General features: G+C 62.4%; 43 protein-coding genes and 3 tRNA genes (1 of these 46 running past the window's edge). 13 read left to right on the top strand and 33 right to left on the bottom strand.

All coding sequences use genetic code 11. From position 1 onward, the window contains the following. The 6 genes in view from brxL to RA302_RS00205 are tightly spaced (at most 46 nt apart) and all read right to left on the bottom strand, a layout consistent with a single transcriptional unit that may run on beyond the window. Positions 1–1,881 carry the 5' portion of a BREX system Lon protease-like protein BrxL gene (brxL, locus tag RA302_RS00230; protein WP_080712753.1) on the bottom strand. The gene continues 267 nt to the left of window position 1, outside the view, so 1,881 of the gene's 2,148 nt are visible here — the first part of the coding sequence; it begins with the start codon at positions 1,879–1,881; the stop codon falls past the left edge of the window. Then, the gene (gene pglZ, locus RA302_RS00225; protein WP_030536694.1) at positions 1,881–4,385 is read right to left on the bottom strand and encodes a BREX-1 system phosphatase PglZ type A; all 2,505 of its coding nucleotides are present in this window, start codon (positions 4,383–4,385) and stop codon (positions 1,881–1,883) included. Before pglZ ends, brxL begins: the two co-directional genes overlap by 1 nt. 46 nt (positions 4,386–4,431) lie before the next feature. Next, positions 4,432–7,971, bottom strand: a complete 3,540-nt coding sequence (gene pglX / locus RA302_RS00220; RefSeq protein WP_030536695.1) for a BREX-1 system adenine-specific DNA-methyltransferase PglX — start codon at positions 7,969–7,971, stop codon at positions 4,432–4,434. A gap of 42 nt (positions 7,972–8,013) precedes the next feature. Next, entirely contained in the window at positions 8,014–11,535 is a 3,522-nt protein-coding gene (gene brxC, locus RA302_RS00215; protein ID WP_155277929.1) for a BREX system P-loop protein BrxC, read from the bottom strand. Between the two features lie 2 nt (positions 11,536–11,537). Beyond that, on the bottom strand, positions 11,538–12,161 hold the full coding sequence (locus RA302_RS00210; protein ID WP_030536697.1) for a DUF1788 domain-containing protein: 624 nt from the start codon (positions 12,159–12,161) through the stop codon (positions 11,538–11,540). Then, complete coding sequence (locus tag RA302_RS00205; protein ID WP_030536698.1) at positions 12,158–12,790, bottom strand: DUF1819 family protein; 633 nt, start codon at positions 12,788–12,790, stop codon at positions 12,158–12,160. Before RA302_RS00205 ends, RA302_RS00210 begins: the two co-directional genes overlap by 4 nt. Positions 12,791–13,369: 579 nt before the next feature. Here RA302_RS00205 and RA302_RS00200 point away from each other — a divergent pair. After that, complete coding sequence (locus RA302_RS00200) at positions 13,370–13,711, top strand: hypothetical protein (protein ID WP_030536699.1); 342 nt, start codon at positions 13,370–13,372, stop codon at positions 13,709–13,711. A gap of 54 nt (positions 13,712–13,765) precedes the next feature. Here the strand turns inward: RA302_RS00200 and RA302_RS00195 are convergent. Then, positions 13,766–13,851 (bottom strand) — tRNA-Leu (locus RA302_RS00195). Positions 13,852–14,105: 254 nt separating this feature from the next. Here RA302_RS00195 and RA302_RS00190 point away from each other — a divergent pair. The 7 genes from RA302_RS00190 to pknB all read left to right on the top strand — a co-directional run bounded on the left by RA302_RS00190 (position 14,106) and on the right by pknB (position 23,776). Continuing rightward, complete coding sequence (locus tag RA302_RS00190; RefSeq protein ID WP_030536700.1) at positions 14,106–15,506, top strand: DUF3662 and FHA domain-containing protein; 1,401 nt, start codon at positions 14,106–14,108, stop codon at positions 15,504–15,506. Between the two features lie 186 nt (positions 15,507–15,692). Next, positions 15,693–16,157 carry an FHA domain-containing protein gene (locus RA302_RS00185; RefSeq protein WP_003943418.1) on the top strand — a complete coding sequence of 155 codons (465 nt, stop codon included), beginning with the start codon at positions 15,693–15,695 and terminating at the stop codon, positions 16,155–16,157. Then, on the top strand, positions 16,154–17,578 hold the full coding sequence (locus tag RA302_RS00180) for a PP2C family serine/threonine-protein phosphatase (protein WP_030536701.1): 1,425 nt from the start codon (positions 16,154–16,156) through the stop codon (positions 17,576–17,578). The genes RA302_RS00185 and RA302_RS00180 overlap by 4 nt, the downstream gene beginning before the upstream one ends. Continuing rightward, complete coding sequence (locus RA302_RS00175; protein ID WP_007735775.1) at positions 17,578–19,029, top strand: FtsW/RodA/SpoVE family cell cycle protein; 1,452 nt, start codon at positions 17,578–17,580, stop codon at positions 19,027–19,029. The genes RA302_RS00180 and RA302_RS00175 overlap by 1 nt, the downstream gene beginning before the upstream one ends. Next, entirely contained in the window at positions 19,026–20,492 is a 1,467-nt protein-coding gene (locus tag RA302_RS00170; protein WP_007735774.1) for a penicillin-binding protein 2, read from the top strand. The genes RA302_RS00175 and RA302_RS00170 overlap by 4 nt, the downstream gene beginning before the upstream one ends. Positions 20,493–20,495: 3 nt before the next feature. Further along, the gene (locus tag RA302_RS00165) at positions 20,496–21,854 is read left to right on the top strand and encodes a protein kinase (protein WP_030536702.1); all 1,359 of its coding nucleotides are present in this window, start codon (positions 20,496–20,498) and stop codon (positions 21,852–21,854) included. Then, positions 21,851–23,776, top strand: a complete 1,926-nt coding sequence (pknB, locus tag RA302_RS00160) for a Stk1 family PASTA domain-containing Ser/Thr kinase (protein ID WP_007729221.1) — start codon at positions 21,851–21,853, stop codon at positions 23,774–23,776. Before RA302_RS00165 ends, pknB begins: the two co-directional genes overlap by 4 nt. Before the next feature lie 57 nt (positions 23,777–23,833). Here pknB and RA302_RS00155 read toward each other — a convergent pair whose 3' ends face one another. Then, the gene (locus RA302_RS00155; RefSeq protein ID WP_003942537.1) at positions 23,834–24,499 is read right to left on the bottom strand and encodes an aminodeoxychorismate/anthranilate synthase component II; all 666 of its coding nucleotides are present in this window, start codon (positions 24,497–24,499) and stop codon (positions 23,834–23,836) included. A 22-nt stretch (positions 24,500–24,521) separates the two neighbouring features. Then, positions 24,522–25,163 carry a DUF881 domain-containing protein gene (locus tag RA302_RS00150; protein WP_223304399.1) on the bottom strand — a complete coding sequence of 214 codons (642 nt, stop codon included), beginning with the start codon at positions 25,161–25,163 and terminating at the stop codon, positions 24,522–24,524. Positions 25,164–25,337: 174 nt separating this feature from the next. On the opposite strand from RA302_RS00150, the gene crgA reads away from it, so the two are divergent. Next, entirely contained in the window at positions 25,338–25,601 is a 264-nt protein-coding gene (gene crgA, locus RA302_RS00145) for a cell division protein CrgA (RefSeq protein ID WP_003942576.1), read from the top strand. Positions 25,602–25,708: 107 nt separating this feature from the next. Then, a complete protein-coding gene (locus RA302_RS00140) occupies positions 25,709–26,200 on the top strand; it encodes a PH domain-containing protein (RefSeq protein ID WP_003942511.1) in 492 nt (163 codons plus the stop codon). Between the two features lie 7 nt (positions 26,201–26,207). Here the strand turns inward: RA302_RS00140 and RA302_RS00135 are convergent, their stop codons facing one another. Together RA302_RS00135 and RA302_RS00130 are read right to left on the bottom strand one after the other, a co-directional pair. Then, positions 26,208–27,056, bottom strand: coding sequence for a TauD/TfdA family dioxygenase (locus RA302_RS00135; RefSeq protein WP_030536704.1), 849 nt, complete (start codon positions 27,054–27,056; stop codon positions 26,208–26,210). Positions 27,057–27,162: 106 nt separating this feature from the next. Next, positions 27,163–28,530: an FAD-linked oxidase C-terminal domain-containing protein gene (locus RA302_RS00130; protein ID WP_030536705.1), complete on the bottom strand. Its 1,368-nt coding sequence runs from the start codon at positions 28,528–28,530 to the stop codon at positions 27,163–27,165. Positions 28,531–28,656: 126 nt separating this feature from the next. On the opposite strand from RA302_RS00130, the gene RA302_RS00125 reads away from it, so the two are divergent. Then, positions 28,657–30,522 (top strand): GAF domain-containing protein, encoded by a 1,866-nt coding sequence (locus RA302_RS00125; protein ID WP_030536706.1) that lies wholly within the window; start codon positions 28,657–28,659, stop codon positions 30,520–30,522. Here RA302_RS00125 and RA302_RS00120 read toward each other — a convergent pair. Beyond that, positions 30,513–31,856 (bottom strand): MFS transporter, encoded by a 1,344-nt coding sequence (locus tag RA302_RS00120; RefSeq protein ID WP_030536707.1) that lies wholly within the window; start codon positions 31,854–31,856, stop codon positions 30,513–30,515. The two genes, RA302_RS00125 and RA302_RS00120, sit on opposite strands and share 10 nt — an antisense overlap. A gap of 304 nt (positions 31,857–32,160) precedes the next feature. Here RA302_RS00120 and RA302_RS00115 point away from each other — a divergent pair, with 304 nt between their 5' ends. Next, positions 32,161–32,688: a lipoprotein LpqH gene (locus tag RA302_RS00115; RefSeq protein ID WP_030536708.1), complete on the top strand. Its 528-nt coding sequence runs from the start codon at positions 32,161–32,163 to the stop codon at positions 32,686–32,688. A 31-nt stretch (positions 32,689–32,719) separates the two neighbouring features. On the opposite strand, the gene RA302_RS00110 is transcribed toward RA302_RS00115, so the two are convergent. The 5 genes from RA302_RS00110 to RA302_RS00090 all read right to left on the bottom strand — a co-directional run bounded on the left by RA302_RS00110 (position 32,720) and on the right by RA302_RS00090 (position 36,779). Beyond that, positions 32,720–33,664, bottom strand: coding sequence for a rhomboid family intramembrane serine protease (locus RA302_RS00110; RefSeq protein ID WP_338478932.1), 945 nt, complete (start codon positions 33,662–33,664; stop codon positions 32,720–32,722). A gap of 17 nt (positions 33,665–33,681) precedes the next feature. Further along, entirely contained in the window at positions 33,682–34,209 is a 528-nt protein-coding gene (locus RA302_RS00105) for a peptidylprolyl isomerase (RefSeq protein WP_007729190.1), read from the bottom strand. Positions 34,210–34,278: 69 nt separating this feature from the next. Beyond that, positions 34,279–35,061 carry a siderophore-interacting protein gene (locus tag RA302_RS00100; RefSeq protein ID WP_030536710.1) on the bottom strand — a complete coding sequence of 261 codons (783 nt, stop codon included), beginning with the start codon at positions 35,059–35,061 and terminating at the stop codon, positions 34,279–34,281. A gap of 42 nt (positions 35,062–35,103) precedes the next feature. Further along, positions 35,104–35,943 carry an ABC transporter substrate-binding protein gene (locus RA302_RS00095; protein ID WP_196248295.1) on the bottom strand — a complete coding sequence of 280 codons (840 nt, stop codon included), beginning with the start codon at positions 35,941–35,943 and terminating at the stop codon, positions 35,104–35,106. A 194-nt stretch (positions 35,944–36,137) separates the two neighbouring features. Further along, positions 36,138–36,779, bottom strand: a complete 642-nt coding sequence (locus RA302_RS00090) for a TetR/AcrR family transcriptional regulator (RefSeq protein ID WP_134932158.1) — start codon at positions 36,777–36,779, stop codon at positions 36,138–36,140. Positions 36,780–36,845: 66 nt separating this feature from the next. Between RA302_RS00090 and RA302_RS00085 the strand changes: the two genes are divergently transcribed. Next, complete coding sequence (locus RA302_RS00085; RefSeq protein ID WP_019746221.1) at positions 36,846–37,298, top strand: hypothetical protein; 453 nt, start codon at positions 36,846–36,848, stop codon at positions 37,296–37,298. 57 nt (positions 37,299–37,355) lie between these two features. Here the strand turns inward: RA302_RS00085 and RA302_RS00080 are convergent, their stop codons facing one another. From RA302_RS00080 to dnaA, 16 genes are all read right to left on the bottom strand, one after another. Further along, positions 37,356–38,633, bottom strand: a complete 1,278-nt coding sequence (locus RA302_RS00080) for a lipase family protein (protein WP_030536713.1) — start codon at positions 38,631–38,633, stop codon at positions 37,356–37,358. A 127-nt stretch (positions 38,634–38,760) separates the two neighbouring features. Then, the gene (locus tag RA302_RS00075) at positions 38,761–40,425 is read right to left on the bottom strand and encodes an alpha/beta-hydrolase family protein (RefSeq protein WP_007729186.1); all 1,665 of its coding nucleotides are present in this window, start codon (positions 40,423–40,425) and stop codon (positions 38,761–38,763) included. A gap of 62 nt (positions 40,426–40,487) precedes the next feature. Continuing rightward, the gene (locus RA302_RS00070) at positions 40,488–41,597 is read right to left on the bottom strand and encodes a hypothetical protein (protein WP_030536714.1); all 1,110 of its coding nucleotides are present in this window, start codon (positions 41,595–41,597) and stop codon (positions 40,488–40,490) included. 268 nt (positions 41,598–41,865) lie between these two features. Continuing rightward, positions 41,866–41,938, bottom strand: a tRNA-Ala gene (locus tag RA302_RS00065). Positions 41,939–42,114: 176 nt separating this feature from the next. Next, a tRNA-Ile gene (locus tag RA302_RS00060) sits at positions 42,115–42,188 on the bottom strand. Positions 42,189–42,263: 75 nt separating this feature from the next. Then, complete coding sequence (locus RA302_RS00055; protein ID WP_030536715.1) at positions 42,264–43,658, bottom strand: DUF3566 domain-containing protein; 1,395 nt, start codon at positions 43,656–43,658, stop codon at positions 42,264–42,266. Next, entirely contained in the window at positions 43,658–46,189 is a 2,532-nt protein-coding gene (gyrA, locus tag RA302_RS00050; protein WP_030536716.1) for a DNA gyrase subunit A, read from the bottom strand. The genes RA302_RS00055 and gyrA overlap by 1 nt, the downstream gene beginning before the upstream one ends. A gap of 86 nt (positions 46,190–46,275) precedes the next feature. Beyond that, a complete protein-coding gene (gene gyrB, locus RA302_RS00045) occupies positions 46,276–48,312 on the bottom strand; it encodes a DNA topoisomerase (ATP-hydrolyzing) subunit B (protein ID WP_003942515.1) in 2,037 nt (678 codons plus the stop codon). A gap of 197 nt (positions 48,313–48,509) precedes the next feature. Further along, on the bottom strand, positions 48,510–49,433 hold the full coding sequence (locus tag RA302_RS00040; RefSeq protein WP_007729179.1) for an alpha/beta fold hydrolase: 924 nt from the start codon (positions 49,431–49,433) through the stop codon (positions 48,510–48,512). Positions 49,434–49,461: 28 nt separating this feature from the next. Continuing rightward, a complete protein-coding gene (locus tag RA302_RS00035) occupies positions 49,462–50,583 on the bottom strand; it encodes a PDR/VanB family oxidoreductase (protein WP_030536717.1) in 1,122 nt (373 codons plus the stop codon). Continuing rightward, a complete protein-coding gene (locus tag RA302_RS00030) occupies positions 50,583–51,494 on the bottom strand; it encodes a metal-dependent hydrolase (RefSeq protein ID WP_007729174.1) in 912 nt (303 codons plus the stop codon). The genes RA302_RS00035 and RA302_RS00030 overlap by 1 nt, the downstream gene beginning before the upstream one ends. 124 nt (positions 51,495–51,618) lie before the next feature. Beyond that, positions 51,619–52,164: a DUF721 family protein gene (locus RA302_RS00025; RefSeq protein ID WP_003942471.1), complete on the bottom strand. Its 546-nt coding sequence runs from the start codon at positions 52,162–52,164 to the stop codon at positions 51,619–51,621. Continuing rightward, positions 52,157–53,386 (bottom strand): DNA replication/repair protein RecF, encoded by a 1,230-nt coding sequence (gene recF / locus RA302_RS00020; RefSeq protein ID WP_030536718.1) that lies wholly within the window; start codon positions 53,384–53,386, stop codon positions 52,157–52,159. The genes RA302_RS00025 and recF overlap by 8 nt, the downstream gene beginning before the upstream one ends. Beyond that, the gene (gnd, locus tag RA302_RS00015; protein ID WP_030536719.1) at positions 53,387–54,295 is read right to left on the bottom strand and encodes a phosphogluconate dehydrogenase (NAD(+)-dependent, decarboxylating); all 909 of its coding nucleotides are present in this window, start codon (positions 54,293–54,295) and stop codon (positions 53,387–53,389) included. A gap of 44 nt (positions 54,296–54,339) precedes the next feature. Next, entirely contained in the window at positions 54,340–55,524 is a 1,185-nt protein-coding gene (gene dnaN, locus RA302_RS00010; protein ID WP_007729165.1) for a DNA polymerase III subunit beta, read from the bottom strand. Positions 55,525–56,108: 584 nt separating this feature from the next. Next, positions 56,109–57,671 carry a chromosomal replication initiator protein DnaA gene (gene dnaA / locus RA302_RS00005; protein ID WP_003942491.1) on the bottom strand — a complete coding sequence of 521 codons (1,563 nt, stop codon included), beginning with the start codon at positions 57,669–57,671 and terminating at the stop codon, positions 56,109–56,111.

The raw sequence follows: 57,671 nt of genomic DNA, 5'->3' as shown, positions 1-57,671 counted from the left end.
GGTCTCGAGCAGGGTGTAGAGCTTGAATGTCACCTCGTCGGCGGGGTCTTTGGCCGAGGCGATCAAGGCCAGTAACTCGACGAGATTCCGACCCTGGTGGTTCATCCGGATGTACGGGTCGTGCAACTCGATCTCGGACGCGCCGCGCAGGTACGGCATAAGGAGGGTCTCGTAGGAGACGCCGCGTTGATTTTCGACGAAATCCCGGTGCCCTTGATACAACTCCTCCTTTACCGGGACGGAGACGACCGCCTTCTCCGAGCCGGCCGCACCCACCACGGGTTGGGCCGGACCGGCAAGGTTCTCGATCTCCTCGACAGCGTCTGGGCGATCGCGGTAGTAGTGCCGGGGGTACTCGTCTTCCTCCAGTGTCGTGACAGCGGTCCACTCACCCGCGAGTGATTGGTACCCGAACCTCACCGTTGCCATGGTGGAGTCCATGCGCAGGATCTGGTCCTTGACGCGTTTGCGACCCTCGATTGCGAAGCGCAAGATCTCTTCGATCTCCTGGGCGGTGGCCTTCTCGTGCGGATAGAGCAATTTCATCAGTCCGGAGAACGTCTTGTGGATGCCGTCTCGGTCGCGAGTGGAGATGTCCGAGCCGAGTGTGTAGTACTGCTGGTAACGATCAGAGTAGTCGAGATTTCGCATCGACTTGAGGACTTCGGCAATGTAGTCGACAACGAAACCGTAACCGCTGGAGAACATCTCGCCGCGGATCGTGTCAATTTCCCAACCAGGGATGTAAAAGTGCAAGCGGTCGAGGTAGGCCGAGTCGTGGTAGCTCTCGGGGAGCTCGTCGAAGAGATCTGAGTGCTTGAGCATGTACGGAACGGTGTGCGAGGTGTTGCCGACGAACACCATCGACGCCTCCGCCCCAAGCGTCTCGACACCGCGGGAGAAGGACTTGTTCGCCATGTAGTTCTTCATGATGTCGACCAGCGCCTTGTCGGTCCGCTTCTTCTTGCCCGCGAACTCATCGAACGCGACAACGTCCCAGTAGCCGACAAGACCGATCTTCCCGTTGGCGTTGTTCACGAACAGTTTCGGCACGGTGATCTCACCGCCGGAGATCAACATGCCGTGGGGCGAGAACTCAGAGTAGATGTGCGATTTGCCGGTGCCCTTCGGGCCCAGTTCGACGAGGTTGTAGTTGCGCTCCACGAACGGGATCAGCCGGATCAACTGAAGCAGTTTCGCGCGTCGCCCGAACAGCTCGGGGTTGAAGCCGATTGACTGGACCAGAAGGTCTATCCAGTCTTCGGTGGTGAACTCGGCCCGGGCCTGGAGGTAACCGGCGTAGTCAAAACTCGACATCTGGATCGGCTGCAATCGACCCAAAATCCAGGGCGCCACACGGGCGTCGTCACTGTGGAAGTACTCGATGTCGCACAGGCACCACACGCCGCCCACCAGTAGTTTCTGGTTCGCGGTCACCGTGCTCGAATCCACGAGCACCCCGCTGATGCCGACGTTCGCGAACGACGCCTGATAGACGTCGTCCTTCTCGTTCAACGTCACGCTGACCCGGTCAATGATCCGGAAGCGACCCTTCTCGCGAATCTTCGACTTCACCAGCTCCGACTCGTTGCGGTGAACATAGTGCTCGGCAAGGATCCGGCGCACCTTCTCGATGCCCTCCTGGATCGTCGCCTCGTCGTCGGACGCGGCGAACTGCCCGAGCAGGTACTCCAGTACGTAAGACGGCACGATCGCGTTGCCTTTGACCGCCTTGACGAGGTCCTTGCGCACGACAGCACCCGGGAAATGCGCGTTGATCTTGCGGTCCAACGCCGTCAGCTCGGGCACGGCACCAGCAGGCCCCTCCTCGGGCGTCTGCTCGATGAGGGCCGCCTCGGTCAGGTCGATGTGGTCACTCATCAGAAATCCCATCCGTCGTCACTGGCGAAGGCACGTTTGATCGTGAATGGCGCGCTCTTGTATTTCTTCCACTGATCGGTACCCTCGATCGGCTCCGAGAGTCGGAATTCGACGCTATGGTTGTTGGCCTCGTCTGCGTCCCTACTGAGAAGCAGTGTCACGCTTTGGAATCGATCGCGACCAGCATCACTGCTCGAGTCGAAGGCCATCTCCTGCTCGTTTGATATCAGTGTGTCTCCGAAGTAGAGACCAGCACGCAGCCGCCGCGCGGGTTTGTGCGGCTCCACCTTGGCCGATTGGTACAACTTGACCACGATCTGCCCGGTCGTGATCCGATCCGACTCGGGGTGAATGTCGACATTCACCGGATCGACTGTGTCGCTGCGCCTCTTGTTGATCTGGATCACCGGTACTACGATCTCCTGCAGCGAGGCGCCACCGTGCACAAACTGGAATCCGGCTCCGGGCTGCACGATCCGCTGAATCGAATTCGGGATCTGCACTTCCAGGTCGCTCGACAGTCCCACTTGGTCGGGCTTGAACGTCGTGAACGCCGCGTCCTTCTTCAAACCTCGCCCCAGCACGTAGCGGCGCGTTGATTTTACGATCTGCTCACCCTGCGGTTTCACCGTGAGATTGAACTGCTCGGCCAGTTTGGAGCGCTGATAGAGGAACCCGTGATCGGCGGTGATGATGATGTTCGTCGCGTTCGCGCTCGCAAGCTTTTTGACGATGTCGATCAGCTCACGGACCGCGTCCGCTGCCGCCGTGAAGGTTCGGTGTTCGGAGACGGGTTTGTCCCCGGTCGCGTCGATCGTGTCGTGGTAGACGTACAGAACCTGATTTGACGAGTACAGGTCACGACGATCGGCCGGCTTCATCTCGACGAAGTCCGTCGCCCGGATCGCCGTCCCGCCAACTGCGCTGAGGATCTTGCTGCGGTTCGCGGTGCCGTCGGACTTCTGTCCGTCGACCAGCACCGGATCGCCGTCTGAGGAATGCGCCAGCGTGGTGTGTGGGAGTAGTGCCGCCATCCCGAGTTGTGTGTACGACGGCAGGACGCCGAGCATGGCGTCGATGGAAGCGGAGAACTTGTTCTCTCCTCGGATCTTCGCACTCAGCTCGTCGGCAATCTCGTAACGGAGTGCGTCGGAAATGATAACGACGGCCTTCTTACGGCCTTTGAGTGTCGGGGCGACGTACTGGTCGTAGAACGACGATTGCGAGGTCATGTTGATGGTGCGCCACTGCGGAACTGCATCGACTTGTTGCTGCCATGCCGCCCCGAGCGGAGCGAGGAAATCGGTGACGTAAGCCTTCTCGACCAGTTCGGCAAGCATCGCAATCGGCTGCTTGAACTCAGCAGTGAGATACGCCTGGGTGAACTGGCGATAGCACTGGTCGATACGGAACCACTCGTCGCGATACCGTGTCAGTCCCTCGTCGAAGCTGCTGATGTGAAACACGGCGTTCCGGATCGCCTGAATGAGTTCGGCTGCGGCGCTCAACCCCTCGTACAGAGTCGCGTAGTCGTCAAACCAGAAGCTGTCGCGACGTCTGGCACTAATCGCATCGGCGATATCGCGATACGACATTGTCTGCGCACCGATACCCTCCACCAGACGCCGGATCACCTCACGCTCACTGGCATCGAAGATGTCCGTGTCCTTCAGTGTCTCCCAACCAATCTCACTGACGTGATCGGCGTAGTCGAGGTTACCCTCGACGGTCCGGGCCAGTGACTTCATCGCTGCACTGCTGCGTTTAGAGTCACGGAAACCGCGGAAGTCGAGCGCCAGGTTTCGTGCCTTCTTCGACTCGGCGACTCCGAACCCGTCGACGGCGCGCTGAAACATCCATAGCACGAACCCAGCCATCGTCGGCGTCTGCGAGGTGAACCCGTAGAAGCCGGAGGCTCCGGCCCAGTAGAAGTCCGCGAGGCCGTGGGCGGAAAGCGCGTCAAATCCGGTGGTATCGCCGTCGGCGTGCTGCATCAGCAGCGTGCGCGTCAACTCTGAGAAGCTGTGTTCCTTCTGGTTCAGAAGCACGGCGCACATTTGTGCCTGCGCCACCGTCAGGTCGCTGCCTCTCAACGGCAACGATTTGAGCCTCGCCACCAGCTTCGCGTCGTTGAAGAACGACTGATACCTGGCAATCAACTCGTCGGAACCCGGCGCTGTGAGCTCGAGGTCGACCCTCATCAACGCGTCACGGTCTGCGGTGAACACCGGGCCGTAGGCCAGTTCGATGTCGAGCAACCAGTTCCCGACACCTTCGGGCACGCTACCGGATCGGTAGATCAAGAACTTCGCCGTCGGTTCTTCACGCAGTACCCGATGTTTGACTGCGAATTCGTCATCGGCGATGCGCAGCACCGTCACGTCGCTCAGCGCGAGCGCGTCGAGGGCGGCGGCGTAGCCGCCGTCGGGATCGTGCCATACGACTATGCGCTTGGAGTCGAAGCGATCCGCAAGGTGGTCCGCGATCGTGGGGGTCTTACTCATTCATCGTCCTCGTCGTCGCGAGCCGGTCCGAGCGCGCACCTGCGCGTTACCCATCGCTGGACTCCAAGCCAACAATCTTCTTCACGGCCGGGTAGAACTTCGGGTAGTTCACTTTGACGCCGTCATCGAGGTCGATCTCGACCTGCTGGGTGGCGAGCGGATAGAGAACGTCATGCTCGTAGTCACGCAGTTCGGCGAGTACCTTGCGCAGCCGATCCGCTTCCTTCTGGTCCTTCGCCGATGTGCCGCCAGCGGCCGCAGCCTCGGCACGCTCAAATGCCTTCTGCAGTTTGTTCTCGTACTCGCGCAGGTACTCGTTGAGCACGGTCGAGACCGTCGACGGTGTGTAGCGGTGCAAGTAAATCAGCGCGTTGAACGAGCCCTTGGAGCTGGAGAACATCCAGTAGATCGGGCGCTTCTTGTAGCGCTTCACATGATCGTCGTAGAACTTCGACTTACCCGACTTCGTGATGAAGTAGTCGCGAAGTGCCTTGACGCCCAACGACTCTTCCACGAACCGCAGGTTCTCTTCGAAGTGGTCCGCGCCGAATGCGACCTTCAGGAATTCTCGAAAGCCTTCGACGACATCGTCCTCAAACCAACCGTCATCGACGAATGGAATAACATTGTCCGCGTCAGGCATAAGCGTGACGTCACTGGATGAGCTTGTCGAGAATTTCGTGAGATAGTCCTGCAGTGTTGCGCCTTGGTCGGCGAGGATCAGGCCCGGCTCATCGAGGCTGTAGCGGCCGAACATGCAACCGACAGCGTAGGTGATTAGCTCCGCGGCAAGGTCTGCTCGCTCCAGCGTCTCGTACTCAGCCTCAGATTTTCCGGGTCCGTATCGGAACTCGACGTTACGCGTCAGCGAGACCCGATGCAGCGGTACATCGATCGGAACCTCGTCTTGCAACCCATATGCTTCAGCAACTAAGCGGTTGTTTCGCGTTTCGCGGGTTTGTTGCTCGTCGGCAGTACTTTTCTGGTTCTTCGACCATAAGAAATAGCGCTGCCAGAGTGAACCCCGCCCGGCGAAGTCCCCAAACCACGATAGGCGCGTGAAACCCCATGAGGTCTCGTAGTCATCCCAGTCTGCCTGTGAGGTGGCAACGGCGGCGTGAACATTCTCCTGGAATGCATCATTGTCAGCAGCAGATGAAACAGGAACCGAGCCAAGGTAGCCCGGATGCAGGTTGAGTGTAGGACTAACCGTCGCAAGAATTTCTGAAGCAACCGAGGAGTTCAGAACTCCAAGATGGACATCGTCACTCTGCGACTGACACAAGCCCGCCGCCGCGTCAAACAGTGACCCGCTCGGGACTTTCCGGAAGGTCTGCGGCCCTGACGTGACGACCGTCCAGGCAATACCTGGACGGAAAATCCGGTCGAGGTTAAAATTCGTCGCTCTGACTCTCGAACCGTCTGCAGTCAGCGTTGTTTGAATTCTGAGCCCGTCACTTTCCCAATCAACAACAGAATCAATGTTTCCGGCCCAGCGACGGTATTCACCCCCTTTCGCGTACGGAAACCATCGTTTCCTGGAGCTCCTTGCAGAGTCACGGTCGCTATAGCCAAAGCCGATGCGACTCGACGCCACTTCCCACCAGTATCGGACGAACGCATCATTGTTGGCCGTTACGAGCCCTTTTGCTGATCGCGAGCGCGACGACAGCGCAGGAAAGGCGCTGAATGTCGCACGCATGCCGTCGGAGAGCCAGTACGCAATCGGCGCGCCGGGCACCTTGGCGAAGTCCTCAGAAGACGCCGCATATCGCCACACGCAGTCCGCACTCTGCGCACCTTTAAGCAAGGCGGTTCGTTTCGCGGCTTCATTCTCGCCTTCAACGACACGTATGAAGTCTGCACCCCGCACGGCGCTTCGGCCCGGTTCGAGGACGAAGGCGGTCGTCGACACCACAGCACCGCCGATCGAGTCGAACGCCCGCTCGCCAAGATGAGCCATGGAAACCGGCGGACTGAGCCGCACGACCTTCTCGCGTAACTCCTCATACGATGAGAGGAACATCCACGACTGCATCGTGATCATGGCGGTGGCGCCATGCGGCACTGTCAGCGTCAAGCAACGCTGGATGAACATCGCGAATAGATCGGATTTCGCCTCTTTGAATTCGGACTGAGCGAACTCGGCGAGCCGTGCATCCATGTTCTTGCTGCCCATGTACGGAGGGTTGGCAACTGCCACCGAGTACGTCGTGCTCAGGATCTCGGCCTGCGCTACCGCCAGACGGGCACGATTCAGGGTGTCGTAGTGGAGTGTCGCTTCCAGGTCGTTGAGCCCCTTTAGAACTAGGGCTGCCTGCACCGTCGCATCTGGATCCGGCTGGATCAGCGAACCGAACGTGTCGGCATCACGGAACTGATTCCATAACGATTCTTCGGCATTGCGGTCGCCGTCCTTGGTGACAAGCAGGTCAATCTCATCGGGGGTGAATGAGATCGGCTCGATCACGCAAATCTTCGGCTGAACTTCCGGACGGTTGAAGAAGCGGCGGTCCTTCGCCCGCGCCTTCATCGACAGTGCGAACGCCGCCAACGCCCCGGCGCGCGGATCGATCTCGGTGCCATGAAGATTGTGGGCAAGGATCAGACTCGGAATCTCCGACGGCGCATAACCCTCCTCCTCGTAAATCGAGTACAGAAGGTCGAAGGCATAAGTAAGCATATGCCCCGACCCACACGCCGGGTCGATCACCGTCAACTCTTCAGGCGCCGAAACCCTCAGGAAATCGGTCTCCTCCTCGATCGGCGCGATGTAGTAGTCCATCTGGTCGACCAGTTGCGAGGTCGGCCGGTTTAGCATCCAGAGTCGTCCGAGCGAGTTCTGCAGGAGGTAGCGGACGATCCAGTGCGGAGTGAAGAGCTGGGTTGCTGCAGGGATCTCGTCGGCGCCGGCCTTCTTGTTTTTCTTGAACCCGGCGAAAACCTCGTCTTTCCGCTCGGAGATGTAGAACTGGTAGAGCCAGCCGATAACCTCGACGTCGTCACAGACCTCCTCGGTGAGCACTTCGCGGGCCCGGGACAGGAGCGCCCCATCGGCGAGCAAGCCTGCGGGCACAAGCAACTCGGTGTAAGCGCCCTCCGCCTCGAACATGAACGGCATCGTCTTGTGCCAATACCGGCAGTACTCGGTGAGCAACAGCGCATAGGCCTCGCCCTCGGCGTCGGTGCTGCGGCGGGTGCCGTCCAACAGACCAATGATCGCCTCGTGAGCGCTGGCATTGGTGACGACCTCGGTGTCGACGTCGCCACGTTTCGCGTCGGCCAAGATCTCTGGCTGGCCGTGGGCTTGGCCCGATGCCGGGGAGACGATCCCGGCGTCGGTGTAGCCGCGGGAGTCCATGAAGCGTAGGGCGATGAGACGGTTGAACCAGGTGTATGCGACCTTGTCGATCACGTGCTCACGACCGTGATCGGCGATCAGCGACTCAAGAAGGCGCACAGTCTCAGCGCGCTCGCTACGCGCGACAGACCCGGCGGCGAGCACCGTCGATACCCGCGCTTCGACGGCGACAATCAGTTCGCGCCTGGCGGCCTTCGCGAAACTCTCCAGTGGTTTGGTATCCATGCTGCGTCCTTAAACCTGTGTCGTTGAAGAGGCCCGGGCCTGTTAGAGAGTGATGCGCTTGTTGTCGTTGATCGTCGCGAGCAAAGTCGCGCGAAGTTGATCCAGATAGACGTCAACCTGCGCCTCGGTTTCGAGCACCCCACCCGCTCCCGGCCAAGAGAGTTTCCTGATCGAAATGCTCTGCTTCACCAGGGGCGTCGGCTTGACCGGAACCGGCGTTTCACCGTCATCGGAGTCCTCCCAGCCGGGAGCCGGCGCAGCTTTCGCGGCTTCGAGCGTGTCGAGGATCGCGGGATAGATCGTGTCATCGAACTGCGCAGCAAGGTGACGGATCGTAGGGATCTGCCTCTCCTGTTGGACGCGCGCCAGCATCTGCTCAGTCTGGCGGGTCACCGACTGACGAGCCGCCTCCGTCGCAGCCGCATACGCCGCGCTGACCGGTACCTGCTTCCAGTAGTCGTCGATCTTGGCAGCCGCTGCGTCCCGCTCAGCAGCAACCACGCCATCAAGTTGCGTCCTCACAGCCGTGACCACGCTGCCGAGCTGTGCGGTCTTATTGCCGCGGAAGATCTGGGCGTCTTCGAGCGCGGTCTCGATCCCGTCGGCGACTCCGGCGGGTAGATAGGCGATGTTGGTGCTGTTCGCTTGGATGAATGAGCGGGCGTCGTCGTAGACGCTGCGCTGATTGCCGTTGAGGAACGCCTTGATCGGATCAATCACATTGTCCTTGGCATCGAGCAAATCGTCGGCACCGGCGAAATGCTCGACGAACCAGGCCGCGGAATTACTGCTCAGCTCCGCGAGTAACCCGATCGGTTCGTCGAGCTGGTCGATGAACGGGTAGGCGGCGGCGCCTGAGCGCAGTGCCTTCAGCTCGGCAAGTTTGGCTTCGAGATGTTCTTTGCCGACGCGGCCGAGTTCGGCGGCATCCTTTGTGATGGCGCCGTCGTCGGTGAAGTCGATGACGAACTTGCGGAACAGGTTCACGATCTTCTGGTCGTAGACGCGCTGCGGAGCAACGATCAGATTTGGGTAGCGCTGGGTGTTGCGCAGACTTCCGACGATCTCCGTCCGGGCGAGAGTCTTGCCGTCTACCTGGATCTCGATCTTTGTCTGCCCTGCGAGATGGGCCACCACAGCGGCGATGGACCACTGATCCCAGCCGTACGGCTTGGTGGTGTAACGCTCGATGAGCTTTTTCATCGTGACCATCTCGTGCCGCTTTCCGCGCATCTCCAGATGTCCGAGCAGGTCGCCTGCGGGGACATCGAGGATGCTGTCGGCCTCGGAGAAGATGCCGTCGGCTGGGTTCACCAGCCCGGGCAGGCTCTGCTCGCTGAATGTTTTGCCGCCGAGCATGCTGAGATTGGTGTACGTGGCGGCGATGACCTTGCCGAAGCCGTCGTTGATGCGATTTTGCGCATCCGTAGCGGTCACATCGAGGACCCCGGCGTTGTGGATCAGGGCCGACGCCCCGACCGCAGTCCGGAGACGTTCGACGATTTCCTTCTCCCGCTCGGCGTTCTGGGAGCCTTTCTCGCTGAGGATCCTGGTCTCGATCGCGGTGCGGCTGGACCCCTGAGCGCGCTTGACGTACTTCTCCGTCTTCAGGAGCAGACGCAGGTCGGCGAGGATTCGGTTCGCTTCCGCCGGGAGCGCGACGCGAAGCTCGTCGAACCCTGCGCTCTGCATCTTGATCTGATCCAGACTGAAATCTGTCTCGGGGCTGATGAAGTGCAACGACAGCTCGTACTGCTTGCCGTAGGGGACACCGTCGAGTTTGTAGCCAAACGGGAAATTCTGACCGTTCTTGCCGACAGCCTTCGTAGTCTTGACGACCGACTCGGCTAGCAGCTTGTTGAGTTTCGCGGAGGCCTCGGAGCTGTCGATGTCGACGTCCTTGATCTCCTGCTCGATCTTCTGCTCTTCGTTGGTCAGGTAGTCGTACAGGTCGCCACTGCGCTGAATGTAGGTCTGCGCCTCCAGTATGTTCAGCGCCTCGATGACATCTTTGCCGAGCTGGGTCAGATCGGTACCAAAGCGGTCGTAGACCAGCACAGTGAGGTTGCGGGGCGTGGCCTTGAAGCTGTCGACGTACTTCACCAGGAACAGCGCTTTGAGCAACCGCACCGCAAGCTGGCTGAGCTTGCCGCCGTCGCAGGCATTCTCGGCGCCCAAGATCGCGCGCTGATTCGCGGCCTTCAGCGATGCCCGGATGCCCTCGAACATCTGGTCGAAGGATGCGAGGGTGCCGAGCGGCTGGTCAGCGAGGCCGGTGGCGACTTCTTGAACGACGCCGAGCATGGAACGCTCACCGACCGAGCTGTTGCGGCCTTCGAAGATATTGTGGTCGCTGATCGACTCGATCGCGGCCTGGAAAAGCGGGAATTGGTAGCCCACAAACGGGTAGGTGCCGACGAAGTGCCGCTCGTCGCGGTAGTTCGGATAATGGCGGCCCTCGACGAAGTCGAACAGCGTCTTGAAGTTCGCATGCTCCGCGTTATAGATCGCCTCGACCTCGGTGCTCGCACCATCGGCCTTGGCCAGGAGACGCTTACGGATGACCTCCTCGACGTCCTGGCTGGTGAGTTTGAGCCGGTTCTTGAAGCGCGCCTGGATCTTGGAGAAGTCGTTGGCCTGCTGTTTGGTGCGGTCGCCGCCGACCTTCTCCATGTCTTCCTGGGAGGTCACGAAGATCCATGCCCGCCCCCGACATTTGGTGGCAAGCGATTCGGCGATGGTCTGGAGGTTGAGCATGAGTTGGGTGTGGGTGCCGATGAACTGGCCGACCTCGTCGACGAAGAAATTCAACCGGTAGCCGTCAGGCTGTTGGTCAAGCCAGGTGGCGACCTCGTCGGCGAAATCTTCGATCGAGACCGAGTAGTTCGCGCTGTATTGGCGGATGATGCCGAGACTCTCGGCGCCATTGACCTCGGTAAAGGCCTTGTCAATGTTGCCTGCTTCAAGGGCCGTTTGCTCGCGTCCCTGTGACCAGGGGATTCCCGCGATCTGTTCGAAGGCTTCCTGGAAGGCCACGTACTGGTCACGGAAGTCGAGGTCGCGCTCAAAGCGAGCGATGTGTCCTTGATTGCCGTAGTAGCCGCGGGACTCGTCGAAGATCTTCACGAACACCTTCAGCAGGGCGTCGTTCTGGTCCTTCGAGATCAGGGTGGCCTTCTGGTCGATGTTGAACAGCAGGCTCTTCGCTTCGATCCGTTCGGCCTTGTCGATCAACGCCGGCAGGAACGCGCCGTCAGCCTTCGTCCGAAACTGGGTGCAGACCCCAGCACGCGGGTAGTCGAGGCCGTCGATGTCGCCGAGCAGGTGGGCCAGCATCTTCAACAGGTGCGACTTACCGGAGCCGAAGAAACCGGAAATCCACACGCCGTTGGCGTTCGTGTAGTTCGTGTACGCCTCCAGCACCTGCTCGACACCCTTGGCGGCCTCATTGGTGAGGACATACTCCTCCACCTCAGTGGAGAGTTGGGAGGTGTCGTCAGCCTTGATGACGCCTTCGATCGAGCGATCGATCGGCTTGGCGAAGATCTCATTGATCACGGTCATGCTCATGTCTCCTGCTCCAGGATGTCCTTAGCCCGGTAATAGCTGTCGCTCGCGCCCAGGTTCAATGCGCGGAGCTGGTGCCCGGTCGCCCGGGTGAACTCGTACGTACCCGGGAACCACGCCAACATCGGGCGACCCACGACCACGCTCTGCAAGTTCTCCAACACCGTGTGTGTACGGATGAACGGAAACACCTCACCGATGCCGGTGAGGAAGACCACGGTCGTGTTCGGTTCAGTTGCCGGCTCGGTGTCGAGCCGAACTCGGATCGCCGGGGCGAGATGATCGTGCGGGTCGAGCATGCCCTGAAGCATGTCGCGGAAGTCGGCCTTGTCCATCGTCGGCTCCGCATGGAGAACGCGATCCCAGACGCCCCGTTCGTTGAGGAGTTCGACGGCAAGGTCGTACAGATTGATCTCGACCACATTGATTCCGTCATCGCTCTGGAGCTTCGTGGTGACCCGGTCGCGCATACCGTGGACGTCGAGGGCCCAGGCAGGAGGAAAGTGGTAGATGAAGAAGGGAACTTCCTTGGAGAGACCCTCCATCCTCAAGAACCGGTCGCTACGCAACACGTCATATACGTGTTTCTCTTCGTGAGTGAGGTTTCGCTGGGTTGTTTTCATCGCTCCACCTGGTCGCCTGAGGATGTGAATGGTGTGACCATCGGAAAGAATCGGAGGTCGCTGGGCGTGCGGCGGTCCAGGACCTCAGTGACGCGCCCAGAGATCACGGCGGGGATGATGTGGCCGGCGTCGGTGTACAGACCTGCCTCGCGGAGCATCCGAAACAACGTCTGCCGAAGCTTCTGTCGCGTCGACGACTTCAGACCTTCGAGCTCGGGGTGCCACAGGCTCTTACCGGTGATGAACCGGTCGAAGTCCTCGACGTCGAGCGTCGGCCGCATCAGGAGGAATCGCTCGCGCAGCACCTCTTCGGCAAAGTCGCCGATCAGCACGTAGCGGCGGCAAGCCGCGGCCCACATCAGGTGATGCTGCTCCGAGGGACTGCCCTCGACAAGCAGTTCGATCTCATCATCGCCGAGCGCAGCGAGCCGCTGAACGGTCTCGCGGGAGACCCTGCCGAGCGATGAGGTAGTGCGAGCCTGCAACAGGTTGCCGTCGACAACTCGGACCCGGGTCGCCTGCCAGTCGTGAGACTCAAGGTATATCGCTGCGACGGACACACCCTCGCGGGCGAGGAGGCCACCACTGGTGAACGACAATGCATAGCGTGATTGCGCTTCGTCAGTCACGTGGTGCGGGGCCTCTCTTCCTGTCTTCAGAACAGCACCAAGACTATCGGGAGCCTGCGACAATCTTGGGGCAGGCTGAGATCTCCCTCTGCGTGTCCAGCCGTAGACTTCCCTGGCGCGATGCTCCCCTGGGCCTGCCTCGGACGAGGCCACGTCACGTGCAATCGGCGACCTGCGGTAGGCCCCCGTAGATCACAGCCGCGATGAAGCCGTTATGGACTTTCGCATGCTAGCCGATGGTGGTGCGGTCGGCGGCGTTCTTTCTGCTCTCGGGGTCTTTCTTCAGACCCCACTCCATCTTCGACGCCCAGACGTCTCACGGTCTTCTGCCGAGGAACCCGACTTAGTTGTACGCCAAGGGGATATCAAAGCGGTGACTACAAAACGCATCATTCTGAAGTCCTGCAACGGTGATCAGGCTGCAACCCCCATCCCGATAGCTCCAGAACGACGAAGGGCTTCGTGCCGAACCACCCCGCCACGAGGTGAATGTCCGTTATCTTCCTCGATAGTGGTTGCAATCTCGTGGCTCCTCCGCGTTCCCACGCGGGTGCTGTCACCACGAAAGGGAGCACATCTGTGAATGGACTCGAAACGCCTACTCGTTTGTCCCGGACCACCGCCACCCTCGGTGTCGGCGCGCTCGCTGCCGCGATCACCTTCGGCAGCCCAGTTGGTACTGCATCAGCCGATAGTCCAGTCGTCGACTTCGGCAGTATCTCGTTCTCGGTGACCAACGGTCCCGACAACACCGTCTACGACATCAACGCCATCATCAATCTCCCGCCCGGCACACTGCCGCCAGGGATGATGAACCCTCAGATCACTACGCCCGCCGCGGCCACTCAACCAGTCAACGACTCGTTTGCGGGCACCGCACTGGACTTCATCCTGAGCTTCATCCAGGCTGCGGCCAGATAGCCGACAACAAAAAAACGAGGCCACCAACTCTTGTGAGTTCGTGGCCTCGTCTTGTGGTGGGCGAAGGGGGACTTGAACCCCCACGTCCCGAAGGACACTGGCACCTGAAGCCAGCGCGTCTGCCATTCCGCCACTCGCCCGAGCAACGCCGAAACATTATCACGACAAACTTTGAAAGTTCTATTCGTGCAGCTCAGGGCACGAATCGATGAACACCGAGCACCCAAAAGCCCAGAACCGATACCATGCTGAAACAGCGGCCAGGTACTGCCGAAGCGACATTTGACAGTACCGTGGAACCTGTACAGCAGTTTGGACGACACGCGACAAGGCGGTGCCGGCGCTACTTGCCGAGCATTTTGCCGTCGTAGATGCGAGGCGAGAGGAGGGCCCGATGGGCATCGTGCAGCGTTTCGAACGAAAGCTCCAAGGAGCTGTCGGCGACGCATTCGCGCGGGTCTTCGGTGGTGGTGTTGTGCCGCAGGAAGTAGAGGCGGCGCTCCAGCAGGAGGCACGTGACCGCGTCGAGCACCTCGGCGGCGGAATCCTTCTCGCCCCCAACAACTACGTGATCACCATCAACAACTCCGATCACGAAGAGTTGGCAGCAGATCGCGAACTGACTACCAAAGCTTTCAGCCGACACCTGCAGGATTTCATCCGCGATCAGGGTTGGCAGACGTACGGCGACATCTCGGTCACTTTCGAGCCTTCGCCTACGCTCCACACCGGTCAGTTCCGCACCCGCGGAACTGTCGACCCGGATGGTGACGCCGAGCAGGCATCACCGCCGTCGCATGTTCCGCAGGTTTCGTCGCGGCCTCCACAACGGCCGCCTCAGCGACCCGCACCGATTGTTCCCCCTGTTTCCAATCCAGTCCCGTCACAACCAGGAGCCGGCCCCATGACGCAGAACTCAGGCTACGAACCAAGCCGCGAACCGGCGGGTCGCCAGCCCGAACCGCAGCAGCCGGCACGGAACGGGTACTCCCACGACGACGGCGGTTACGCCGCTCCGCAGGGCCAGGAAGCGCCGTACCAGAACGGTTACGACCGCGGCGACGGTTACCGAACAGGCGACGACCAGCAGGGCTACAACCAGCAGCAGGGTGGCTACGACCAGCAGGCGTACCCGAACCAGCAGCAGCCGTACGAGCAGGCCGGTTACGACCAGCAGAGCTATGACCAGCAGGGTGGCGGTTACGACCAGCAGGGTTACCAGCAGGGCTACGGCCAGCAGGCGTACCAGGGTGGGTACGACCAGCAGGGCTACCAGCAGGGCGGCTACGACCAGCAGGGCTACCAGCAGCCGTACAACGGCCAGTCCTACGATCAGCCGGGCTACGACCAGCAGAGCTACCAGCAGGGCGGCTACGACCCGCAGGCGTACACACAGCAGCCGTACGAGCAGGCCGGCTACGAGCAGGGCGGCAACTTCGAGCAGACGCAGGCCTACCCGCAGCAGGGCTATGCCCAGCCGCAGGGTGGATACGCGCCGACGGCCCAGAGCCTGACGGCAACCCTGCAGCTCGAGGACGGCAGCGGACGCCACTTCCAGCTTCGCGACGGCAGCAATGTCATCGGCCGCGGCCAGGAAGCTCAGTTCCGCCTCCCGGACACCGGCGTCTCACGTCGCCACATCGACATCCGTTGGGACGGCCGCACCGCGATGCTGTCCGATTTGGGATCCACGAACGGCACCACCGTCAACGGTGCACCGGTCCAGGACTGGCAGCTGGCAGACGGCGACATCATTCGTGCAGGTCACTCGGAGATTCTGGTTCGCATTCTCTGAGCTGAGAAACGGACGCCAGGATTTTTCCGATAACAATCGAACATTCGGCGGTCCGTCGGCGCGCCGCCGTCACGCGGCTGTCAGTATCGTGATCTTCGGGGCCCAGAGCCCCCTATGATGCTGCCAGTCGACAATGCTCGAACCCCGCTGCGGCGGGGCTCGAGCCATAGAAGGAGGTGGACAGCCGTGCAGGGCCTGATTCTGCAACTCACACGGGCGGGCTTCCTGCTCCTACTGTGGCTGTTCGTCTGGGCAGTCCTCCGCACTCTCCGCTCCGACATCTATGCCGGCTCCGGGGTCAGGGTTCCGCCGCGGTACACCCGCGCCGGAAAGGTCCTGCCCTCGCTGGGCAAGGCGAAGGTGCCTCGGTACCTGGTGGTCACGCAGGGCGCCCTCGCCGGTACCCGCATCACCCTGGGTTCTCAGCCCGTCATGATCGGTCGCGCCGACGATTCGACGCTCGTTCTCACCGACGATTACGCGTCGACGCGCCATGCGCGGCTCTCTCAGCGCGGCGCTGATTGGTACGTCGAGGATCTCGGTTCGACCAACGGCACCTATCTGGACCGCGCCAAGGTCACCACTGCGGTGCGCGTGCCGCTGGGCACTCCGGTTCGCGTCGGCAAGACGGTAATCGAGCTACGCCCGTGACCCTTGTTCTCCGCTACGCGGCGCGCAGCGACCGCGGTCTCGTGCGCTCCAACAACGAAGATTCCGTGTACGCCGGTGCACGCCTGTTGGCTTTGGCCGACGGTATGGGCGGGCACGCGGCCGGTGAGGTCGCGTCGCAGTTGATGATTGCCGCTCTGGCGCATCTCGACGACGACGAGCCCGGCGAGGATCTGCTCGGAAAGCTCGAGGCAGCCACCCGCGAGGGCAACGATTCCATCGCCGATCACGTCGAGGAAGAACCCGAACTCGACGGCATGGGCACCACGCTCACCGCGATCCTCTTCTCCGGCAGCAAGCTCGGTCTCGTGCACATCGGCGACTCGCGCGCCTACCTGCTGCGCGACGATCACCTGACGCAGATCACCCGCGACGACACGTTCGTTCAGTCGCTGGTCGACGAGGGCCGGATCACCGCCGAGCAAGCACACACTCACCCGCAGCGATCCCTGATCATGCGGGCGTTGACCGGCAACGAGATCGAGCCGACGCTCACCGTGCGCGAAGCCCGCGCCGGCGATCGTTACCTGCTCTGCTCCGACGGCCTCTCCGACGTGGTCAGCGACGAGACCATCGAGAACACGATGCGCGAGGGCTCGCAGGAGCAGTGCGCCGACCGTCTCATCGAATTGGCGCTGCGCAGCGGCGGTCCCGACAACGTCACCGTCGTCGTCGCCGATGTCATCGACCTCGATTACGGCCAGTCTCATCCCATCGTCGCGGGCGCCGCGTCGACGGAAGAGGAAGAGGACGCCCCTCCCCCCAACACCGCGGCCGGCCGCGCCGCTGCCATGCGTCCGCCGCGCGCGACGCCCAAGCGAGTTGTCTCCCAACCCGAACCGGAACCGAAGAAGAAGCGGAACCGGTTGTGGTGGGTGGTCCTCGCCGTGGTGCTGATCGCGCTGGTCGGTGTCGGCGCCGTGATCGGCCGCGCCGTCATCCGCAACAACTACTACGTCGGCGAAGACAACGGCCGCGTGACGGTGCTGCGCGGAATCCCCGGTTCGGTGCTCGGCTACTCGCTGCAAGACGCGGATCTAGTGGGTTGCGTCGGCGACGACGACGTCCTGACCCTCGTCTCCCCCGACGCGATTCCCAGCAACTGCAACATCCTCGAAGTGACGGATCTGCAGCCGTCGGCGCAGGAGCAGGTGCGCGCCGGGTTGCCGTCCGGCAAGCGTGAAGATGCGCAGAGCCAGATGATCCGTCTCATCGGCGGCGATCTGCTGCCTCGTTGTGAGCCGGTCCCGACGACGACGGCCACGCCCACTCCCCCGCCGGCACCGGAGACCACGCCGCCCCCCGCACCGCCCGGGGAGCCTGCTGCGCCGACGACGGCGGCACCCACGACTACGCCGACGCCGACCGACATTCCCGGTCAGACTTGCAGGACGGTCAACTGATGTCGTCCAACGCAGCTGCGGGGACGGCTTTTCCGAGTCCGCCCGGAGGTTTTGCCCCGGCGCCGGTCCAGTCGACCCGTCGAAACATGGAGCTGCTGCTCCTGGGCTTTGCCGTCATCATCACGACGGTCTCGCTTCTGCTCGTCGAGGCGAGCCAGGAACAGAAGATCACGCTGGACCTCGCCAAGTACGCGCTCGCGTACACGGGCTTGTTCCTGATCGCGCACTTGGCAATTCGGCGCTATGCGCCGTACGCCGATCCGCTGCTGCTGCCGATCGTCGCCCTGCTCAACGGCCTGGGATTGGTGCTCATCCACCGACTCGACCTCGCCGACGAACAAACAGCGCTCTACAACGGCGTCGAAGCACCGTCACCGGATGCGAACCAGCAGGTCATGTGGACTGCACTGGCGATCACCGGTTTCGTGCTGCTGCTCGTGTTCTTGAAGGACTACCGCCTGATGGCGCGGTTCAGCTACACACTCGGCCTCGCAGGCCTGGTGTTCCTGGCGATTCCCGCGATCCTGCCGGCGAAGTTCTCGAGCGTGAACGGCGCAAAAATCTGGATTCGCCTGCCTGGATTCAGCATTCAGCCAGGTGAGTTCGCGAAGATCCTGCTCATCATCTTCTTCGCGTCGGTGCTCGTCGCCAAGCGCGACCTGTTCACCTCGGCCGGTAAACACTTCCTGGGCATGGACTTTCCGCGTGCCCGCGACCTCGGCCCGATCCTGCTCGCCTGGATCGTCTCGGTGGGTGTGCTCGTCTTCGAAACCGACCTCGGTACGTCGCTGCTGCTCTTCAGCACCGTGCTGGTGATGCTCTACATCGCGACCGAACGTGTGGGCTGGCTGGTGATCGGCGGCGGACTGCTCGCCATCGGATTCTTCTTCGCCTACAAGATGTTCGGACACGTGCGCGTGCGCGTCGACACCTGGCTGGACCCGCTCGGCGACTACGCCAACACCGGTTATCAGATCTCGCAATCGCTGTTCGGCCTGGCCACCGGTGGTATCGCCGGAACAGGTCTGGGCAGCGGCCGCCCCAACCAGGTGCCGTTCGCGAAGACGGACTTCATCATCGCGACCATCGGCGAAGAGCTCGGCCTGATCGGCCTGGCCGCTGTGCTGATGCTGTTCCTGCTTCTCATCGTCCGCGGCCTGCGTACGGCGTTGGCCGTGCGCGACAGCTTCGGCAAACTGCTCGCCGCCGGTCTGTCGTTCACGATCGCGATCCAGATTTTCGTCGTCGTCGGCGGCGTCACCAAGCTGATCCCGCTGACGGGTCTGACAACACCGTTCATGTCGTACGGCGGCTCGTCGCTGCTCGCGAACTACCTACTGCTGGCCATCCTCGTCCGGATCTCGGACGCGGCTCGTGCGCCGGTAGTGACGAAGAAGAAAGGTCCGCCCCCAATCGCTGACGCCAATACCGAGATGATGCCGCGCGTATGAACACTCCACTGCGCCGCGTCGCGATGGCCGTCATGGTGATGGTCGTCGCGCTCCTCGCCAACGCCACGTACGTACAGGTCATCAAAGCTGACGACCTGCGAGCCGACCCGCGCAACTCGCGGGTGCTGCTCGACGAGTACTCACGCCAGCGAGGTCAGATCTCGGCTTCCGGTCAGGTGCTTGCCGCCTCCCGCGCCACCGACGACCGGTACAAGTACCTGCGTGAGTATCCGAATCCGTACCCGTACGCACCGGTCACGGGCTTCTACTCGATGCAGTACGGCAGCGCCGGCCTCGAGCGCACCGAGGATCCGATTCTGAACGGCTCGGACAACCGGTTGTTCAGTCAGCGCTTCTTCGACCTGGTGTCCGGACGCGATCCGCGCGGCGGCAACGTCGTCACGACGCTCAATCCGGCCATGCAGCAGGTGGCGTACGACCAGCTGACCAGCAAGGGTTACACCGGTTCCGTCGTCGCCATCGAGCCGAGCACCGGACGCATCCTGACGATGGTCAGCACTCCGAGCTACGACCCGAACCTACTTGCCAGCCACGACGGCGCCGAAACCACCAAGGCGTGGGACGAGCTCAATGCCGATCCCAATGATCCGCTGGTCAACCGCGCGATCTCGCAGACCTACCCGCCCGGCTCGACGTTCAAGGTGCTCACCACGGCCGCAGCTCTGGGCAACGGTGCGACACCGGACGACCAGCTGACCGCGGCTCCGCAGATCACGCTGCCCGGCACCAGCACGACCCTCGAGAACTACAACGGCAGCACGTGCGGCCCCAACCCGACGGCGTCGTTGCGCGACGCGTTCGCGCGCTCGTGCAACACGGCGTTCGTCGAACTGGGCATCAAAGACGGCGCCGACGCCATCAAGGACGAGGCCAGCGCCTTCGGTATCGGACCCAACACTCCCGCGATCCCGCTGCCGGTTGCAGACAGCACGGTCGGCGACATCTCCGACGACGCGGCTCTCGGCCAGACCAGTATCGGCCAGCGCGACGTCGCGGTGACCCCGCTCGAGAACGCAGTGATCGCCGCTACCGTCGCCAACGGTGGTGTGCGGATGCAGCCCAACCTGATCTCCCAGTTGCAGGCACCGGATCTGACCGATCTCAGTACGCCGTCACCGGTGTCGATGGGTCAGGCGATCTCGCCGGCAGTTGCGGCCACGCTGACCGATCTGATGATCGGCTCGGAGAACTTCACCGGCGGCGACGGCAAGATCCCCGGCGTTCAGATCGCGTCCAAGACCGGTACCGCCGAGCACGGCGTGAATCCGCGGGAAACTCCGCCGCACGCCTGGTACATCGCTTTTGCACCGGCGCAGAATCCGACGGTCGCCGTGGCCGTCATCGTCGAGAACGGTGGTGACCGCGGACTCGCCGCTACCGGTGGCTCGGTTGCTGCGCCGATCGGTCGTGCAGTCATCGCAGCCGGAATCCAAGGGGGCTGAACCGTGGCGTTGAACAACGGCGCTTTGATCGCCGATCGTTACCGATTGATCCGTCTCATCGCCACCGGTGGGATGGGTCAGGTGTGGGAAGCCACCGACTCCCGGCTCAACCGTCGCGTCGCCGTCAAGGTACTCAAGTCCGAGTTCTCTTCCGATCCGGAGTTCTTGGAGCGCTTCCGCTTCGAGGCCCGCACCACCGCGCAGCTCAACCATCCCGGTATCGCCGGAATCTACGACTACGGCGAGACCCGCGACAGCTCGGGCGATTCCACGGCGTACCTGGTGATGGAACTCGTCAACGGTGAACCGCTCAACGCCGTCCTGGCGCGCGTCGGCCGCCTGGCGGTTCCGCATGCCCTCGACATGCTCGAGCAGACCGGCCGCGCCCTGCAGGTCGCACATGACGCCGGTGTCGTGCACCGCGACGTGAAGCCCGGCAACATCCTCATCACCCCGACGGGCCAGGTGAAGATCACGGACTTCGGCATCGCCAAGGCCGTCGAGAACTCGCCCGTCACGCGTACGGGAATGGTGATGGGCACCGCCCAGTACATCGCGCCCGAGCAGGCTCTCGGTCAGGACGCGACCGCGGCGAGTGACGTGTACTCGCTGGGAATCGTCGGATACGAAGCACTTTCGGGTCGACGCCCGTTCACCGGTGACGGCGCGCTCACCGTCGCGATGAAGCACGTGCAGGAAACCCCGGCGCCGATGCCGGCCGACCTGCCGCCGAACATCCGCGAGCTCATCGACATCACGTTGACCAAGGATCCGGCCGGCCGCTACGCCAGTGGCGGTGAGTTCGCCGACGCCGTTGCAGCCGTTCGGGCAGGGAGGCGTCCACCGCCGCCCGGTCTGCTCGCTACCGGTGCCGCGAGCGCGTTGCCGGCAACGGGTGCCACGCAGGTCATGCCGCCGACGTACGCGGGCCCGGTGACGGGCGCAGCTGTTGCGGACGACGCGGCAGCCGGCGGAATGACCAGTGGGCAGAAGGCCGTGGCATGGGCCGGCGGCGGATTGATCTTGTTGGCGTTGATCATCGGCGGAGTCTGGATCGCAACCGACGGTCCGAGCGACCCGACGCCACCCGTCGTCACGTCCACGACGTTGCCGACCACCACGACGACCAAGCCCACCACCACGACGACTCGGCCCACGACGACGACCACCGAGCCGACAACAACGACGACTCGGCCGACGACCACAACGACCGAGCCGACAACCACCACGACAACGCCGACCACGACCACAACAACTCCGACGACCACAACCACCATCACGACGACAACGACGACCACAACGACCACTGAGCCGTTGGCGGATCCCGGAGACGCTGAAGAACCGCTAGGACAAGACCAATGACGACACCCCGCAATCTCTCCTCCCGCTACGAGCTGGGTGAGATTCTCGGCTTCGGCGGAATGTCCGAGGTTCACCTGGCGCGCGACCTTCGACTCAGCCGCGACGTCGCGATCAAGGTGCTGCGTGCAGACCTCGCGCGCGATCCCACGTTCTACTTGCGGTTCCGTCGTGAGGCGCAGAACGCTGCTGCGCTGAACCATCCGGCGATCGTGGCCGTCTACGACACCGGTGAAGCCGAGACCGACGCCGGGCCGCTGCCGTACATCGTCATGGAGTACGTCGACGGCGACACGTTGCGTGACATCGTGCGCAGCACCGGGCCGATGGCTCCGCGCAAGGCGATGGAAGTGATCGCGGACGTCTGTGCCGCTTTGGACTTCAGCCACCGCAACGGCATCGTGCACCGCGACGTCAAGCCCGCCAACATCATGATCAACCGTGCCGGCGCCGTGAAGGTGATGGACTTCGGTATCGCCCGTGCCATTTCCGACGCGTCGAGCCCGATGACGCAGACGGCCGCCGTGATCGGCACCGCTCAGTACCTCTCGCCGGAGCAGGCGCGAGGTGAGCAGGTGGACGCGCGTTCGGACGTGTACTCGCTCGGTTGTGTGCTGTTCGAGATTCTGACGGGCGAGCCGCCGTTCAAGGGTGATTCACCGGTCGCCGTGGCGTACCAGCATGTTCGTGAAGATCCGCAGACGCCGTCGGAGATCAATCCCGACATTCCGCGCGAGCTGGATTCGATCATTCTCAAGGCGATGAGCAAGAACCCGGCCAACCGCTACCAGAGCGCCGGCGACATGCGCAGCGACTTGGTACGTGTCCTGGGCGGTCAGCGTCCGAGTGCTCCGATGGTGATGAACGACGAGGACCGCACCACCATCCTCGGCGCCGTCGGCTCCGACACCGGGAACTACCGCACTGCTCCCGATCCGGTCGAGCCGGTTGCTGCGAGGACAACTCGCGCCGCCGAGCCGCCTGCCAAGAAGAAGGGCGGACGCTACGCCCTGATGGGCATCGCGGCGCTTCTGGTGATCGGTCTGGTGACGTTCTTCCTCATTCGGGTGAACTCGCCGAAGGTCGAGATGGTGACCGTTCCGGGTGACCTGACCAACCAGCCCGCCGACGTCGCCGAGGCGACGCTGACCAACGCCGGATTCCAGGTGGAGCGTCAGCAGAAGACGGACAAGGTGATCGCCGCCGGAAACGTCATCACGACGCGTCCGGTTGCCGGGGTGCGCATCGAGAAGGGCAGCACCGTCACCATCGACGTGTCCACCGGCCCCGAGCAGGTCGCGATCCCGCGCCTGACTGGCCTGAGCCAGGACGACGCGGAGAAGAAGCTCAACTCCGTCGGACTCCGACTTGATCCGACCATCGGCAAGGCGGCATCGACCGTCGCCGAGGTCGACAAGATCGTCAATCAGGACCCGGCCGTCGGAGTGTCGGTTGTTCTCGATTCCGCGGTCTCGATCACGGTCGGCACCGGACCGGAGCAGGTTCGTGTCCCGGATGTCACCGGTCAGCGTGAAGAGGTGGCGAGGCCCAACATCGAAGGTGCCGGGTTCGTCGTTCAGATCACGGAGATCGATTCGGGTCTGCCGAAGGGACAGGTCGTTTCGACCGACCCGACCGGTGGCACTTCGGCCACCAAGGGTTCGACCGTGACGCTGCGAGTATCCAACGGCAACCAGGTCGCGATGCCTGATCTGACCAACAAGACGGTGTCGGAGGCGTTGAGCACGCTTCGCGCAGCCGGTTGGGCGGGAACCGCTTCGCAGCTGGTTCAGAACCAGAGCACGACGCTCACCCCGGAAATGGTGGGCAAGATCGTCTCGCAGACGCAGCCTCCGGGCTCGGAGATCTCCAAGGACGCAGTCATCACCGTCAGCGTCGGAGCGCTCGGAATCCCCGGCCGCTAGCAAAGTGAAAAAGTGCCTCCCGGAGATTTCCGGGAGGCACTTTTTTGTGGACAGGTGTCAGAGAATTGCGGGCAATGCGCCACCGAGCGCCGACGCGACCTCGGCCTCGAGGGCTGCGACGAGCCCTTCCGGCGGCGCCTCACCGCAGACTGCGAGCCAGTTCGCGAGCATCCGGTGTCCACCCTGGGTGAGTACGGACTCGGGGTGGAACTGGACGCCGTGAATCGGCAGTTCGCGGTGGCGCATCGCCATCACGACGCCGCTCTCGGTGTGGGCGGTCACCTCGAGTTCCTCGGGAATGGTGTCCTCGAGAACCGTCAGCGAGTGGTAGCGGGTAGCGGTGAACGGATCGGGCAGTCCGGCCAGGACGCCGACGTCCTTGTGGTGAACCAGACTCGTCTTGCCGTGAAGCAGTTCGGGCGCGCGGTCGACGGTTCCGCCGAAAGCCGCACCGATCGCCTGATGTCCGAGGCAGACGCCAAGCAGCGGGGTCTTGGTGTCGGCGCAGACCTTCACCAGATCCATCGTCGCTCCCGCGCGCTGCGGAGTTCCGGGGCCCGGGCTCAGGAGAATGCCGTCGAACTGCGCTACTGCACCCTCGAGGTCTGCCGTCAGTTGTGGATCGTCGTTGCGCCAGACCACGGCTTCGGTTCCGAGCTGGCCGAGGTACTGCACCAGGTTGAACACAAAGCTGTCGTAGTTGTCGACGACGAGAATCCTCATGAGAGCAGGGTAAACGCCCGTGCTATCCGCCGGTATAGGCGGGGACCGTGATCTGCGACGGCGTTGCCTGCGTGTACCCGAGGCCGAAGCGGGTCGCGTACTGCTTGTAGATCCGAATGCCCGGTTCGGCGGCGAGGGCCGCCTCGAGGCGCGCAACGTCACCGATGGCGCTCATCACGTAGGGCGGGCTGTAGGTACGTCCGTGAAGAAGAAGAGTGTTTCCGATGCACCGCGGCGCCGACGTACTGATGATCCGTTGGTCCTGCATGCCCACCGCTTCGGCCCCGCCGGCCCACAGTGCGTTCAGGACGCTCTGAACGTCCTGCTGATGCACGACGAGGTCGTCCGGGGTGGCGTCGACCGGATACTTGCCGTCGGCGTTGCGCGGAGCGTCCGTCATCGTGACGACAACACCCGGGCCGGTCATCTCCGTCAGTCCCGCGTCGGCGGAGATGTTCTTGATGTCACCGAGCGCGGCGGCCACTCCGGCGTCGGACCGAGCGGCGTCTTGCTGCAGCGAATCGAGCTGAGCGGCAAGTTCGTCCCGGTCGGCCGAAACTTTTTCGGCATTGGCCTGGGCGCTGCGGACCAGATCGGAGAGCCTGGTGCTTTCGGTGACCTGGAGCTGGTTTTCCTCGGCGGATCGTTGCGCCGTGGCGACCATCAGACCGGCTACCAGGCAGACGGCAAGTACACCGATGTGCCAGACGGTTCGTGAAGATTCACCCGAAGACACGTGGCTCCTCCCGGATTGTGCAGGTCGGCCGGTGACCAACTGGACACAGCTACGTTAGCGTGTAGGTAACACATGCAGGTCACACCGTAGAGCGAGGACGTCATGCCCAAGTCGAAGGTCCGTAAGAAGAACGACTACACAGTCAACCCGGCAAACCGCACTCCGGTGAAGGTGAAGATGGGTCCGTCGAGCACGTTGTACGTGTCGGTGATGCTCGGATTCATGCTTGTCGGCCTGGCGTGGCTGATTGTGTACTACTTGGCCGCGGATTCGATCACGTGGATGAACGACTTGGGAAACTATAACTTCCTCGTCGGCTTCGGTTTCATGGTTGTCGGCCTTGTCATGACCATGAGATGGCGCTGACCAGCGAGTATCTGATTCGACCCGGATCGTGACCGTCATTCAATTACATGGGTGTCATTCATCCCCATTGTGGATAACTCCTGTGGACAACCTAGGAAGTTATCCACATGCTCGAGGATGAATTTCATCCACAGCCTCGTGACAACGTCACGGAGGTGATCTCGTGGGCCACTCCGATGGGTGTTGTCTACGCGATGTTCGGCGGCGGAATTGCCCTCGCGATCGCCTCGATAATCGCGCCCACGGAGCCTGCCGGACGCTTCCTGCTCGCCCTCGCGGTGATCGGGCTGTTCGTGATGGGCGGACTCGCCCTGCGTCAGCGTCCCCGCCTGGCTGTGATCGAAGACGCGGGAACCAAGTCGATCGCGGTGCAGCGATTGCGCGCCCGCCACGAGTTCACCCGCGAACAGATCGACCGCGTGCGTCTCGTCCGCTACCCGCGTCTGGGTCGACGCGTCCCGATGCTCGAGATCGACATCGTCGACCGTCCCACCGACACGGAGAAGCTGTTGATCTTCGGACGCTGGGATCTCGGCACGTCACCGGAGGACGTCCTGGACGTGCTCGCCGTCCACGGTTTGGTGCCGCCCGAGAAATAAGCGCTGGTTACATGGCCAGTGCCGCGAGGTCCGGCTGCACGATGTCGAGAGCCTGCTGCGGCACCGCGACTGCGTCGCTCGACCATCCCCAGATCGAGTACAGCTCACGGCCGGGGTCGGTGTATCCGTCGCGGCCGTGCAGTACCCGGTAGTTGTCGATGCAGATCATCTCGCCGGCTTCGGCGCGGAACATCGGACCGCTGTCTCGCACGTGAATCACAGCCTCACTCCACTGCTTCACCAGCGGCCACTGCGCTACTTCCGATTCACCGGCGATCGGCGCGAGGTACGGGTGATAGCGAACCTGGTTGCGTCCACTCGGCACCGTCCTGGCGATCGGCGCAAATGTGTTCTGCGGGAAGTTCGGTTCCGAATGGTCGATGTCTGTGCTCCAACAGAATTCGGCCAGCTCCGCTGTTGCGGGATCGAAGGCGAGCAATTGGGTCAGTTTGACCGCGTCGATGAGAAACGAGTCGCCGCCACTCGGGTACGCCGGGCGCTTGCACCACAGAAACAGGTAATCGGGAGCGTAATCGCCGAACGCGAAACCGTCGTTGTGGGCGGTCATCCGCTCGCCGGAGATACCGAACGAGCGCTTGCGGCCGCGTTCGTCCACCGGTTGCGTGTCGACGACAGCGGCTTCGGCATCCTGACTTTTGGCGCTCGCCTCGAACTGGCGGCCGACGCGAATGCACTTCTCACCGAGCAACTTCGACGCGAAGGCAATGGCATCTTCCTCGGTGTGCAGGCCACCGAACACCGCGGCGCCGTCGAGAGCGATTGCCGCCCGGACGGCCTCGACCGTCTCCACGCGCCGCGGAACAACACTTGCCAGCGTCAAATCGGAAGAGAACATTCATGACTCCATACGTCGAGTTGGCCAAACGGTTCAACTCGAGCGTAGGAACTCGTCATTTCGACGGCGTAACTCCGGAAACCGATTCGGTTACGGAGCCAGCCTTTCAGATCACCTTGCCCGGGTTCATGATTCCGTGAGGGTCGAGTGCGCCCTTGATTGCATGATGCATCGCGACGACGGCCGGTGACAGTTCCTGTGCCAGGCCACCCATCTTCAGTAGGCCGACGCCGTGCTCACCGGTGACGGTTCCGCCCAACTCGAGGGCGTTGTCGATGATCTCGGCAAAAGCGGCCTGAGCGCGCCTCCGCGCCGCTTCGTCGTCGTGTGGCGCGATCAGCAGCGGATGCAGGTTGCCGTCACCCGCGTGCGCGATGTTCGCGATGTGCGTGTCGTGCCGGGCCGAAATGGCCTCGATGCGCGCCAGCATCTCCGGGACCGCCGCCTTGGGGACGCAGATGTCCTCGGTGAGCACCGGGCCGAGACGCTCGAGGGCGGGGTACGCCAGACGCCGGGCGGAGAACAAGGCGTCGGCTTCCTCCTGGTCCGTGGATCTGGCGCTCCAGGTAGCCCCGGAACGGTTGAAACAGGCCAACATTCGCTCGGCTTCGGCGTCGCCGATCTCGCCAGGTGTGTCGATGCGGCCGAGCAGGACCACCTCGGCGTCAGCCGAGAGGCCCATGTTCTTCCAGGCATCGACGGCAAGGAGACACTGCCGATCGATCAACTCGAGGGCCGACGGCGTGAGACCGTCTGCGGCGACGGCTTCGACGGCCTTGCCCGCAGCGACGATGGAGTCGAAGTATCCGACGATGGTGCGTTCGGGATCGCGCTGAGGACGAAGCTTGACGGTCACCTCGGTGATCACCCCGAGAGTGCCTTCGGAGCCGACCATGAGCGCCGAGAGATCAAACCCAGCCACTCCCTTGGCAGTTCGACGCCCGAGTCGAACCAGCTCACCGGTTCCGGTGACCACCTGCATGCCCAGTACGTAGTCCTTGGTGACGCCGTACTTGACGCAACACAGGCCGCCGGCATTGGTCGCGACGTTGCCACCGATCGTCGACCAGGGTGCGCTCGCCGGATCGGGTGGATACCAGAGGCCGTGCTCGGCGCAGGCGTCGCGGAGGTGATCGTTGACCACTCCGGGTTCGACCACGGCCAAACGCTCGAGGATGTTGATCTCCTTGATGGCGTTCATCGCGTCGAAGGCGATCACGACGCCGCCGGCGACTGCGTTGGCTCCGCCCGACAGACCGGTGCCGGCGCCGCGCGTGACGACGGGCGCACCGTGGGCGATACATGCCTGCACAACTGTCTGTACCTGCTCGGCTGTGCGCGGACGGACCACCGCGACAGGCATCTCGTAGGGAGCCCACTCGGCGTCGTCGTGGATGTAGCTCGCCATGATGTCGGGGTCGGTGATCAGTCGATCCGCATCGATCTGCGAGCCGAGCGCCTCGAGGAGTGTCATGTCTCCACGATAGTGACGGCCGCTACACCGCCCCATGTAGATTTACTCCGAGAAACCGGAAACCGTATGGACACTCTCTCCATACTCATCATTGGTCTGACAAGTTGGTCTGACAAGGGAGCGCGGATGCACGAGAACTGGCTACAGCTTCTCCTGGCCGAGGCATCCACCGAGGAACTGATCGAACACCGCGATCAGTTGGCCGCTGGGTCAGGCCCCGAAGTCGCCGCCGAAATCGAGCGAGAAGCCCGATCGGCACTCCAACTACGAAGTCTCCTGGCTCAGCGCCGACAGCGCGCCACCGAACTCGGGGCACTCAACGACATCGCGTCACTGCTGACCACGATGCACGATCACCACGCCCTCCTGCAGGAGATCGTGGATCAGGCCAAACGACTACTCGGCGTCGACCTTTCGTACCTTGCTCTCATTCATGACGACATCTTGATCATCGAAGTCACGAGCGGTGCGTACACCTCCCAATTGCTCGGCCTCACGGTTCCCTTCCGCGAAGGTCTGATCGGTCGCGTGGTCGAGAACTCGTCTCCTGCTTGGTCTCCCGACTACCGAAACGATCCCTCGTTTGCACACATCGGACCGGCCGACGACGCAGCGCGAGCCGAGAACATGCGCGGCCTGCTGGCTGTGCCGCTGACTTTGAACGGCAAGATCCTGGGTGCCCTGTGCGCGTGCAAACGTCAAGAGCGCCGATTCGGCAACGAGGAAGTTGCGTTGCTGTCCGCACTCGCAGCCCATGCCTCGGTGGCCATCGAGAATGCCCGTTCTCTCGAACGCTATCGCGCGACGGTTGCGGAAGTGAACGCCGCGAACACCGAACTTGCCGAGCGCACAGCACTTCTCGAACAGACACTGACTTGGGATCGTTCGCTCACACAAGTTGTCCTGCGCGGCGGTGGAGTCCGTGAACTCGTGGAGGAAACCTCGGCGTCGACGGGTTCGCCGGTGTTCTTCGTGACCGGAACATCCGAGATCCCACCGGGACTGCAACGGGTGAGCGAGAGTGTTCATCGGGTTTTCGACATCCTTGCTGCCGACCGACGCGAGCAGGAAGTGACGCTCACCGTCGGTGAGCAGTTCCTGTTCGCCACCGAAGTGCGCAGTGCCGGTGACCAACTCGGAGTTCTGTTCCTACTCTCGCGCCAGGAACCCACCGCCGCAATGAGATTGGCACTCGAAAGGTCAGCCCCGGCCATTGCGCTTGCGCTGGTAGGCGAACGGGCGGCCAGGGAAGCTACCCGTCGGGCACGCGACGCATTTCTGGTCGATCTGATCACCAGGCCTGCGCCGACGCCGGCCGAAGTCACCGGTCAGTTCCGCCTGGCCGGGCTCAATCCTGACCGCTCGTACACCGTCGTGGTGGCCCGCCCGGCCGACGCCGTCGACCGTGCGCGTCGCAGTATCGAGGAAATTGCATTCCCGTCAGGAACCGTTGTTGCCGAACATGGTTCACGAGTCATCGCACTGATTCCCGGAATGTCACCGGCAGCAGTTGCGGCGGCGTGGGTGCAGCCGGCGGAGAACCCGACCGTCGGAATCGCCGATCCCGCGGTGGGAGCGGAAGGTCTGGCGCGAGCGTATGTCGAGGCGCAGCACACCGTCGACGTCCTCGAGACTCTCGGGCGGGCCTCCCACGTGGAACCGGCAAGTTCACTCGGCATTTACCGAATTCTCCTCAGCCGCACCGGCCGCGAAGAACTGGAAGCCCTGACAGAGCGTTCCCTCGGTCCTCTCCTCGAGGAGGAGCAACGACGCGGCGTTCCGCTATTGGACACCCTCGCGTCGTACCTGTCACACAATTGCAAGCACTCCGCGACCGCCACCGCGCTCGCGATTCACGCCAACACGCTGTACCAACGGCTCGAGTCGATCGACAGGTTGATCGGTACACAGTGGCGTCAGCCGGACCAGGCGCTCGATCTTGCGCTCCTGATCCGGCTGCGTGCCAGTGCGGGGAAACTCGGTCAGATCTGAGCGGGCTTGCTCGATCGCTTTGCCAGCGCCACCACAAGGATTGCGGCACAGAGCATCACGGCGCCCACCACCCACAGTCCTGCCTTGGCATTTCCGGTCACATCGGTGAGCCAGCCGGTGATGTACGGAGCACCGAAGCCCGACGCATTGCCGATCGAGTTGATCATGGCGATACCCGCGGCCGCACTGGCTCCCGTCAGGAACGTGGTGGGCAGGTACCAGAAGACGGGGAGCGCACAGAGCACGCCGACGGCGGTGAGCGAGACCGCGATCATGACGGTGAACGGTGAATCCAGATACAGCGCAATCGGAATGGATACCGCGCCCAGGAGCGTCGGGGCTGCAACGTGCCACATTCGTTCACCGGTCTTGTCGGAATGGCGGCTCCACAGCACCATCGCGACAGCGCCGATCGCGTAGGGGACGGCCACGATCAGGCCTGTCTCGACGAGCGAGAAATCGGTGTCGAACGTCTGCTTGAATCCCGCGACGATGCTGGGCAGGAAGAAGCTCAAAGCGTAGAGCCCGTATGTGATTCCGAAGTAGACCAGACCGAAACCGATGACGCGGGGATCACGCAGGGTCTTACCGGCCGACTGGTGACCGGCGTCGCCGAGTTCTATTTCCTCGTCCGCCATCGACTTCATCAGCCAGGTGCGCTCCTCGAGGGTCAACCACTTTGCGTCGGCGGGACGATCTGTGAGGTAGAACCAGACGACAAACGCCAAGATCACGGCGGGCAGACCCTCGATCAGGTACATCACGCGCCATCCGGCGAGGCCGAACAGTCCGTCGCCGTACTGGATGATGGCCGCCGAGAGCGGGGCGCCGAGCGCCGACGAGAGCGGAAGCGTCAGCAGGAACAGGCCCATCAGGCGTACGCGGTACTTCTTCGGGAACCAGAAGGTCAGGTAGAGAAGAACTCCGGGGAAGAAGCCGGCTTCGGCGATTCCCAGCAGAATGCGGAGGAAATAAAGGCTGCCCACGTTGGGCACGAATGCCAGCGCAGCGGCGAGGATGCCCCAGGTGAGCATAATGCGCGCGATCCACAGCCGGGCGCCGAAGCGGTGCAGGGCCAGGTTGCTCGGCACCTCGAACAGCAGATAGCCGACGAAGAAGAGTCCGGATGCGAGACCGAACATCGTCTCGGTCATCCCGAGGTCGGCGCTCATGGTGAGCTTGGCGAAGGCGATGTTCGTACGATCCAGATAGTTCACGAAATAGAGCAGGATCAGGAAGGGAATCAGCCGGCGCGCTACCTTCTTCACCACGCGAGATTCGATCTCGCTCGGCGCAACCCCACCGTCAGTGGTGGTGCTATCGGTGGAGGTCATGGCAGGGGTACTCCTCGGAAAAGGTCAGCGTTGCTATCTACGAAGTGACTCAAGCCACAGTAGAAGCACGACCGAGCCCAACCTATGTGGACAATCTCTACAGAAGCCGTCTCTGCATGTGCGATTGCTCCCAAAGATCCGGCAGATGATCCCGGGCAGCCCGACGAACGTCCCTGAACAGTCGAAGGCGACAAACCCGTCTGAGCTGGGGGTTTAGAGCTACGAGCACCGAGTCACTGGCTAGTGTTGTCGGCGAAACAGCCAGAGCAAGTGCGGACGCACCGCGTGACTTGAAGGACAGAACATGACGGAGTTGGTTCGGACCACGATGACCCGCCGGTCCTCCACCTCAGTCGCTGCCACCCTCGCGGCGGTCGCTATATTCGCCTCCGCCTGCGGCAGCGACTCCGACAAGACCAACTCCGACAAGAGCGCTGCCGGCGCCTCGTCCGCTACATCCTCGGCCACCGTCGGCGGGAAGACGCTCGACGCCAAATTCGAGACGAAGTGCGCAAAGGACGGCGGCACGACAGTCATGACACTGCTCGACGCGGAAAATCCCACCTACGGCATGTTGACCGTCTCGGCCATCGTCGATGAATCCGGCACGGTTCAGACTGCCGGAATCGCCGGAAGCGAGGGTGGATCGAACGGTCTGCCGTACACCGCCGGATACGCACCGGGACTGCCCGGCGGATCTGCCAGTGCCAAGCAGGACGGCAATACCTTCGTGGTGACGGGCGAGGGAATCGGCGCCCGGGACAAGGGCAACACGACGGCGACGTCGAGCTTCGAGATCACGTTCGCCTGTGAGTCCATCATCGGCGGCTGAGCCATAGAACGGCTGGGCCCTAGGATTCTTGCTAGCTGATTCCCAGCTGTTCGCGCAGTTGAACGACGCGGAGCACGATGACTCCCAACGTCACCACAGTGACGGCACCAAAAGCGATCCAGCCGATCCGCACCGCCTTCACGCGGTTCTCACCGGCGCCCAACCACTGCGGGGCGTACAGGAATGCAGCGGCCGTTGCGGCACCTGCCACCAGACCTCCCGCGTGACCCCAGAACGAGATCCCGGGCAGCGAAATGCTGATGATCACATTGATCGCGATCACCGAGATGATCGGGACCGGGCTTCGACGCAAACGCAATAGAAGGACTGCCTGTGCGCCCATGATGCCGAAGATCGCTCCCGACGCCCCAGCAGTCCAGGACAGGGCCGTGAGCGAAGAGAACACCGGCTGGAATGCCATCACCGAGGCTGAACCGCCGAGAAGCGAAACCAGGTAGATGCCGATGTACCTCGAGCGGCCCATCACGATTTCGGTGTCGCGTCCGAGGATGTAGAGGGCGTACATGTTGACCGCGAGGTGCAAGATGCCGAAGTGCAAGAACCCGGAGCCGATGAGCCGGAACCAGTCACCGCTGGCGACCAGACCCGGATTGAGTGCCCAGTTCGCGAAGATCGACGAGCCGACCTGATTGTTCATGATGCTTCGCGACTGCGCGAAGGTGGCGAGGAACGCCAGGACGTTGAGCCCCATCAAGGTGTACGTCACGATCGGGATCGCACGGGCGGGGCTCACGGTGTTTCCGGCGACGCCCCGAACGGGGCGGACATCGCGTTGGCCGGCAGCTACACAGTCAACACATTGGTATCCCACCGCCGCCTCGCGGAGGCAGTCCGGGCACGCCGGACGTCCACAACGATTGCAGGAAAGTGCGGTGAGTCGATCTGGATGGCGGACGCACCGCGGTTGGGGCGGGATGCCCTCACTCGCACCGCCGCCCCAACCGGGGTTCGTCATCTGCTTGTTTTACCTGTTCAGGAGATGGTGATGCTGTTGATCACGACGGGCTCGACCGGACGATCGCCACGATCGACGGCGGTGGAGGAGATAGCGTCGACAACCTTCTTGGAATCGTCGTCGAGAACCTCACCGAAGATGGTGTGGCGACGGTTCAGGTGCGGCGTCGGGCCGGTGGTGATGAAGAACTGCGAGCCGTTGGTTCCCGGGCCTGCGTTGGCCATGGCCAGCAGGTAGGAGCGGTCGAACTGCAGTTCCGGGTGGAACTCGTCACCGAACTTGTAGCCCGGGCCGCCGGTGCCGGTTCCGGTGGGGTCGCCACCCTGGATCATGAAGCCGTCGATGACGCGGTGGAAGATGGCACCGTCGTAGAACGGGCCGGTCTTGGTGCCGGCGGCGTTTGCGGTGGTGTACTCCTTCGAGCCGTCGGCGAGGCCGACGAAGTTCTCGACGGTCTTCGGCGCATGGTTGCCGAACAGAGCGATCTTGATGTCGCCGCGGTTCGTGTGCAGCGTTGCGGTTGCGGTCTGATGAGTTGAAGTCACACCACCATCGTGCCATTGCCGGCGTTCTAGTGGATGTGAGCCTGCCAATTCCGTGCGACGGGGCATGCGTCACTGCAGTTCGATGTCGGCGGCAACGACCGGATCGGAAATGTCGATTCCGTCCGCAGCTGCGCGTTGGTACAGCCGGTACAGAGCATGATCGAACTCGTCGCGCGTTCGCCCCGCCGACCAGTACGGCAATGCGACAATCCGGGACGGCGGTAGGTCGTTTTCGATCGCTTGGTTGCGCAAGCGGGCGACACAGCTTTTCTCTCCGCCGATCCACAACATTGTCGATTCTGTCTGCGCCTTGGTCCGATCGACTATGTCCACCCACTCGATATCAGGGAATCCGTGCTCGCCTGACGGACCCGTGAAACTGTGTATTCGGACTTGTTCGGCGAGATTCGTCAAGGATCCGACAGCAGGGCGCGCAGATCTGTCGCCGACTGCAACGACGTCAGTGACGCCCGGAACAAGGACGAGTTCGTGTTTGAATCCGATCACCCCAACGCGACTGCCTACGCCCGTCCGGTTGAGCCACCAACCCGGCTTCCCAAGATCCATGACATCGAACGTGATCCTTCGATCGCCAGGATTGAAATCGATTGCTGTGTAGGAACGCCCGATCGGACGCCGGGGGTCGGCCTCCCAACTGGGAACCGCGAGTTTGTCCGACCCCAAGGTGGGGAGCATCATCTCGTCCGCCGGCTCCCGAGGCACGAACAACTTGAACACCGGCGCCGCCCCACGAACGCTCAGGTTTCCGAACTCGCTCGACTGCAACACAACTCGAACGGTGTCGTCCGTTCGCTGTTCAACCTCGGCAATCGAGGCAACGGTCATGACCATGCCCGCAGGTAACCGGGATTCTCTCGCCCTGTCCACGCTCGACTAACCCAACTGTCCCAACGCGGTACCCAGGTTTCCCGGCAGCCACGTCTTTCCAAGTACACCCGCATTGTTGATCGCCTCACCCTGCGCATCACTGAGCCATACGACGCGGGATTTCAGATTCAACTCCCAGAAAGGCGATTGTTCGAGGTTCGCGATGGAATCCCGTGGTGACGGCATCAGAAGTACCGCTTCACCGTCGACGTCACCCGCAGTCTCACCCGAATACGTCACCGGAGTTCCTGTCGATTCCACCGCAGCTTGGTCCTCCGCCGGCTTCATTCCGAAGAGGCGCAGTATGTTTCCGCCCGATCCCAACGAAATCTGCTCCTTGTAGTAGAGCCCGAATGAGTACGGCCGCTTCGCAAGTCCTGGGTTCGACTCAGCCACACCCGTAAATCCGTCGACTGCCGAGGTGATCAACTCGCCACCCTGCTCGGATTTGCCCAACGCATCCGCGACCTGCTGAACGCCGACTCTCCAATCGTTGTCTGCGTCCTGCATGTCGAATATCAAAGTGGGAGCGATCGTTCGGAGCCGCTCCAACGTGGCGGGCTCGGTGAAAACCGGCCAGGCAGGCGCGATGATGAGATCCGGTTCGACCGCAAGCATCCGCTCGAAATTCACTTGTCCTGCATAGATGTCAGCCAAGGACTCGTCGAGCGCCTCATTTCCCACGTAGTCCGCCAGATAGGGAAGCTTGTCGATGTTGGTCACGCTCGCGGCCACGGGGTGCGATCCCAGCGTCACGACGTTCTCGAACGCCGGGTTCCCCAAGGTCACGATCCGTTCAGGTGCCGACTCGATGATCACGTCTCCGGATTCCGTGCTCACGGTCACCGGATAGCTTCCGCTCGCTGCGGGACTTCCGTCAGCGTCCGGGTTCGTGTTCGATGACGAACATCCAGCGAGCGCGAGCACTAACGCGGCCCCGGCCGCGCCGAGGAATCTTGGCCTCCACCTGTGTCTATTCATAATTGCCACAGTAGCAATAATTAATGTGGTTTGCCTTACCTTCCTGTCCAGGAAGGGCATCAGTGATCCGAAATGTGAGTCCAAGAAGCGTCGGGAGTTGGAACGACCGTAGGAACGAGGCCGGAATCGATCATCTTTTCGGCACCGACAAGGAAGGCGTCGAGCGTCCAGGAAACAACAGCCGAGAGAGTCTCAGGCTTCGGATACTGCGAATCCGGGTAACGATTGCGCGCCGGTGTATGCAGTGCCGCCGAAATGATCAGTGTCCGAGAGCCGAGCAAATGTGCTGTTGCACGGTCGAATTCAGGCTTCCGTAGAAGTACCTCATTCATGATTCGCTCGAACTGCTCCAGAGTGCGCTCTTCGTAAGGCCCTCGAAGCACGTAGTCCTCGAGCCCAGGCGTGGCAGTCACGAGTTCAGCGAAGCGCTGACCTAACGTCCGAAGGTAGTCCTGCCAGGACTTCGAATCCGAATCCAACTGCAGACGTCCGAAAGCTCTCGCACACGCCAACGAGTACAGACGGTCGGTCGAGTCGACGTGATGGCGAATCGTCGCAGCGGAAACGCCCAGGACCTGTGCGACCTCCGCCCGCGTCAGGCGGTCCAAACCCACCCGTTCCGCTGCATCGAGAATCTCGTCCGTCGACGTAATCGCAGGTCGGCCTGGGCTTCGACGGGACCGTGCAGGGGAGGTCGACATTCATCCATCGTAAGTCCGATCTGCGACCGACCTACCCCGGTACAGCCCTTGTGGCAAAGTGAAGTCATGACACGAGTGACCGAGTCCCTCAGCACGCAGTTGCCCGACACCTTCGATCACGCGCGCGCCCGCGTTGAGGACACCTTCGACGAGACTGCCGCCTACCTCGAAGAGACAGCGGCTCGCATCAAGGAGTCCGAGGCAGCCGACAACGCTCGCCGTATCGCCGCGGTGGTCGCGACGTCGGTCGCTCGCGGCGCTGGGCAGGTCGGGTTGTTCCTGGGCCGTCAGGGCAAAGTCCTCGCCAAGAAGGGCGTCGAGCGCGCAAAGGCTATCCCCACGAAGTCCGCGGAACGCACCGAGAAGCCTCGCGGCCGCAAGCGCGTCGCCGTGTTCGTCATCGCCGGTGTTGCGGTGATCGGTGGCGCGGTGTTCTTCAAGAGCCGCCGACGCGAGCATCCGCCGGTCGCTTCCGCACCCCCTCGCCTCGAGGAGAACTCGGCCGAGAAGACCGCTTAGTCGACACACGAAAAGCCCCGGAACAGATTGTGTTCCGGGGCTTTTCGATGTTCACGTTCAGCAGTTGGACGGTGCTGGGACGTTGTTGAAGCGATCGATCATGTACCCGACGGATTCGGGGGTACCCACCAGGTACGGCGTTGCATGATTGATTGCCATGCCCGGAATGATCGGGGGCAGTTCGTTGACGGAGAACTGCACCGTCGCACCCTTGCCGCACCAGTCTCGCGCCAGTTGCTGTCCCTGACCGAACGGAACGATGTCATCGGAGCGGCCATGCTGAATGAGCACGGGCGACTCCGGCGTCAGCTTGCCGATCTTCTGCTCGTCGAGGATTGCCTGCGCCATGGGTAGACGCGCCAGAACTGCGGAGAGTGATTCACCGGAATTGGTGAAGCTCGACGACTGCTGGAAGCCGAACTGCAATCCACTTTCGGCGACGCACTGGTTCTTGGTGGCGGCCAACATCTGTCGGCCGCGATCGTTGATCTCGGCGTCGAGCAGCGGCTGAACCTCGGGGTACTGGGCAAGGATCCCGTTGAGCGCGTATCCGATCACTCCGGTGAGGAACGTGCCGTCGACCTGCTGCAGCGTCGCCGCCAGATCGGCGGGCGGTGCACCTGCGTAGGTACCCTTGAGATCAAGCTCCGGAGCGTACGACGGCTTCAATTCCGTTGCGGCAGCGGCAGCTCCACCACCTTGCGAGTAACCCCACAGTCCGACGGGGCCGTCGGCGGGAATGCTCGTGTTCGGGAGCTGCTGCGCGGCGCGCACCGAGTCCAGAACCGCGTGTGCTTCGGCTTCACGGTTGACGTAGGTGTGATCGCCCGGAGTCCCGAGCCCCTCGTAATCGGTGACTACGACGGCAATGCCGTTGAGCAGCAACGTGTTCACCCAGATGGACTCGTAGCCGACCATGACGTCCGTCGGGAACTGGTACTCGATGCCGGTGTTGAACAGCTTGGACGGTGCGCACTGATCGCCCTGTCCGTGCGTTCCCACCGCTGCGGCAACCAGTGGACGCGCCCCCTGCCCGGTCCACGGATTCGACGGTTCGAGATAGGTGCCCGTCACGGCAACGGGGGCACCCTTGGCGTCCTCGCTTCGGTACATGATCTTGGTGGCGGTTGCTGGCCATGCACCATTCGATCCGGGCACGCTCAGCAGCAGTGGTGACGGCTCACTCTTGATGAGATCTCCGTTGGCACCTGCCGGAAGCTCGGACGGCGGCGTGTAGAAATCCGCCGGTTCAGCCATTGCGGCGGGGGCCGTCACAGCACCCATGACCAGTGCTGCGACGGAGACCCCGGCCGCCCACCATGCTCTGCTCTTCACGTTTCGATCTCCCCACGTTCGCTTGCGCTGTGGCTTGGCACACAGCGAACGCAGAGTAACACATACCTCACGTAACACTTTTTCGTGAGGTTTTCGCCTTAAAGGGCTGTATTACAACCGTTTACTACTACTTCGTGGGCTCCAGATTGGTGGTCAGCAGCGCACGAAGCTTGTCGGTATCAGCAGAGGTCCAGGCCTCGGGGTGCAGGATCTTGGCCCACATGTCCGCTGCATCCTCGCCGTAATTGTGACCGTGCCCGGACGGGACGTCAGCCGAGAAGACCATGTCGAGGGTTACCTGCCAGAAGGTCACGAGAGGAACCCATGTCATTCCCGGATCCACGTCGCGACCCAGCGGTTCCTTGAGCCAATCCGGCTTGTTGAGCAGCAGGTCGAAGGACCACCACGTGATCGGGTCGCTGGCGTGCTGCCAGTACACGATGCGATCGTCGTCCCAGTCCGACTTCAGCTCCAGATCTTCCGGATCACCGGCAAACCGAATTGCCTGGCCACCGTCGATCACCGGCAGAATCTCCGGTGAGCCCGAGTCACGACTGTCCGTGATTTCCTGCCACTGAGCAGTGAAGTTGGGGGTTCCGACCCACAGTGCGCCGTCGACGCGCGTCATCATGTCCTGGGCGCCGGCGAATGCGGCCTGGCCACCGTAGGAGCCGAGGCTCTCACCGAAGACAACCAGTTCGGGTCGCGTCTCAACGGGCAAGTCGATCCACTTGGCGTAGACCGCGTTGAACAGCGCGCGGCCGGCGATCATCGGCGTCTCACGGTCGGCGATGAAGGCCAACGGACTCGGAAGGAACGAGTACTGCATCGACGCGATCGCCGTGTCCCCGCCCTCGACGTACTCGAACGCCGACGCGACGTCCTCGTTCACCCAACCGCGACCGGTGGTCGTGACAACTGCGAGAGTTCCGCGGTCGAATCCGCCGGTGCGCTCCAACTCGTCGACGACCCGCTGTGCGACACCGTTGATCGAGTCCGAGGATTCACGTCCGGCATACACCCGGATCGGTTGCTTCGCTTCACGTCCGGTCAATGCAGAGATCTCGGCTGCGGTGGGACCGCTACCCATGAAGGTGCGCCCCTCCTGGCCGAGAGAATCCCAAGCCTCGGCGGACATCGGCGAACCGCTGCGCTCTGCAATCATGGGCTGTTCGATGCCGTCCGGTGTTTCGTGATCCGCACCGGAGAAACTCCAGTTCGCGAAGGCGATCAGCCCGTTGTACAGCGCACCGTTCACGATGAAGATGCCGAGGGCGAAGATGACGATCAAGCTGCCGACCTTCGCCGCCTCGAGGGGAACGAACCGTAGTGCGACGGCGGTGAGCTTGTTGGTGGTGAACCGAAGACCACGGCCTGCCTCGAGCAGGATGAACCAGATTCCGAGCGAAATCATCAGCACCAGAAGATAATTCGCTTGATTGGTGCGTGGAGCTTCCACGAGATCGCGAACGATCTGCTGCCACCACGAACCGAGGACCAAGAACGTCGGCACCAGAATGACGGCCGCGACCAACAGGATTCGCCAGCCGATCTTCTTGGTGCGATCCGACCACTGCGGTTCGACGCCGCACTTGCGGATCATCCAGGCAACCGTCACGCCGACGCCGTATCCCATGGCGAGCGAGATGCCCGTCGCAACGCCCTGCAGGTACCACGCGCGCGGCAACAGGGACGGACTCATCGACCAGGTGAAGAAGACCAGAGCAAAGGCAAGCCCGACCGGGTGCAGCGTCTTGCAATAGAGGCGCAGCCGTTCCCACACACGTTTCATGCCGGAATCGTATGCGCCCCGTGCCCGAATCAGGTCACGAGGCGCACACGCGTCCAGTCTGTTTACGGGGCGAAGCGCAAAATCGCGGCAACTGCGCCGCCGCCCGGAATGTCCTCCGCGCGAACAGCGAGCACCCGCGCACCCGTCAGGAGCGCACGACGAGCGATCTCGTCGACGACCCCGTAGGTGCTTCCGTTAGTCGACTCACCGGTCGTGAGAGCGCCCGTCTGGGGATCGAGACTTCCGGGTACGACGGAATCTATGTCGATGAAAACGGTGTCGACCTGTCCGTACGTCGCGGCTGTTGCCACGTCGGCGACGTCCGTCTGAGTGCGACCTTGTTCCGTGCGCACATTGAAGGTGTCCCGCACCGCCGCCAGCTGCTCGGCATGGAAGTCGTCGAGCGCCGGACGCGAACCGTCCGCCACTTCCTGCGTCGACAAGGCTTCGGGGTTTCCCTCGACGGTTTTGTCGACCAGGTGGCGGTACGAATTCACGGAGCGATACACCGACGCGATGGGTTCCGCAGCGGCCAGAATCAAGGGGACGTCACGGCCGGCGAGCACACCGCGGACCTCGTGATCGACTGCGCGGGCGTACTGATTGACGCGCAACTTTCGGCTGTCCGAACCCGAGAGCCGACCCGCTTCGGTTCGGCTGTTGATCGACGACTTGCCCGCGTGATCCGCAGCATTCTTCGGCATTCCCTGAACACGGACCTCGTCGGCCGGCTGATCGGCAGCGATCTCGATCAGGCGCACCGAACCCTCTGCCAGAGCGAGAACAAACGCCGTCTGGGGGAACGTCACCGAACGGAGCAGTGGCTTGAGATGAAACCGATCGCTGACCGTTTCGAGCGCCTGCAGACGGTTGGGGAGGCGGAAGGTCACCAGACGCTCCGGCGTCGCGTACGTGACCAATGAGCGCGACTGGAAGCGCCAGAAATCGTCGTCGTCGTCGAGCTCTGCGTATTCGGCCTCGAACTGCTTGCGCTCGGCCGGATCCTCCACCGATGCGAGTGCCGAGCGGACCTGGTCCTTGAAGGCTATGCGCGCTTTGTCGTAATCCTGCGGCGCATCTTCAGTCGGAGTAACGATGGTGATGCAGGTGGGCCCCTCCACCTCCGCGAGTGCGGCAATTTCACCGTGGCTGGGAATGTCGTTGTGAAGCACTACGAACCTCCTGAAATTGGGTTCTCCTCACGCTACGCCCGGCTGGTTATGACCACTAGACTTTCCGGAGAATTCGGGACGAACGGTCCATAGTGGGCGCGGTTCTGGCCACCCCACTCCGAGCGAACGGCATGTTCATCGCCTTCAGTGCGCCGAAAGTGCCGTTCGCTCAAAAGCGGGAGGGCCACGAGACCGTCGGTGGGTCGACAAACGGTGGGTGGAGATACAAAAACACCCTCCCGGATCCCGGGAGGGTGTTTTCTTACTGTGGAGCCTAGGAGATTCGAACTCCTGACATCTGCCTTGCAAAGGCAGCGCTCTACCAACTGAGCTAAGGCCCCGTTCGGTTTTCTGACCGGAGTCAGAGTACCTAGGTTCTATCCTGTTTCCAAATCGTGCCAAACCTTGTCTCCGCGCTGACTTTTGATCAGCTTGGTGACCCCGAGAGCTACCAGAATTCCGGCCCCGACAAGCAGGAAAACCTTCATTCCAGCAACCCTTCTTCGGCACATGGGAGTGGGCCTAGGAGGACTTGAACCTCCGACCTCTTCATTATCAGTAAAGCGCTCTAACCACCTGAGCTATAGGCCCCTGAACCGATTCCAAAGATTACCCCACCGGGCCGCTGACACCAAAACGGGCCCGGCGGAGCAATGTTTTCGCAGGTCAGTCGCGGTCGGCGAGAGTTACCTCTACGCCGCCAACCAGGTCGCTGCAGAGGTTGTAGATGAACGATCCGATCGTGACGAGTGCCGTGAAAAGCACCATGTTCGCGATGCCGATCAGCGCGGCGTAGCCGAACACCTGGCCGGCCGTCACCAGACCGTCGGAGCCGCCATCGGCAACGATGTCGGTGAACGCGTTGTTCAGGCGATCCCAGACGCCCATGCCGTCGAGAACGACGTAGAGCAGTCCGACGGCCACCATCCACACGAAGAACAGCGACACCGAGATCACGGATGTGATCTTGAGCGTGGACCACGGGTCGATACGACGGATCTGGACCGTTGCGCGCAGTGGCGCACCGTCCACGACCGAAGCCGATACGGCGTGAGTTTTCTCACCCTTCACCGCAGCAGGCAACGGATGCTTGGCCTCGGAGAGGTCAGGCATGTCCTTCGGTAGATCCTTGCGATCGATGTGCCGAGTCGGCCCGTCGATCGCGGCGGCTTTTGCTTTCGGATTAGCGACCGTGGGATTGGCGACCGTGGCGTTTGCAGCCTTGGGATTTGCGCCCGAGGGTGCAACAGCCTTGGCTGCTGCCGCGCCGGCGACGCCACCGGAAGCTGCGGCAGCCGCCGTTCCTGTCACGACGGGACGTGCCGACGGGTTGCCGGCAGGACGACCCGTCTGTGCACCGGCAGCGGGGCGACCCGCCTGTGGCTGTCCCTTCGGCGCACCACCCTGCGCGGGGTTTTTGGCCGGACCACCCTGCACCGGACCACCCTGCGCCGGGCCGGCCGCTGCAGGACGCTGCGGACCCGCAGGCGGCTTACCCCCGGCAGGAGCTGCCGGTCGACCCGCAGGAGCACCAGCGCCGGCTGGGCGCGTGATGTTGGTCTGCGGCTGACTTTGCGGAGCCTGATTCTGCGGTGGCTGGGCCTTCGACGCCGGGGCCTTGGACGCCGGGTTCTGAGCAGCGGGGTTCTGAGCTGGCTGCCCCTGCGGCTGACCCGACGGCTGGGGTCCGCGTTGCCACGGCGGCGCCTGGCTGCCACGAGCCTGATTGGCAACCGGTTGCGGCGGAGCCTGACCGTCACCCTTTGCCGGAGTTACCGGCGCAGCCGGAGCCACTGAAGGAGCGGAAGGAGCTTGACCCTTGGCCGCACCCGCGGCGTCGGAAGCCCCACCCGCCGGCTTCTGAGCCGACGGGCCGCGAGGCGGCTCCGGTGCCTTGGGCGCCGGAGCCACCTCGGAAGCTTTGGGTCCGCCGTCCGCTGGAGCTGCAGGTTTCGAGGTCTGCGGCCCCGCCGGAGCAGTTGCCTGCTCCGGCTTCGGTGGCGTCGAACCTGAAGTGCTTTCGCTCTTCTGGTCACTGCCCGGCTGGTTGGGAGTGCTCACTAGGACTCCTTAGCTCCATCGGCATTGTCTGCGTTGTCGGTGGTCTCTGCAGCGAGCTCTTCGGGCTCGTCGGCGTTGCGCGCAATCGCGAGCAGTGTGTCGCCTTCGCCGAGGTTCATCAGACGCACGCCCTTGGTCTGGCGTCCCGCCTTACGAACCTGCTTGGCAGCCGTCCTGATGACGCCGCCGCCCGAGGTGATCGCGTACAGCTCGTCGTCGTCGTCGACGATGAGCGCACCGACCAGAGTGCCACGTTTCTTGTCGTACTGAATCGTGAGCACGCCCTTGCCGCCGCGACCCTGCACCGGGTAGTCCTCCATGCCAGTTCGCTTGGAGTAACCGCCCGACGTGGCGACCAGGAGGAATGTTCCTTCACGAACGACGTTGAGCGAGAGCAGCTCGTCGTCACCGTTGAAACGCATGCCCTGGACACCGGAAGTGGCGCGGCCCATCGGACGCAGTGCCTCGTCGGTGGCTGAGAAGCGGATCGACTGGCCCTGTGCCGAGACGAGAAGCAGGTCGTCTTCGGCGGAGCAGAGGACAGCGCCGACCAGTTCGTCTTCACCGCGCAGGTTGATGGCGACGATGCCACCGCTGCGGTTGGAGTCGAAGTCGGTGAGCTTGGACTTCTTGACCAGACCGTTGCGTGTGGCGAGCACCAGGTATGGCGCGTCTTCGTACGTCTTGATCTGGATGACGGACTGGATGCGCTCGTCCGGCTGGAATGCCAGCAGGTTGGCAACGTGCTGACCGCGAGCTGTACGGCTCGCCTCGGGCAGTTCGTAAGCCTTGGCGCGGTAGACGCGGCCCTTCGTGGTGAAGAACAGCAGCCAGTCGTGCGTCGACGTGACGAAGAAGTGCGAGACGATGTCGTCCTGCTTGAGGCCGGCACCCTGAACACCCTTGCCGCCGCGCTTCTGCGAGCGGTACAGGTCGGTCTTGGTGCGCTTGGCGTAACCGGTCTCGGTGATCGTGACGACGACGTCTTCGCGGGCGATCAGATCCTCGTCGTTGACGTCTCCGTCGGCGGCGATGATGCGGGTACGACGGTCGTCGCCGTACTTGTCGACGATTTCCTTGAGCTCGTCACGAACGATCGCGCGCTGACGCTCCGGGCGAGCCAGAATGTCTTCGAGGTCCGCGATTTCGAGTTCGATCTCGGCCAACTCGTCGACGATCTTCTGACGCTCGAGGGCGGCCAGACGACGCAGCTGCATGCCGAGGATGGCGTCGGCCTGGATCTCGTCGACGTCGAGGAGTTCCATCAATCCGGCGCGAGCGATGTCGACGGTCTGCGACGCACGGATCAAGGCGATGACCTCGTCCAGAGCGTCGAGGGCCTTGACCAGACCGCGCAGGATGTGGGCGCGCTCCTGTGCCTTGCGAAGCAGGTACCTGGTACGACGAACGATGACCTCGAGCTGATGCGCCGTGTACAGACGGATCATCTGGTCGAGGCGCAGCGTGCGCGGCACTCCGTCGACGATGGAGAGCATGTTGCAGCCGAAGCTGGTCTGCAGCTGGGTGTGCTTGTAAAGGTTGTTCAGCACGACCTTGGCAACGGCGTCACGCTTGACGGTGACGACGATGCGCATGCCGACGCGGTCCGAGGACTCGTCGTGGATGTCGGAGATGCCACCGATCTTGGCGTCACGAACCTGCTCCGCGATGGAGGTGATCAGGTTGTCCGGGTTGACCTGGTAGGGCAGCTCGGTGATGACGATCGTGGTGCGGCCCTTGGCATCTTCTTCGATCTCGACGACGCCGCGCATACGGACGGAGCCACGGCCGGTGGTGTAGGCATCCTGGATGCCCTGTCCACCGACGATGAGCCCGTGCGTCGGGAAGTCGGGTCCCTTGATGCGCTCCATGACGGCCGCGAGGGTGGCTTCCTCGTCCGCCTCGAAGTTCTCGAGCGCCCAGTAGATGGCCTCGGCAACTTCACGCAGGTTGTGCGGCGGAATGTTGGTGGCCATACCGACGGCGATGCCGTTGGAACCGTTGATCAGAAGGTTCGGGATTCGGCTGGGCAGAACCGTCGGTTCCTGCGTCTTGCCGTCGTAGTTCGGGGTGAAATCGACTGTCTCGTGGTCGATTTCGCGCAGCATTTCCATCGCGAGCGGCGTGAGCCTGCACTCGGTGTAACGCATGGCGGCTGCGCCGTCGTTGCCGCGGGATCCGAAGTTTCCCTGACCGTCGACGAGCGGGTAACGCAGCGACCACGGCTGGGCCATACGGACCAACGTGTCGTAGATCGAGGAGTCGCCGTGGGGGTGGTAGTTACCCATGGTCTCGGCGACCGGTCGGGCAGACTTCACGTATCCGCGGTCGGGGCGATATCCGTTGTCGTACATCGCGTAGAGCACGCGGCGGTGCACCGGCTTGAGTCCGTCGCGGACATCCGGCAGAGCGCGACCGACGATGACGCTCATGGCGTAGTCGATGTAGCTGTTCTGCATTTCCTGCTGGATGTCGACCGGTTCGATCCGGTCGTGTTGCGGACCGTCCGGTGGCAACGTGGTGTCGGTCATGAGCTCACTTTCTTAAAAGAGGGGGCAAGCCCCTGTGCGCGGAAAAGGAGTCCGGGGACTCCTCAACCGCTCACAGGGCCGCAGGCCTACACGTCGAGGAAACGAACGTCCCGGGCATTGCGGGTGATGAAGCTGCGTCGTGCTTCGACGTCTTCGCCCATCAGCACGCTGAACAGCTCGTCGGCAGCAGCCGCGTCGTCGAGCGTGACGAGACGCAGAACGCGCACCGTCGGGTCCATCGTGGTTTCCCACAGCTCCTTGGCGTTCATCTCGCCGAGGCCTTTGTAGCGCTGGATGCCGTCGTCCTTGTTGATCTTCTTGCCGGACTCGAGGCCGGCCTTGACCATCGCGTCGCGCTCGCGGTCGGAGTACGCGAATTCCGGCTGCGCACCCTTCTGCCACTTGAGCTTGTACAGCGGCGGCTGCGCGAGGTAGACCTTGCCGTGCTCGACGAGCGGCCGCATGAAGCGGAACAGCAGCGTGAGCAGCAGCGTTGCGATGTGCTGACCGTCGACGTCGGCGTCGGCCATGAGCACGATCTTGTGATAGCGCAGCTTGGCGATGTCGAACTCGTCGTGGATGCCCGTGCCGAACGCGGTGATGATCGACTGGACTTCGGTGTTCTTGAGGACGCGATCGATACGCGCCTTCTCGACGTTGATGATCTTTCCGCGAAGCGGGAGGATCGCCTGGTACATCGAGTCTCGGCCGGACTTGGCCGAGCCGCCTGCGGAGTCGCCCTCCACGATGTAGATCTCGGACTTCTCCGGATCGTTGGAGCGGCAATCGGCGAGCTTGCCTGGCAGGCCACCGAGGTCGGTCGCACTCTTACGGCGGACCAGCTCACGCGCCTTACGTGCGGCGACGCGGGCCTGCGCCGACGAAACAGCCTTGTTCACAATGGTTTTCGCGTCGGCGGGGTTCGCCTCGAACCAGTGCGCGAGGTGCTCGTTGCACGCCTTCTGCACGAAGGACTTGACCTCGGTATTGCCGAGCTTGGTCTTGGTCTGACCCTCGAACTGGGGTTCACCGACCTTCACCGAGATGATGGCCGCGAGTCCTTCACGGATGTCGTCACCGGTGAGCTTGGGATCTTTGTCCTTGAGCAGCTTCTTTTCGAGCGCGTACTTGTTGACCGTTGCGGTCAGTGCGGCGCGGAAGCCCTCTTCGTGGGTACCACCCTCGTGGGTGTTGATCGTGTTGGCGAAGGTGTGCACGGACTCCGAGTAGCCGGAGTTCCACTGCATTGCGACCTCGAGCTCGTGGCCGGTGCCCTTGGCGGTGAATCCGACGACCGAGTTGTGGATCGGGGTCTTGCTCTTGTTGATGTGCCGGACGTAGTCCTCGAGTCCACCGGGGTAGTGGTAGATACGGGTCTTGGACTTACGCGGCGCTGCCTGAGCAGCTTCTTCGGCTTCTTCGGCAGCAGACTTGGGAGCCTCGGCCACCTCGGCAGCTTCGTCGTCGATGACCTCGGCGCGCTCGTCGGTCAGCGTGATGGTCAGGCCCTTGTTGAGGAAGGCCATTTCCTGCAGACGACGCGCAACGGTCTCGAAGTTGTAGCGGGTGGTCTCGAAGATCTCGGGATCAGCCCAGAAACTGACGGTGGTGCCGGTCTCCTTCGTCGGGTCGCCCTGTACGAGCTCTCCCGGCTTGGAATCGGTGTACGTCTGCTGCCACCGGTAGCCGTCGACCTTGATGTCGACGTCGAGCCGGGTCGAGAGCGCGTTGACCACCGAGATGCCGACGCCGTGCAGACCACCGGAGACGGCGTAGGAGTCGGAGTCGAACTTGCCGCCGGCGTGCAGCTGGGTCAGCACGACCTCGACGGTGGGGACTCCGGAGGCGTGCATGCCGACCGGGATGCCACGGCCGTCGTCGATGACGCGGATTCCGCCGTCTTCGAGGAGGGTGACCTCGACCTTGGTGGCGTGTCCGGCCATCGCCTCGTCGACCGAGTTGTCGACGACCTCCCAAATGAGGTGGTGCAGACCGCGTTCACCGGTGGAACCGATGTACATGCCTGGACGCTTACGTACCGCCTCGAGTCCTTCGAGGACGGTGATGGACGACGCGTTGTAGTCCTTGCTGGAAGTGCTTGTATCTGACTTCTGGGCAGCCACGGGTGGGTAGCTCTCCTTCTCCGTCAATACTCGAGCGCAGCCGTCAGCAAGCCCTTGCGGGTGTCGTCGGAGCGGGTTCGAGAATGTTGCCGCTAGTTACCGTTGACCATCTTACTGGTAAGCACCGACTAGAAGCGGCCAATGACACCCCTGGCTGCGCCGCAGACGAATTTTTACGATCCCCGGAAGGTGAAACGCTAGGAACTTTGCTTCTCCGAGCGACGCTCTCTCAGGCTCGCGATAAATGCCCGCGCATGTTCGGCAACCTCACCCGGATGTGAAAACGGCGACCAGTGTCCCGCGGCAATTTCACGTCGCTGCAGGTCGGAGACCCATTTTTCGGTGTCTTCGTATCCCACCGGACGAACGGCTTTGTCGTACTTGTTCAGAATGAGCTGAACAGGCACGTCCGTGTACCGATCCCGCGGCTTGCCGAGCGACGGCCGGATGTTCGCGCGATAAAGCTTGAGTCCGTTCACCATGTCGTCGGCGATGGTGGGCGCGGTGTTGACCACACGGGGGTCCAGACCGTCGAAGAAGCCCAGAAATGCCGGCCAGTGCTTGGAGAACCACAGACGCAACGGAAGGGTGCACAGCCCGGGAATCTGGAACAGAACGGTGTAGGCCGACGCAATTCCCTGCGCCGCCGGGCCGAGGAAACGACGCTTGGACGCGCTCGCCCGGATCCACTTACCGAGATGATCGAGATTCGGACCCGAGATGGATGAGAACGACGCGATCTTCTCTTCGGCACCCGGCTCGCAGACCGCTTCCCACGTTTCGACGGATCCCCAGTCGTGCGCGAGGACGTGCACCGGCTTGCCCGGGCTGACCGCGTCGATGACGGCAAAAAGATCGCCGGCCAGTGCGCTCAGTTGGTAGTCCTGCACCCTTGAGGGGATCGTGCTCTCACCGGCCCCGCGGCTGTCGTAGCTGACGACGCGGAAGTCGTCTGCCAGCAAAGGCACGATGCGGTTCCACAATTCATGGGTGTCGGGCCAACCATGCACCAGGACGATGGTCTCGCCGTCCGCCTTGCCCTGCTCGAACACGGCCAGGCTGACGGAACCGTTGGTCACGCGACGCGCGGTCACGGCATGGACAGGAGAGTGCTTCGACATTGTCGAACCCTTCGGAGTCGGGAAATATCTAGAGATCGAGAACGAGACGTCCACCGTCGGAACGGGATACGCAGATGAGCATCTCCGTTTCCTGTTCGGTGTCGGTCAGACGCCTTTCGCGGTGATCGGGTTTACCCGCGAGCACCTTCACACGACAGGTTCCGCAGAAACCCTGCTGACACGAGTACCCGACACCGGGCAATGTCTTCTTGATGACGTCGAGCGCGGACTCGTCGGCGGGCACGGTGAGCACCTGTCCCGAATTGACAAGCTGCACTTCGAATTCCTTGCCGTCGATCACCGGCGGAGCCCCGAACCGCTCGAAATGCAAAGCGGTGGAGGGTGTATCGCGGAAACCGCGGCGGACGGCATCGAGCATCGGCGTCGGGCCACAGCAGTACACGGCGCCGCCGACCGGCGCTCGTCCGAGAAGGTCTGTGGTGGTGGGCAATCCGAACTCGTCGTCCGGGCGCACGAAGACACGCTCGGGTTCCCAGGTTGCGATCTCGTCGAGGAACGGCATGGATTCACGAGAGCGGCCCGAGTACACGAAGTACCAGTCCATCCCCAATTCTCTTGCCGCACGGACCATTGCGATGATCGGCGTGATACCGATGCCGCCGGCGACGAACAACGCGCTGCCTTCTCCGACAAACGGGAAGCCGTTGCGTGGTCCGCGTACCGTGACGTGCTCACCGGGCTGGAGAGCGTGCATCTCGATGGAACCGCCACCGCCGTCGGGGATCCGGCGCACCGCGACGCTGTACCCCGTGCGATCGGCAGGGTCGCCGCACAGCGAATACTGACGCCGCAGACCCGAAGGTAGATGGAAGTCCAGGTGCGAACCCGGATGCCACGGCGGAATCGGTGAGCCGTCCGCGGATTCGAAGCGCAGGCGAACGACGTTCTCGTCAGTCGCCACCACCTCACGCGTACTGACCACCATGTTCATGGCCGTGTCGGGGTTGTGGCCAGCGATCTCGGGGTTGTAGTCGTAGGCCGTCAACACCCGAAGGTACTTGTCCGCCAACAACTCCGTGATGCGCATGGCACGGTCGGGACGGTTCTTTCCGGACAAATCGGGTGGCGCCGGAAAACGCGGCAACCCGTCGTGCCCGGAGATGACGTCCTTGACCCTCGAGAGTGAAATCACCGTGCAGCCGCCTGAGCTGCGGGTGACGACGCCAGGTACTGCACCGCCTGGGCGGTCGAGCCCTCGTTACTGGGGTGATAGGACTTGCTGAAGTACGTCGACATCCGCTTGACCAGCTCGAACGACGTGGGAACTGTGCCACGCTTTCCGGCCGCGATGAAATCGGACAGGTGGGGGCGTCGACGGCTGGGAGCCTGAGCGGCAAGCTCGGGATCGTTGCGCATCAAGAACCGGGTACCGCGAATCCACAGCCACACGATTGCGGGCGTGACGAGGATCTGGGTACGGATCCGGCGGGTCTCACGCTTGTCGAAGTAGCGCATGACGTCGTACGCGACGGCTCGGTGTTCGACTTCTTCGGCGCCGTGCCAGCGAAGGAGATCAAGCATGGTCGGGTGCATGCCGGCTTTGTCCAGCCCCTTGGCGTTGAGCACCCAGTCGCCGAGGAAAGCAGTGATGTGTTCGATGGCCGCGATGATCGCCAAACGCTCCACCAGGTGATTCTCGGCGCGCAGACCCGTCATCGGGCGCGGTCCGAGCAGTTTCGAGAATGCCCACTCCATCTGCTGGGTGTACGGCGTCGGATCGAGGCCGTTTTCCTTGAGATGGACGAGGACACCCGAGTGCGCGTTGGAGTGCATCGCCTCTTGGCCGATGAATCCGACGACGTCCTCACGGAGTTTCTCGTCCTCGATCAGAGGAAGAGCTTCCTTGAAGGTCTCGACAAACCATTCCTCACCGGCGGGGAGGAGAAGGTGAAGCACGTTGAGAACGTGTGTGCTGAACGGATCGCCCGGAATCCAGTGCATGGGCAGATCGGACCAGTCGAACTCGACATTGCGAGCCTGCAACAGGATGTGATCCGGCTCGGCGAACGACGAAGCGGGTGTCGATATCTTCTGCGACATCTAGCTACTCCTTCATGCCTGCCGATCGGTGGGGAACGACAGCCTTGTGACACAGTTCACTCACTAGCGAGTTTTAACTGTAACACGAAGTAATAGGTAGAACCAGGGCCTGGTTGAGTTTTCCTCAGCCGTACGTATCGCGAGGTCCGCGGCCTTTCACATGCCTTTCTCCCTTGCGCCAGCTAGGCGCACTCGGACCGGTGATCCGCAGTGTCTTCACGACGCCGTCACCGACGGCAGCAGCGATCTTGGCCAGAATCTGGGACTGCATCATGCGCAACTGGGTAGCCCACGCCGTCGACTCGGCGGAGATGCTGAGAACACCTTCTTTCAGAGAGATCGGCTCGGCGTGCGCGGAGATGTCTTCTCCGACGACCTGCGGCCACCGACCGAGGACCGTGCCCTCGGACACCTTGGGGGACCACCCACGCGATTTAGAGATAGCGCTAGTGAGAGCGCCGAACGGCTGAGGGTCCCGCGCATCCGGGCCGGGGCCGGACCAACCGCTGCGTCGACGCGGTCGGCCACTTCCGTATTTGGGCGACGATCGCCCCTGCCCGACGGCCTTGCCGTTGGCCTTTGCCGTCGCGCGTGCCTCCTCGAGGGCACGGCGCGCCAGATCGATCCCTTTGAGCTCGGGCTCCGGAGCCGCGCTGCTGTCTTCAGTCATCGAACTCGACCTCCTGATCTGTCGAGCCTACGGGCACTATCCGGGATATCCGACCGTCTCCGGTATCGGAGGCTTCGACGCCGAACTTGGCCGCCTCGAGTTCGTCCGGTACGTCCTCGGGAACAGCAGCTGTGATCAGTACCTGTTCTGCGGTGGCGGCAACGGTGGCGAGCGCACGACGGCGACGACGGTCCAATTCCGCGAAGACATCGTCGAGCATCAGGACCGGGTCGCTGCCGTCCGCGCGCAACAGAGCAAAACCTGCCAGTCTCAGCGAAAGCGCAAAAGACCACGATTCACCATGGCTGGCAAAACCTTTCGCCGGACTGTCGCCGAGAATCAGCTCCAGGTCGTCCCGATGCGGACCGACCAGACACACTCCGCGATCGATTTCCTTCGACCTCATCTGCGCCAACTCGAGATGGAATCTCTCCTCGAGGTATGCAACGTCGTCGATACCGGAAATCCTTGCAGGATCGGTGAATTCGGGATCCAACGAGGACCCCAGACTGCTCTTGTATCGAATCGACGCCGGCCGGGATTCGGGTGCGATGGAACGATACGACTCCGCCAGATGCGGCGCCAGATCATGGACCAACTCGAGGCGCCCGGCCAACAATTGTGCGCCGTGAGCGGCCAGATGCCCGTCCCACACCTCGAGGGTGGAGAGGACGTTGTCGGACTCGCCACCACGAGAACCGCGACGCAAAGCCGCACCGGCAGTTTTGAGTAGGGCTGAGCGCTGACGCAGAACTTTGTCGTAATCCGCACGGACAGCAGCCATTCGGGGTATCCGGGACGTCAACAACTCGTCGAGATAGCGTCGACGATCACCAGGATCTCCGCGAACCAACGACAGATCTTCCGGCGCGAACATCACCGACTGCAGAATCCCCAGCACTTCCCGCGGACGACGCGTCGGAGACTGATTTATCCTGGCGCGGTTGGACTTTCCCTCGATCAGTTCGACATCGATGGTCAGTTCGCGCCCATTGTTGACCACCGTTGCACCGGCAAAGGCACTGGCGGAACCGCTGCGGATCATCGGTGCATCCGCGGACACTCGATGTGACGACAGCGTCGACAGATACCCGAGCGACTCGAGCACGTTGGTTTTACCGTGCCCGTTGGAACCGAGGAACACGGTTGTTCCCGGCGTGAGGTCAAGCGTCAGCGAATCCCAGGATCGGAAGTCCCGCAGCGAAAATCTACGAACGAACACTTAGCTTCCAGAAGCCGAATTCTTGGGCGAAGCGCTCTTGACCGCGTGACCACCGAACTGATTACGCAAGGCCGACACCGCCTTCATGGCCGGTGAATCATCCTGTCGTGAAGCAAATCTCGCGAACAGAGCAGCCGAGATGACGGGAGCGGGGACCGCGTGCTTGATAGCTTCCTCGACCGTCCAGCGGCCCTCACCGGAATCCTCGGTATAGCCCGTGATCTGCGCAAGCTCCGGATCCTCCTCGAGGGCGTCGACAAGCAGATCGAGCAACCACGAACGTACGACGGTTCCCTTCGACCAAGCTCGGAGCACGCCCGGAACGTCCGCGATCAGGCTTTCCGCCTCGAGGAGCTCGTACCCCTCGGCATACGCCTGCATCAGGCCGTATTCGATGCCGTTGTGCACCATCTTCGCGTAATGACCAGCACCGACGGGGCCGGCGTGGACAAAGCCGTCTGCAGCGTCGCCGTCGGGGCGCAGAGCGTCGAAGATCGGCATTGCCTTCGCCACGTCGGTCTCGGATCCGCCCACCATCAGGCCGTATCCGTTCTCACGGCCCCAGATGCCACCGGAGACACCGCAGTCGAGGAAACCGATCCCACGGGCGCCCAGAAGCTCGGCATGGACAGTATCGTCGGTGTAACGCGAGTTCCCACCGTCGATGACCAGATCGCCACCCTCGAGGGCATCCGCCAGCTCGGCAATGGTGCTCTGGGTGATGTCACCGGCCGGAACCATCACCCAGACGACTCGAGGTCCCTCGAGGGAAGCAGCGAGTTCGGCAAGTGACCCGACATCGGTGACTTCCGGTCGAGGGTCGTATCCGATCACCTCGAGGCCATGCGCGCGCAAGCGCTCACGCATGTTGAAGCCCATCTTGCCGAGACCTACGAGTCCGATCTTCATACTGTTCTCCCTGGTCAGGCGCGAACTGAAGTGCGGGGTTCCACTCAGCCCGGAAGGCGAACCGGCATCAGCAGGTACGTGTACTCGCTCGAGGGCGCAGCGAAGTTACCGGACTCGTCTGCCGTGGGCTCTTCCTCGGCCGCGGGGCGAAGAACAGCCGGACGGCTGGGAGTGGTGAAGCCGAACAGAACGTTTTCGCTGTGAAGCGAATTCAACCCGTCGATCAGGTAACCGGGGTTGAACGCAATGGTGAGTGCTTCGCCCTGGAACGACGCGTTGAGCGTCTCTTCCGCGCGGCCGGCGTCGTCGCCACCCGCAGAGAGGAGCAGGCCGTCAGCGGAGAACTGCATGCGAACCTGTGCGCCACGCTCGGCGACGAGTGCTACACGCTTGATGGCTTCGATGAGAGGCGTGACCTCGACCGTTGCCATCGCGGTGTGCTGAGCAGGCAGCAACTGACGGAACTTCGGGAACTCGGCGTCGAGGAGGCGCGTCGTGGTGCGGCGTCCGTCGTTGACGATGCCGAGGAGTCCGTCGTTTCCGATGGTCGTACCGGAACCGAGAGCCAACTCGACCGGCGAATTTGCATTGCCGGCAAGCGTTTTCGCGGACTCGGACAAAGTCTTGGCCGGGATGAGAACAGCAGCTTGGACGTCGGGATTGGCCGGAGTCCACTCGAGTTCACGTACGGCGAGACGGAAGCGGTCGGTAGCGGCGAGGACGATCGAATTCTGTTCGATCTCGACACGGATACCCGTGAGCATCGGAAGGGTGTCGTCCTTGCCGGCTGCAACAGCTACCTGGCTGATGGCTTCCGAGAACAGGTCGACGGGAATGGACCCGGACTGCTGCGGAAGCGTCGGAAGCTGGGGGTAGTCCTCGACCGGCATCGTGGGCAGGGAGAACTTGGCGCTTCCGCACGAGATGAGCACGCGAGTGCCCTCGAGGGTCACATCGACCGGCTTGTTGGGAAGCGACTTGGTGATATCTGCGAGGAGGCGACCGGAGACGAGTGCCTGACCTGCAGTTGTGACATCTGCCGAGACGCGGACCTGCGCGGATACCTCGTAGTCGAACCCGGAAACGGTGAGGCCGGCTTCGGTTGCGTCGAGAAGAACTCCGCCGAGAACCGGCACGGGCGGCCTCGAGGGCAGGCTACGAGCAACCCACGCTACTGAATCAGCGAACTCTTCCCGGGAAACGCGAAACTTCAGGCTTCCAAGCTCCATCGCCGGGTTATTCCTCTCGGTAGGCATGTTCGTCTGCTGCGGATCTGCATCAGCTCACTTGAAGTCTGACACAGACCAAGCGATGCCCACCGTATGCCCTCGAGGGCGCAAGTGGAAAGCCGAAGCCGCGGCGAGCGCAGCCTGAGGCGAGGTTCTCAACAGGAGTTGTCCCCAGAACTATTTTCAAAGAGCTTTTCCTAGGAAATTCTCAGTAGTAGTAATAAGTCCTGTGCAATCTGTGGAGCAACGGTTGTCGACGCTGGTAGGTCCCCTCGAGGGCCTGTGCACTTCTCGAGGACAGACTCGAGGACCAATCGACCCCCTCTGTGCACTCTCTGAAAGTTTTCGGATTCCTCCTCGAGAACTCCACAGACTTTCGGAGTTATCAACACACTTATCCACAGATGTGAATACTTTTCACAAGAAACGAAGAGTTTGTTCTCATCGGCGTGTCTGACTCCGGCGTGTCGTCCCTCGAGGTGGACAACCGCCCTCGAGGGGACCGCACGTGGAACCCTTCGAATACACCGATGCCGCTCGAGGGAACCTCTGCCTCGAGCGGCATCGATCGAAATAAGTGCAGGTCAACGCTTGGAGCGCTGCTTGATCCTTGCGGTCAACTCCTGAACCTGGTCGTACACCTTGCGGCGTTCCGTCATTTCCTTACGGATCTTCTTGTCGGCGTACATGACCGTCGTGTGGTCACGGCCGAACGTCTGACCGATCTTCGGCAAGGACAAATCAGTGAGCTCACGGCACAAATACATCGAGATCTGGCGGGCCTGAGCGAGTGGCCGGGCCTTACCCGGCCCACACAGGTCGTCGATCGACATGTTGAAGTATTCGGCCGTCACCGCCATGATCGTCGCCGCGTTGATCTCGAGGCTCGACGAATCGGGCATCAGATCGCGCAGGACCACCTCGGCCAACGTCAGATCCAACGGCTGGCGGTTGAGCGAGGCAAAAGCGGTGACGCGGATCAACGCGCCCTCGAGTTCACGAATGTTGCGCTCGATACGGCTGGCGATCAACTCGAGGACGTCGTGCGGGACCTCGAGGCGATCCATCCTCGCCTTCTTGCTCAGAATCGCGATACGCGTCTCGAGCTCAGGCGGCTGAACGTCGGTGATCAGGCCCCATTCGAAGCGCGTCCGCAGACGCTCCTCGAGGGTTGCCAACTGTTTGGGCGGACGGTCCGAGGAAACGACGATCTGCTTGTTCGCGTTGTGCAAGGTGTTGAAGGTATGGAAGAACTCCTCCTGAATACCTTCCTTGCCTTCGATGAACTGGATGTCGTCGACCAGCAGGACATCCGTTTCCCGGTAGCGACGCTTGAACGCGACCTTGCGGTCGTCACGAAGACTGTTGATGAAGTCGTTGGTGAATTCTTCGGTCGAGACGTACTTGACCCGCATGCCGGGGAACAGTCGCTGTGCGTAGTGGCCGGCGGCGTGAAGAAGGTGCGTCTTGCCCAGGCCCGAAGCTCCCCAGATGAACAAGGGGTTGTAGGCACGCGCCGGCGCCTCCGCGATCGCGACGGCAGCGGCATGAGCGAATCGGTTGGACGATCCGATCACAAAAGTGTCGAAGGTGTACTTCGCGTTGAGGCTGTTGGCGCCGGACCCCGAAGCAGAAGGAGTAGCGGGCGGCTTCGTGAAGTACGACGGCCACGATTCGTGAACGCTCGCGAGTGCTTCGCGGTCGTCGTCGACTTCTTCGGTCTCGGCAGTCTCGGAGTCCGAAGGTTCGCCGTCGCCTTCGGTGAATCTGCGCCGACGGTATGCGCCCGATGAGTTGACCGACTCGAACTGACGGCTGCCCGTGCGCTCCTCGACCGGTTCGGCGGGTGCGTCGGCATCGTCTTCGAGTGCGATGCGGACACCGAGTCCCTCGACCTGGCCGCCGAGGTGGCGTCCGAGTGCCTGCAGGATCGGCTCGCGTAGATCGCGCTCGATCGTCTCTTGAGCAAATGGCGATGGAACCGAGAGGAGTGCAAAACCCTGAGCAAGTGTGAGAGGCCTCACCAGACGGACAAATGCCTTCTGCTTGCTGCTCAAAGCCGGAAGATTACTTCCGGGGTCATCACTCGTGAGTTCTGCAACCACGTCGACCCAGACCCGTGCGAGCGCGTTGGGATCGTCGTTCAC

It is taken from the genome of Rhodococcus sp. DN22 (assembly GCF_036669995.1).
Lineage (GTDB): Bacteria > Actinomycetota > Actinomycetes > Mycobacteriales > Mycobacteriaceae > Rhodococcus_F > Rhodococcus_F erythropolis.
This window is presented reverse-complemented; position numbering and strand designations above follow the sequence as displayed.

Bases quoted from the DNA above. Each gene is read 5' to 3' on its own strand.
- pglZ (WP_030536694.1), bottom strand. From the start codon at position 4,385: ATGAGTAAGACCCCCACGATCGCGGACCACCTTGCGGATCGCTTCGAC.
- pglX (WP_030536695.1), bottom strand. From the start codon at position 7,971: ATGGATACCAAACCACTGGAGAGTTTCGCGAAGGCCGCCAGGCGCGAA.
- brxC (WP_155277929.1), bottom strand. From the start codon at position 11,535: ATGACCGTGATCAATGAGATCTTCGCCAAGCCGATCGATCGCTCGATC.
- RA302_RS00210 (WP_030536697.1), bottom strand. From the start codon at position 12,161: ATGAAAACAACCCAGCGAAACCTCACTCACGAAGAGAAACACGTATAT.
- RA302_RS00190 (WP_030536700.1), top strand. From the start codon at position 14,106: ATGGGCATCGTGCAGCGTTTCGAACGAAAGCTCCAAGGAGCTGTCGGC.
- RA302_RS00175 (WP_007735775.1), top strand. From the start codon at position 17,578: ATGTCGTCCAACGCAGCTGCGGGGACGGCTTTTCCGAGTCCGCCCGGA.
- RA302_RS00170 (WP_007735774.1), top strand. From the start codon at position 19,026: ATGAACACTCCACTGCGCCGCGTCGCGATGGCCGTCATGGTGATGGTC.
- pknB (WP_007729221.1), top strand. From the start codon at position 21,851: ATGACGACACCCCGCAATCTCTCCTCCCGCTACGAGCTGGGTGAGATT.
- RA302_RS00155 (WP_003942537.1), bottom strand. From the start codon at position 24,499: ATGAGGATTCTCGTCGTCGACAACTACGACAGCTTTGTGTTCAACCTG.
- RA302_RS00150 (WP_223304399.1), bottom strand. From the start codon at position 25,163: ATGGTCGCCACGGCGCAACGATCCGCCGAGGAAAACCAGCTCCAGGTC.
- crgA (WP_003942576.1), top strand. From the start codon at position 25,338: ATGCCCAAGTCGAAGGTCCGTAAGAAGAACGACTACACAGTCAACCCG.
- RA302_RS00140 (WP_003942511.1), top strand. From the start codon at position 25,709: ATGCTCGAGGATGAATTTCATCCACAGCCTCGTGACAACGTCACGGAG.
- RA302_RS00135 (WP_030536704.1), bottom strand. From the start codon at position 27,056: ATGTTCTCTTCCGATTTGACGCTGGCAAGTGTTGTTCCGCGGCGCGTG.
- RA302_RS00130 (WP_030536705.1), bottom strand. From the start codon at position 28,530: ATGACACTCCTCGAGGCGCTCGGCTCGCAGATCGATGCGGATCGACTG.
- RA302_RS00125 (WP_030536706.1), top strand. From the start codon at position 28,657: ATGCACGAGAACTGGCTACAGCTTCTCCTGGCCGAGGCATCCACCGAG.
- RA302_RS00120 (WP_030536707.1), bottom strand. From the start codon at position 31,856: ATGACCTCCACCGATAGCACCACCACTGACGGTGGGGTTGCGCCGAGC.
- RA302_RS00115 (WP_030536708.1), top strand. From the start codon at position 32,161: ATGACGGAGTTGGTTCGGACCACGATGACCCGCCGGTCCTCCACCTCA.
- RA302_RS00110 (WP_338478932.1), bottom strand. From the start codon at position 33,664: ATGACGAACCCCGGTTGGGGCGGCGGTGCGAGTGAGGGCATCCCGCCC.
- RA302_RS00100 (WP_030536710.1), bottom strand. From the start codon at position 35,061: ATGGTCATGACCGTTGCCTCGATTGCCGAGGTTGAACAGCGAACGGAC.
- RA302_RS00090 (WP_134932158.1), bottom strand. From the start codon at position 36,779: ATGTCGACCTCCCCTGCACGGTCCCGTCGAAGCCCAGGCCGACCTGCG.
- RA302_RS00085 (WP_019746221.1), top strand. From the start codon at position 36,846: ATGACACGAGTGACCGAGTCCCTCAGCACGCAGTTGCCCGACACCTTC.
- RA302_RS00075 (WP_007729186.1), bottom strand. From the start codon at position 40,425: ATGAAACGTGTGTGGGAACGGCTGCGCCTCTATTGCAAGACGCTGCAC.
- gyrA (WP_030536716.1), bottom strand. From the start codon at position 46,189: ATGACCGACACCACGTTGCCACCGGACGGTCCGCAACACGACCGGATC.
- RA302_RS00040 (WP_007729179.1), bottom strand. From the start codon at position 49,433: ATGTCGAAGCACTCTCCTGTCCATGCCGTGACCGCGCGTCGCGTGACC.
- RA302_RS00030 (WP_007729174.1), bottom strand. From the start codon at position 51,494: ATGTCGCAGAAGATATCGACACCCGCTTCGTCGTTCGCCGAGCCGGAT.
- RA302_RS00025 (WP_003942471.1), bottom strand. From the start codon at position 52,164: ATGACTGAAGACAGCAGCGCGGCTCCGGAGCCCGAGCTCAAAGGGATC.
- gnd (WP_030536719.1), bottom strand. From the start codon at position 54,295: ATGAAGATCGGACTCGTAGGTCTCGGCAAGATGGGCTTCAACATGCGT.
- dnaN (WP_007729165.1), bottom strand. From the start codon at position 55,524: ATGGAGCTTGGAAGCCTGAAGTTTCGCGTTTCCCGGGAAGAGTTCGCT.